Raw genomic sequence first — 56354 nt, forward strand, 5'->3', positions numbered from 1 at the left:
ACAGCGCGATGGTCGACAGGATCATCACCAGCGGCAGGATATCGCTGATCGCGCGCGGCATGTTCAGAAGGGTCAGCTGCGCGATGCGGCCAAAGCCGATCCCGTCGGCGGCAAAGCGGCGCAACTGTTCCACCAGGTCGATCAGCGCCAGCAACAGGAAAAATACGGTCAAGATCCCCAGGAAGGTCGTCAGGAAACGCCGTGCGAAATAGCGATGCAGGATCATGCCGTCACCTCGTCCGGTGCGGCAGGCGGGACCAGACGCCGCCGCCGGGGGCGCGCGCTCCAGGCCAGCAGCGCCATGGCCATCAGCATCCCGGACAGGGCAGGCGCATAGACCAGCGGCCACAGCGCGGGGTTGCTGCGTACCGGATCGGTGACCAGGCCTTCGATCAGCTTGACCAGGACCAGCAGCACCAGCGCGCCCACGATCTGTTTCCAGACGCCGAAACGGGAAAACCCGCCCACCAGCAGCGACGAAAAGCCGATCAGCGCCGCCGCCAACGCCATCAGCGGCTGGTTGAACCGACCGTGCAGCTCGTCCAGGACAAAGCCAAGGCTCTGTCCCGTCAGCGCGGCCACGCCATCGGGATCGGTCATCAGTTCCCAGCTGCCGACATGGCGCACCTCGCGCACATGCCCGCGCGGCGAGGCCAGCAGCCCGCTGATATCATAGGTGAAATCCGCAAAATGCGTGGTGAACAGCCGTGTGGACTGCTGGAAATAGGCCTGCGACAGCCCGTCCACCATCACCAGCCGCGTGCCCTTGTCGTCATTGACCAGAAAAGCCTCGCTTGCGGTATAGGTCATCGCCCTGTCGGGGCGGCTGCGATCGGACAGGTAGACATCGCGCAGGGCGCCTTCGGGCGTGATCTCGCGGATGTAGAAGGTGATGCCCGCGGATGGGTGCAGGAACGTGCCTTCGGTCAGCAGCTTTGCCGTGACATTCTGCGACAGTTCGGACTCGCGTTTTTTCATCTCTTCCAGCGAGGCGGGCACCAGCACATGGGTCAGCACCGACATCATCAGCGCGACGATCCCGCCATAGATCGCAACCGGCCTGGCCAGCCGCCAGGGGCTGAACCCCGTGGCCTGCATCACGACCAGTTCGCTTTCGTTGCTCAGCCGGTTGGTGACATAGACCGCGCCGGCAAAGGCCGCGACCGGCAGCACAAGGCGGATCACGTTCGGCAGCGTCAGCAACGAGAATTCGACAAAGACCATGGCCGACTGGCCGTCACCGACCAGCCTGTCGAACAGCCGCACCGCCTGGTTGATCCAGTAGATCGACACCAGGATCAGGGCGAAGAAGCCGAACAGCACCATCATTTGCGACAGCAGGTATCTGTCGAATCTTGCCACCAAATCCCCCCGGCTGTCCTGTCGTGAACAGGGTGACACTACAGGATGTGGCGAGGGTGGAAAACTGCTATCTGGTCAAGCCGGCGGTGCGCCGCTAGGGTGACCCTCCAGCATCCCGTAGCCCCCCATCCTTGACAGGAGAGACCCCCGATGACCGCCCCCGTGACACTGACAGCCGCCGCCACCGATCTTGTGGCACTGGCAACGCTGGAAGGGCGGATCGCCCTGCTGGTCGACAATGCCGAGGCGCTGGATCTGTCCGTGCGGAAGGTCAACCGCCTGACCAAGGGCGCGCTGAACCGGATGCTGGCCTCCGAGGCTTTCGGCAAGCTGAAGGCCGGAGACACCATGACAATGGCCTTTCCTGTCGGCATGTCGGCTGATGCGGTCGATGTGGTGCGCCTGCCGCGCCGCGCCAATGCGGCCGAGGCCCGCAAGGCGGGTGTCGCCCTGGCCAAGCTGAAGGGCAAGGCGCCCGTGACCGTGATGGCCGGGTCGCAGCGCCATGCGGCGCAGATCGGCATGGGGCTGGCCCTGCGCGCCTATAGCTATGACGAGATGAAGTCGAAACCGGCCGACGCGGACACCAGGACGGCGGGCGCCATCACCCTGATGGTCAGCAAGCCAGACGAGGTCGAGGCGGCCCTGGTCCCGCTGCGCGCGGCGGTCGAAGGCGTGTTCCTGACCCGCGACCTGATCAGCGCGCCGGCCAATATCCTGACCACCACCAGCTTTGCCGACCGCCTTCTGGCGCTGCGCGATCTGGGCGTCGAGGTCGAGGTGCTGGAGGAGGCGGATCTTGAAAAGCTGGGCATGGGCAGCCTTCTGTCCGTGGGGCATGGCAGCGAAAGCCCGTCAAAGGTCGTGGTGATGCAGTGGAAGGGCGGCGCCAAGGATGCCGCCCCCCTGGCCCTGGTCGGCAAGGGCGTGGTCTTCGATACCGGCGGCTACAGCCTGAAACCCGCAGGCGGCATGGAAGACATGACCATGGACATGGGCGGCGCGGGCGTGGTGGCGGGCGTCATGCACACGCTGGCGCGACGCGGCGCGCGCGCCAATGTCGTCGGGCTTGTGGGTCTGGTCGAGAACATGATCTCGGGCCGCTCTACCCGCCCCGGCGATGTGGTCCGTTCCATGAAGGGCGACACGATCGAGGTGATCAACACCGATGCCGAAGGTCGCCTGGTGCTGGCCGATGTGCTTTGGTACGCGCAGGAACGGTTCAAGCCCGCGGGCATGATCGACCTGGCCACGCTGACCGGCGCTATCATCATCGCGCTGGGGCATGAAAAGGCGGGGGTCTTCGCCAATGACGATGCGCTGTGCAATGCGGTGCTCAAGGCCGCCGCCGCCGAAGGCGAAGGTGCCTGGCGCATGCCGCTGGGCCCGGCCTATGACGCCAAGCTGAAATCACCCATCGCCGACATGAAGAACGTGGGCGGGCGCGATGGCGGTGCGATCATCGCCGCCCAGTTCCTGCAGCGTTTCGTGCAGGAGGGCACGCCCTGGGTCCATCTGGACATCGCCGGCGTCGCCAGCGTCAAGGAAGACACGGCCCATGCGCCCAAGGGCGCAAGCGGCTGGGGCGTGATGGCGCTGAACCGGCTGGTCGCAGACCGGTTCGAGGGGTGATCGGAGGGTAACCGGCGATGGGGGCTGCCTATTTCTATCACCTGACGCGCAACCCGCTGGAGGTGGCCTTGCCCCAGCTTCTGGCGCGCGCCCTGCAGGCCGGTTGGCGCGTCGCGGTGCGCGGGCGCAACCCCGAGCGGATGGATTGGCTTGACCAGCAGCTCTGGCTGGGCGCGCCGGACGGGTTCTTGCCGCACGGGCTTGCGGGCGGACCGCATGACGCCGAACAGCCCGTGCTTCTGACCACGGGGACAGGGGCCGCAAACGATCCCGCCTGCCTGATGACAGTGGACGGGGCCGATCTGATGCCGGACGAGGTGCAGCGCCTGGAACGTGTCTGCGTGATCTTCGATGGTAACGACCCCGAGGCCGTGAATCAGGCCCGCGCCCAGTGGAAGGCGCTGACCGATGCGGGCTGTGCCGCACAATACTGGTCCGAGGAATCGGGGCGCTGGGAAAAGAAGGCCGAGCGCGGCGCCTGAGGCAGGCCTTGCCCTTTGAGTATTTCCGGAAAGATGAAGCGCCGCCGCACTAGCGTGTCAGGATCAGCGCGCCCTGGCGGATTTCGACCGATGAGAAGCGTTGCAGATAGGTCATGCCCAGCAGGCTTTCACGCATCTCGCCCTCGTTGACGAAGGCCCGCAGGCCGCGATCCTCGATCCCGCCAAGGCGGATGCTGTCCAGCCGCACCGGCGCGGTCCGCACCGGGCCATTGGCGGTCATGGCGCTGCCGATGAAGGCAAGCTTCGCCGGATCAAGCCCGGCGCGCAGGGCATCCCCCTGGCTGAGGTAAATGTCGCTGGCCCCGGTATCGACAAGAAACAGGATGTCGGCCCCGTTGACCTGCAAGGTCATGTAATAATGCCCGTCTGGCGCGCGCGGCAGTTCGATCCGTCCCTCGGCGCTGATCACGGACTGCGTGGGGCGCACCGTCTGGCGAATGTCGGACCACAGGCCGAAGGCCGCGATCACACCCAGGAACAGCAGCCCCCAGACCAGCGCCTGTTGCAGGGTCTTGCCCAGGGACTGACGGTTCTGCACGAAGAACCAGGACAGGATCACCGCCCCCAGAAGGATCAGGTAGGTCAACCTGCCGATATCGCTGCCGTCCATGTCATGCCCCCTTTGCCTGCCAATGATATAGGCGCGTGCGGCGCCGCTGCAATCAGCCCGCAAAGCCGAAGTCGCGCAGCCCTTCCAGCACGAATTGCACCGACAGTGCCGCCAGCAGCATGCCCAGCAGGCGCGTGACCACGTTGATCCCGACGCGGCCCAGCGCGCGCTCGAACAGCGAGGCGGACAGGAACATCAGCATCACGATGGTCAGCACCGCCAGCATCACGCCCGTCACAGTGGCCAGCCCGGCAAGGTCCGATTGCTGCCCGGCCAGCAGGATCATCGTGGCGATCGCGCCGGGTCCCGCGATCAGGGGAATGGCCAGCGGGAACACGGAAGGGTCGGGCCGATCCTCGCCGGTCTGATCCTGCCGGCGCTTGGCGCGGCGCTCGAACAGCATGTCAAGCGCGGTCAGGAACAGCAGGATGCCGCCCGCGATGCGGAAGGCGGGCATGGAGATGCCGACAAAGCCCAGCACAGCCTCGCCCGCCGCGGCGAAGAGCAGCAGCAGCAGGGCCGCCACCAGCACCGCGCGCAGCCCGATGGCGCGACGCTCGCGCGCGGTCATGCCCTGCGTCAGCGCCACGAAAAGCGGCACCAGCCCGATAGGGTCGATGATCACGAAGAGGGTGACAAAGGCGCTGATGAGAAAGGTCGGATCCATGCCGCACCCTAGCCGCAGAGGCGCGGGGCCGACAAGGGGGCGTTGCTGCGAGCACCGTTGCGGATGTGCCGCCTGGCGTTTGGGATATCAAAGGGTTGATGGATCTTGCCGGGCATCGGGGGGACGTTCAGTGCGCCCCTGCGGCCCTGCGCCAAGACAGCCATGACGGAGCTGCATAGCCCGAACGGGCGGCGCGCTGCGGCGAAATCGCATCGCGAGATTCACGCCGGTGACGCGCGGAAAAATTGCTGTTAGAGCCTGTGTCATATTCTGTTCGCGACATGTCTGCCCATTGATCGGGCAGGCCGGTCGAATGCGAACATGGGCATATTGCCCGGGGCGCGCGCGCGCGCGTCTAGCTGTTGAGGCCATGGGAAGAATGCAAGCTTGCGTGACATCCTGCATCATGACCCGCCAGGCCCGGTCGGGTGCATGGTGCGCTCATCTGCCCCGCACCATCCATCACCGGGACCCTTTCCATGCGCGGAGCGCCCAGGCATGACAAGAAATAACGCGTCGACAGCATCGTCGCCCGCGCCGCACCGCCATATCGTCTTGCTTGTCGTCGTGCTGGTGTTCGTGCTTGACGTCGTGATGCGCCCGATGATGCCGACAAACGAAACGCGCTACCTGGGGGTTGCCTGGGAAATGCTGGCCGGCAATCACTGGTTGGTGCCCTTCAAGAATGGCCTGCCCTACAGTCACAAGCCGCCGCTGCTGTTCTGGCTGATCAATCTGGTCTGGTGGCCCGGTGTCAGCGAGTATACCGCGCGGCTTGTGGCGCCGGCGCTTTGCGTGCTGGCGCTGTGGTTGACCGGGCGGCTGGCCGACCGGATGCGTCCGGGGGGCGAATTCGGCAATGCGGCGGTCGTGATCCTGGGCACCATGGTGCCGTTCTATGTCTTCGGGGGTGAGACCAATTTTGACGGCATCCTGATGCTGGCCATGGTGACATGCGCCACCGCCCTCTGGCGGATCGGCACGGAGCCGCAGGCGCGCCTTTTGCATTGGCTTGGCTTCGGGGCCGCTCTGGGGTTCGGCGTCTACGCCAAGGGGCCGGTCATCTTCGTGCATGTCCTGCCGCTGTTGGTGGCGATGCGCTGGTGGGCAGGGCCTGGACGCTTCAGCGCCAAGGGTCTGCTGGCCGCGTTCGGGGTGGCGATTGTCCTTGTCGCACTTTGGCTTTTGCCTGCTTTCCTGACCGGGGATGCCACCTACCGCGAAGAAATCCTCTGGACGCAGAGCGCGGGACGCGTCGTCAACAGTTTCGCCCATGCAGAACCGTTCTGGTACTATATGGCCGCGCTGCCGATGCTGCTGTTTCCCTGGGTCGCGATGCCCGGCTTCTGGCAATTCCGCCCGCTGGACAGTGCCGAGAAATTCGCATTTGCCTGGTTTCTGGGGCCGTTCATCCTGTTCAGCCTGATCAGCGGCAAGCAACCCGACTACCTGCTGCCCGCGATGCCTGCGGCGGCGCTGCTGCTGGCCAATCGCTGGCCCGCGCAGTTTGGCAGGCCCTGGATCGTGGCGGCTGTGCTGGTGGGTGTGATGGCCGTGGTTCTGGCGCTACCGACCGGGGCCTTTGGCGAATCCATCGCGGATTTCCTTGATCTGCGGCTTGGTCTTGTGGTTCTGGTGCCGCTGGTACTTGCCGTCGCGGCGATGATGCGGCGGCCGGGGCTGGTCTGGCTGGCGGTTCCGGCAATCGCCCTGGCGCTGAATACCGCCTATGTCATCGGACCCGCAGGCACGATCATGTCACCGAAGGGGATCGCTGCGATTCTGGCGCCGCGTGACGGCAAGATCGGCTATGCCGGGGCGAATTATCAGGATGATTTTCAATTCGCCGGACGTTTGCGTGCGCCGCTGACGCTGCTGCGGGATCAGGCGGCGATTGCTGCCTTCGTGCAGACCAATCCGGACGGGCTGATCGTCGGCCGGATGGACGAGGCCGCGCGGCCCGACTGGACGCCGCAGGACATCATCCGCTACCGAAAGCGAGACATCTGGGCCGTCTGGAACATCGAGGATATGGGCCGCTGATCGATCCGGGCGGCGTCAAGGCGCGGCACGCGCCGCCGCACGATCACCGGCCCGCCCCCGGTTTTTTGAAATCCGGCGGCGGCGATCTTGCGACTGTTGTGACATGAACGGAGGCTCGAACACCGGGCGGGGATAAAGTGATCCGAATAGGCGTTGGATCGCCACCCCGCGGGTCGGCGTGCGCGCGGCTGGAAAAGACCGGGCTTACGCCTCGGCCTTTTCCAGTTTTTCCAGCGCGGTCATCCACATGGCTTCGGCGCGGTCCAGCGCCTCGCGCAGTTCGGCGTATTTCTTCTGCCAGACGACCAGCTCGTCCTTGCGCTCGTCATAGAGCCTCGGATCGGCGAGTTTCTTGGCCAGCTTGTCGCCCATCTCGTTCAGCTTCGCGACGCGTTCCTCGCATTTGCGGACATCGGCGCGCAGGGCAAGGATCTGGTCGCGGCTGGGCTTGGGCGCAGCCTCGCTGGGTTTGTCCTTGTCCTTCGCCTTTGCGGGCGTATCGGATTGCAGCAGCATTTTCCGATAGGTTTCAAGGTCTTCCTCATAGGGGCGCACGGTGCCGTCCTGCACCAGCCACAGCCGGTCGGCCACCATCGACAAAAGGTGCATGTCATGGCTGACAAGGATGACGGCGCCGGAATAGGCGGTCAGCGCCTCGACCAGCGCCTCGCGGCTTTCGATATCCAAGTGGTTGGTCGGCTCGTCGAGGATCAGCAGATGCGGCGCGGGCAGGGTTGCCAGCAGCAGCGACAGCCGGGCCTTTTGCCCGCCTGACAGGCGTCCCACCTCGGTTTCGGCCTGTGCCGCGCCAAGGCCGAAGCCCGCAAGGCGCGCGCGCAGCCTGGCCTGGCCTTCCGCAGGGCGTTCACGCAGCAGGTGTTGCAGCGGTGTTTCCTCGACCCGCAGTTCATCCACCTGGTGCTGGGCGAAGAACCCGATCCGCAGCTTGCTGGATTGCGTGGTCTTGCCGCCCATTGCGGCCAGACGGCCGGACAGCAGTTTCGACAGGGTCGATTTGCCCTGACCGTTCTTGCCCAACAGAGCGATGCGGTCATCCTGGTCGATACGCAGGTTCAGGTTACGCAGCACGACCGTGTCGCCATAGCCCACGCTGCCATTTTCGATCGAGATGATGGGCGGCGACAACTCCTCGGGTTCCGGGAAAGAGAAGACCGTGCGCGCGGCATCTTCGGGCGCGCGGATGGTTTCCATCTTTTCCAGCATCTTGACGCGCGATTGCGCCTGCTTGGCCTTGCTGGCCTTTGCCTTGAAGCGGTCCACGAAGCTTTGCAGATGGGCGCGGCGGGCGTCCTGTTTCTTGGCGGCGGCGGTCAGGATGGCGCGTTGGGCGGCGCGCTGGCGGGCGAACTGGTCGTAGTTGCCCGAATAATAGGTCAGCTTGCGGTCTTCCAGGTGCAGGATGCCACCGACGGCGCGGTTCAGAAGCTCGCGGTCATGGCTGATGATCAACACGGTATGGGGGTATTTGACCAGGTAGTTTTCCAGCCAGAGCGCGCCTTCGAGGTCGAGATAGTTGGTCGGTTCGTCCAGCAGCAGGTAATCGGGCTGCGAGAAAAGCACGGCCGCCAGCGCCACGCGCATCCGCCAGCCACCCGAGAAGGCCGAGCAGGGCATGAGCTGTTCGGCCGCGTCAAAGCCAAGACCGCGCAGGATCGAGGAGGCGCGCGCCTCGGCCGACCAGGCGTCGATATCGGCAAGGCGCGTCTGCACCTCGCTGATACGGGCGGGATCGGTGGCGGTTTCCGCCTCGGCCAGAAGGGCCGCGCGTTCGGTATCGGCGGCCAGCACCGTGTCAAGCAGCGACACCTCGTTGCCCGGCACTTCCTGTGCGACGCCGCCGATGCGCGCGCGGGCGGGCAGGGATATCGTGCCGCCTTCCAGCGGCAGTTCGCCCCGGATCAGTTTGAACAGCGTGGTCTTGCCCGCGCCATTGCGGCCGATCAGGCCGACTTTGTGGCCGGTCGGTATGGTGGCGCTGGCCGACTCGAACAGGGGGCGGCCTTCGATATTGAAGCTGAGGTCTGTGATGCGTAACATGGCCCCCCCATGCCCGAAGCCGCAAGCGGGGTCAATCACGGCTTTTCAACAGCGGGGGGGCATGATAGGAGCGCGGCGATTTCGTTCGGGACAGGGCATGGGGCCCGGTGTCCCCGCAGACAGAAAGAGCAACCGACATGGCCATTCAGCGCACCTTTTCCATCATCAAGCCCGACGCCACCAAGCGTAACCTGACCGGCGCGATCAACGCCAAGATCGAAGCCGCGGGCCTGCGCATCATCGCGCAGAAGCGCATTCACCTGACCAAGGCACAGGCCGGCGTGTTCTACGGCGTGCATGCCGCGCGTCCCTTCTATGACGAGCTGTGCGAATTCATGGCCTCCGAGCCGGTCGTCGTGCAGGTTCTGGAAGGCGAGAACGCGATTGCCACCTATCGCGAAGTGATGGGCGCCACCGATCCGGCCGAAGCCGCAGCCGGCACGATCCGCAAGGATTTCGCGATTTCCAAGGGCGAAAACTCGGTCCACGGGTCGGATGCACCGGAAACCGCAGCAGAAGAAATCGCCTATTTCTTCTCGGGTCTGGAACTGGTCGGCTGATTTTTCCAGCTTGTGACTGACGGGAAAGGGGGTGCCGATTGGTGCCCCCTTTTCATTCAGGCCGGATCATCGCAAGGCGCGCGCCTTGGTCAGCGCCGCGCCAGCCGGTCGGGCGTGACCACGCCGATGGCGTCCAGAACCGCCTCAAGGTGGCGCAGATCGGTATCGTCATGGGTGGCCTTCAGCGCATCGAACCGCACCCTGAGGGCTGCTTTCTCCGCGCCCTTGCAATCATTCCACGGGCGACCCTGTAGCGCCATGACCAGCACGTAGTAGCCGATGAAATGCGGACGCACCCCGGCGGCGATCATCCGGCCATAGGCGGTATCGGGGCCAAGGGCGCGCAACTCTTCTGCGGAATGGATGCCTGCGCGCGCAAGATCGCGCTCAAAAGCGGGGCCTATGTTGGGAATCGTGGTGACGGGTGTCGACATGGCGCAACTGTGCCAGCGCGTGTCGGCGCTGTCACCATCCTGTCGCGAGATGGGGGGCTATCAGATGCTGGCGAAGTCGGTGAAAACCGCGTCGCCTTCCGTGCGCGTCGCCGAGGGCGCCTTGACGGGCGCCGGGGTCGGCTGCGGTTTCGCTTGCGGTTGCGGTTTTGACGATTGCGCCATGATCTTGTCCTGCCGGAAGCCTCTGGCGGGCCGCGTGGGGCCCGCGGGGTGAAAACTTGTTAACCAAAGCAGGATGACGCAACAAAAAGGCGCCGCCGTGTCTGCATCATGGCAGAAACATGGCGGCGCCCCGTCGTTCTGTCAGAGGGGATCAGCCCCGGATCACGCCTTTGCGGCGGCGGTCACGATGATTTCGACCCGGTATTTCGGCGCGGCCAGCTTGGCCTCGCCAGTCGCGCGGGCGGGGGTGTGGCCCTGCGGGACCCAGGCATCCCAGACGGCATTCATCTCGGCGAAATCGGCCATGTCGGCCAGCCAGATGATCGTTTGCAGAATATGGGTCTTGTCGCTGCCGGCTTTTGCCAGCAGATCGTCGATCTGGCGCAGGCAATCCGCGGTCTGGTCCGCCACGGTGGCGCCTTCGCCCACCTGGCCAGCCAGGTAGATGGTGCCGTTATGCTTGACGATCGCGCTCATGCGCGGGCCGGTTCCGATACGTTCGATCATGGGCTGTCCTTTCGGTGGCAGGGTCGATGCGCGGCCCCGATTGGCGCGCGCCTGATGCAGGCGATAGCGGCGCGGGCGCTTTTTCGCAAGGCCCGGATCGGCGCGGCCTCAGCCCTGCGGTACCGGAGTCAGCGCGGGCTTGCTGTCCAGAATGGCGCGGATATTGGCGCGTTGCAGGCGTCCCATCTCGGTGCGGGTTTCGACGGTTGCGGTGCCGATATGGGGCAGGGGCAGCACATCGGGGCGCGAGACCAGGCGCGGATCGGGGCGCGGCTCATTGCGGAACACATCAAGCGCCGCACCCCGGATGGTGCGGGCCTCAAGCGCGGCCAGCAGCGCGCCCTCGTCCACGACGCTGCCGCGCGAGAGGTTGATCAGATGCCCGTCCGCGCCCAGCGCTGCCAACACGTCCGCGTCGATCAGGTTCTCGGTCTCGGGTCCGCCCACGACCGTGACGAACAGATCATCGACCGCTGCAGCCAGCGATAGGGCATTGTCGTGAAACTGCCAGCCCTGCGGCGCGTCCTTGGGACTGCGCGCGCTGTAATGCAGCGCGCATTTGAAGGCGGCCAGACGATCCGCCAGTTCCCGCCCGATGCGCCCCATCCCCAGGATGCCCACGCGCCGCCCGGTGGCCTTGCGCGCCAAGGGTGGCCCGCCATTGGCCCAATCGCCGCCGCGGACATTGGCGATGCCGCGCTCGACCTCGCGCAGCACACCCAGCCACATGGCAACGGCCAGGTCGGCCACATCATCGTTCAGCACGTCCGGGGTGTTTGTCACCACGATGCCGCGCGCGGTGGCGGCGGACAGATCGACCGCCTCATAGCCCACACCATAGCGCGCGATCAGCTTGAGGTTGGGCAGCCTGTCCATCTCTGTGGGGCCCAGGGTTTCGTGGCTCTTGCAGGCCATGGCGATGACCGCGTCACGCACCCCCTGCGGCAGGCTGTCCAGATCGGCCAGCGCAGGCAGGGTGGGCCCGCCGAATTCGGCGGCCAGCGCCGCGGCATCCATGGCGGCATAGGTGCCGATGCTCAGAACCCTGTGCATGGGTGTCATTCCTTATCCGCGCCCGACAAAGGGCATCGTGACGGGCATCACCGTCAGAAACTGCACATTCGCGCCATCCGGCACGCTGGCCATGTGCAACACGCTGTCAGCCACCACCGAGACGTCGATCATCGCCTCGGGGCGGATGGTGCCATCGGCCTGCATCACGCCCTTGGCCATCCGGTCGGCCATCCCCGACATGGCATTGCCGATATCGATCTGCCCGCAGGCGATCCCGAAGGGCCGCCCGTCCAGTGACAGCGCGCGGGTCATGCCGGTGACCGCGTGTTTCGCCGCCGTATAGGCGATGGTGCCGGGGCGCGGCGCATGGGCGCTGATCGAGCCGTTGTTGATGATCCGCCCGCCCTGCGGGTCTTGTGCGCGCATCCGGGCAAAGGCCGCGCGCGCGCAGAGGAACACGCCCGTCACGTTCACATCCAGCACGGCGCGGAAGTCATCAGGCGCGATCAGGTCGGGCGTGTCCGCGCCAAGATTGCGGCCCGCGTTGTTGAACAGCACGTCGATCCGGCCCCAGTGCTGCATCACGATGTCGAAGGCGGCATCGACTGCCGCCTCATCCGTCACGTCGCAGGGCAGGACGCGGGCGTTTGCGTGGCCTTCGGCGCTGTCGGCCAGCGCATCGGCGCGCCGGCCCAGCAGCGCCACGCGCCAGCCATGGGCAAGAAACAGCCGCGCGGTTGCGCGCCCGATCCCGCTGCCGGCACCCGTGACGACGACCGTGCGGGTGGTCATGCCGGCATCGGGATCGGGCCCACGTCGCTGGGCACCTGGTAGCCGCGTTGCACCGCGGGGCGTTCGGCAAGCTGGCGATACCAGCGCAGCACGTTCGGAAAGGCGGTCAGATCGACCTCGTGCCAGTCATGGCGCGCGGCCCAGGGGAAAATCGCCATGTCGGCGATGGAATAGTCGCCCGCCACATAGTCATGGTCGGCCAGTTGCCGGTCAAGCACACCATAAAGGCGCTGCGCCTCCTTGGCGAACCGTTCCTCGGCGGGTTGCGACAGACCACGGTTGAATTTCAAAAAGACATGCGCCTGGCCCAGCATCGGGCCGAAGCCGCCCATCTGCCACATCAGCCACTGCATCACCTCGGCGCGGGCCTTCACCTCGGTCGGCAGGAACTTTCCGGTCTTCTCGGCCAGGTAGATCATGATCGCGCCGGATTCGAACTGGCTGACGCCGGTGTCGTGATCCACGATGGCGGGGATCTTGTTGTTGGGCGCGATCTTCAGGAAATCTTCGGCGAATTGTTCGTTCTTGCCGATATTCACCGCATGGGCGGTATAGGGCAGGCCAAGTTCCTCTAGCAGGATCGAGACCTTGCGCCCGTTTGGCGTGGTCCATGTGTAGAGATCGATCATCAGGCTATCCTTTCCAAGGGCCGGGTGGCGGGGCTGGTCATGGCCAGCACCTTGCCGGGGTTCATCAGGTTGTCGGGGTCGATCGCCGCCTTGATGGTGCGGCACAGCGCCAGCGCCACCGGATCCTTGTAGCGCGGCAGCTCGTCCCGCTTGGCAAGGCCGATGCCATGCTCGGCCGAGATCGAGCCGCCCATGGCGGCCACAAGGTCATGCACGATGCGGTTGAAGGCGCCATACTGGGCCAGGAAATCGGCGTCACTCATCGCGGCGGGGCGGGTCAGGTTGAAATGGATGTTGCCATCGCCGAAATGGCCGAAGGGGCAGGGGCGCACATCGGGCATATGGGCGCGGCAGGCGGCCACGCCGCGGGTGATGAATTCAGCCACCCTGGACACCGGCACGGCCACGTCATGCTTGATCGAGGCGCCGGCGTGTTTTTGCATGTCCGACATGCTTTCACGCAAGCTCCACAGCGCCTGCGCCTGGGTCTGCGAGGTGGCGATGACGGCATCGGGCACCAGCCCGTCCTCCATCGCCTGGGCGAGGGCGCGTTCCATGCGCGCGTCCAACCCGGCCTCGGGATCGGGCGAGGTCAGTTCGATCAGCACATAAGCGGGATGCGGGTCTGCCAGCGGGTCGCGCGCGCCGGGCAGGTGATCCAGCACCATCTTGATGCCGAACCGTTCGATATATTCGAAGGCGGTCAGCGTGTCGCCGCACCGCGCGCGCAGGATGTCGAAGATCGCCAGCGCCTGTTCCGGTCCTGCACAGGCGGCCATGGCAGTGACGGTGGCGGCGGGGCGCGGGAAAAGCCGCAGCACCGCGGCGGTGATGATGCCCAGCGTGCCTTCGGCCCCGATCATCAGGTCGCGCAGCGCATATCCGGTATTGTCCTTGCGGAGCGCGCCGAGGGTGTTCAGCACCTCGCCCGAGGGCAGAACAGCCTCGATCCCAAGGACCAGGTCGCGGGTGGTGCCGTAGCGCAGCACGGCGGTGCCGCCCGCGTTGGTCGAGAGGTTCCCGCCGATCTGGCAGGTCCCTTGGGAGGCAAGCGAGAGCGGGAACAATTGCCCCGCCTCATCCGCCGCCGTCTGGATCGCGGCCAGGGTGCAGCCCGCCTCGACCGTCAGGGTGGCGTTCAGCGGATCGACCGCGCGGATCCGGTTCATCCGGCCCATCGCGATCACCACGCCGCCATCCGGCACGCCGCCGCCCACCAGCCCGGTATTGCCACCCTGCGGCACCATCGGCACGCGCGCGGCATGGCAAAGCCGGACCACGGCCGCGACCTCATCGGTGCTGCCAGGGCGGATCACGGCCAGCGTGTGGCCTTGCCAGCGGCCCCGATCCTCTACCGCGTGCGGCGCGATGCGCGCGGGATCGGTCCAGACATGGGCATCGCCGACTGCCGCGCGCAAATCCGCCAGAAGATCGGCGGGAATGGTCATGCCTTGACGCCCGCCGCAGCCCGCAACCGCGTGATCGTGGTGCGCGAGGTGATCTGTTCGGGATCGGTCACAAGTTCCAGCACCGCAGGCCGCCCCGAGGCGCGGGCGCGTTCCAGCGCAGGCCCGAAATCGGCGGTCGCGGTCACGCGTTCGGCATGGCAGCCATAGCCTTCGGCCATGCGGACGAAGTCATGGGTCTTGAGGTCGGTGCCCGAGACACGCAGCGGATGATCACGTTCCTGATGCATGCGGATCGTGCCATACATGCCGTTGTTGAACAAAAGCACGATCGGCGTGGCGCCGTATTGGGCGGCGACGGTCAGTTCCTGACCGCTCATCATGAAGCCGCCATCGCCCACCATCGCCAGCACCAGCCGCCCCGGATGGACCAGGCTGGCCGCCACGGCGGCAGGCACCGAATAGCCCATCGAGCCGCAGGTCGATCCGATCTCGCGCCCCGGTCGGCCAAAGCGCAGAAAGCGCTGCGCCCAGCCGGTGTGATTGCCCGCATCCAGCGTGATGATCGTATCGGCGGGCAGGTCGTCGCGCAGATCGCAAAGCGCCTGCCCCATGTCCAGCGCCCAGCCGCCATCGGCGGGACGGGCGGTGTCGGCGATGTATTCGCCGCGCAGGGTGGCGCACCAGTCGCCCCATTTGTTCTGCCGCGCCAGATCAATGCCGCCCAGCGCCTGCGCCACCCTGTCCATATCGGCGGCGATCCCCAGGTCGGGGCCATAGACGCGCCCGATCTCGTCCGGGTCGGGATGCACATGGATCAGCCGCTGACGCGGCTCGGGCGGGGTGATGTTGGTATAGCCCTTTGTCGTCATCTCGCCCAGGCGCGCGCCCAGCACCAGCACCACGTCAGCCTCGGCCAGACGCTTGTGCAGGGCGGCGGCGGTGGCGGTGCCGAATTCGCCCACATAGCTGTCCGAGCGGTTGTCGATCGCGTCCTGACGACGGAACGAGGTGGTGACCGGCAGGCGGTTGGTTTCGGCAAAGCGCCGGATCGCATCCGCCGCCGCATCGGTCCAGCCCGACCCGCCCAGCAGCAGCATCGGGCGTTCCGCCTGCGCGAGCAGCGCGGTGATCTGCGCCACCTGTCCCGGCGTGATGGCCGTGCGTGTCGGCGCATAGGCGCGCGCATCCGCGACGGTCACGGTCGTGGTCAGCATATCCTCGGGCAGGGCCAGAACCACCGGGCCCGGGCGGCCGGACGTGGCCACGCGGAAGGCGCGCGCCATGTATTCGGGCACCCGTTCGGGGCTGTCGATCTGGGCCACCCATTTCGCCAGCCCCCCGAACATCTGGCGGTAATCCACCTCCTGAAAAGCCTCGCGATCCATCATGTCGCGCCCGACCTGGCCGATCAGCAGGATCATCGGGGTGCTGTCCTGCTGGGCGATATGCACGCCGATGCAGGCATGGCAGGCGCCGGGGCCGCGCGTGACCATGGCGATGCCGGGCTTGCCGGTCAGCTTGCCATGGGCCTCTGCCATGTTGGCGGCCCCTGCTTCGTGGCGGGCATTGATCAGGGTGAAGCGGTCGGACACGTCATGCAGCGCATCCAGCACCTCAAGATAGCTTTCGCCCGGCACGCAGAACGCGCGGTCGGCCCCATGCACCAGAAGCTGTTCCACCAGAACCTTGCCCGCAGTGCGGGGCGTGGGTGTGGGTGTGATCGCCTGTGTCATGCTCGTGCCGCTCCTCAAGTGGTTTGTTCCTGTCTCGCCCGATGGCGCCGGGTTGTCAATAATGTTTACAACATGGGGCGGGTTGTGCATGCTGCACCTCGGAAAGAGGAGACCGCGCCGCAATGCCCCTGTTTGTTCCAGTTGTGACAGCCTGTCCCGGTGTACGCCCATGACGCCGCCGGGCAGATCCGAAGATCCGCTGCTGAATGCCACGATCCGCAAACGCGAGACGCTGGCCGATCAGATCTATGGCCGCATCCTTGAGCTGATCGCTTCGGGGCAGTTGGCCGAAGGCGACAAGCTGCCCTCCGAGCATCAGATCAGCGAACGCTTCGAGGTGTCGCGCCCCGTGGTCCGCGAGGCGCTGGCCCGTTTGCGCGACGACGGGATCGTGTCGGCCCAGCACGGTGTGGGCAGTTTCGTGCGCCGCCGCCCGCCACAGGGCCTGATCGAACACGCCCGCGCCGATGACGTCGCGGGGTTGATGCGCTGCATGGAGGCGCGCCTGTCGCTGGAGGCCGCCGCCGCCCGCCATGCGGCCCTGCGCGCCACCCCGCGCGACCTTGACCGGATCGAAGCGGCGCTGGATCACATGGAGCGTACGATGCGGGCGCGCAAGCCCGTGCGCGAGGCCGACTTCGATTTCCACATGGCCGTGGCCGAGGCCAGCGGCAACGAGATTTTCTGCGATATGCTGAACGCGACGCGCGGTCTGATGCTGCAGGCCATCGGGGTGGCGCAGCAATTGACCAGTGCAGGCAGCGAGGCGCGGATCGAGGCGGTTCTGGATGAACATCGCCAGATCCTCGAGGCGATCCGCAGCCGCGATGCCGAAGGCGCGGCGCTGCTGATGAGCTATCATCTGGTGCAGGCCCGCCGCCGCGTCACCGATCAGGAACGGCGGGCATGAGGACGGCGGGCCTGAGGATGGCGGACCTGACGTGTTCAGGTCTTCATGCTGGCGATAATGGCATCCATCTGGCGCGCCAGAAGCCAGCTGTCGCCCGCCACGGCAACGAAATCGAAGCCACGCGCCACATATCCCCGCGCCAGATCGGTGCCGAACCCCAGGATGCCGATGGGCTTGCCCGCCTTTGCGGCCATGTCGCGGGCCTGGTCGATCAGGGCCTGCGCCTCCGGGTGCTGCGCGCCGCCAAGATGGCCCATCGCGGCCGAAAGATCGGCAGGTCCGACAAAGATCGCATCCACCCCCGGCACGGCCGCGATCTGCGGAATGGCCGCCACGGCCTGCGGGGTTTCGACCTGCACGATCACGCACAGATCATCGACATGGCCGGTCAGGTAATCGGGATTGCGTCCGTAATTATTGGCCCGCGTCGTCATCGACAACCCGCGCATGCCATGCGGCGGATAGCGCGTGTAGCTGACCACGCGCGCCGCATCCGCGGCGCTGTCGATCATCGGGAACATCAGGCTGCGCGCCCCCAGATCCAGCAACCGCTTGACCATCACGGGTTCGGCACTGGGCACGCGCACCACGGGTTCCACCGGCCCCGCCATGGCCGCGCGCAGGTGATGCACCACGGAGTCAAGCCCGGTGGCCGAATGTTCCATGTCGATCAGCAGCCAGTCCGCGCCGCTGCCTGCGGCGATCTCGGTCGCGGCGGGGGCGTCCAGCGACAGCCATATCCCCGCCATGGGCCGTTTTTCGGCCAGCCCTGTTTTCAGACGATTGCGCGACATGGAACCTCCCGTTTCCCGACCTCTTGACCTGAACGCTATAGCCGGAATTCCCCCAGCCCCCAAGTCCCGAAGGATCGCCCGATGACCAAGACCCCCGACACGCTGCGTTCCGCGCGCTGGTTCGCGCCCGACGACCTGCGCAGCTTCGGCCACCGCTCGCGCATGATGCAGCTTGGCTATGCCGAGGAGGATTTCATGGGCAAGCCGATCATCGGCGTGCTGAACACCTGGTCCGAGATCAATTCCTGCCACGGCCACTTTCCCGAACGCGCCAAGGAGGTGAAGCGCGGTGTGTTGCAGGCGGGCGGCTTTCCGGTGGAAATGCCGGTTTTGTCGGTCGATGAACAGTTCACCAAGCCCACCTCGATGATCTATCGCAACATGCTGGCGATGGAGACCGAGGAGGTGATCCGCTCGCATCCCTTCGACGGTGTCGTGCTGATGGGGGGCTGCGACAAGACCACGCCCGCGCTGATCATGGGGGCGCTGTCTGCGGGTGTGCCCTTCATCTACATGCCGGCGGGGCCGATGCTGCGCGGCAATTACGCGGGCCGCGTGCTGGGATCGGGATCGGACGCCTGGAAATACTGGGACGAGCGGCGTGCGGGCAATATCTCGGACGCGGAATGGCGCGGCGTGCAGGGCGGGATCGCGCGCAGCCACGGGGTCTGCATGACGATGGGGACCGCCAGCACGATGACGGCGATCGCGGATTCGCTGGGCCTGACGCTGCCGGGCGCCTCGTCCATCCCCGCCGTTGACAGCAACCACAGCCGCATGGCCAGCGGCAGCGGGCGGCGCATCGTCGACATGGTCTGGGAGGATCTGACCCCCGACCGCATCGTGACCCCTGCCGCGGTACGCAATGCCGCGATTGTCGCAATGGCGACGGGCTGTTCGACCAATGCGGTGGTGCATCTGATCGCGATGGCGCGGCGCGCGGGTGTGGACCTGACGCTGGACGATCTGGACGCGCTGGGGCGCACCACGCCGTTGCTGGCCAATATCCGCCCCTCGGGCAGCGATTACCTGATGGAGGATTTCTATTACGCGGGCGGCCTGCTGGCGATGATGAAGCAGATCGCCGACCGGCTGGACCTGTCCTGCATCACCGCGGCGGGCACCACGGTTGGTGAAAACATCGCCGATGCCCAGGTCTACAACGATGACGTGATCCGCCCGCTGTCAAACCCGGTCTATGCCGAAGGGTCCCTGGCGGTGCTGCGCGGCAACCTGTGCCCGGATGGCGCGGTGATCAAGCCCGCCGCCTGCGATCCGCGCTTTCATACCCATGAAGGCCCCGCGCTGGTCTTCGACAGCTACGTGCAGATGAAAAAGGCTGTGGATGATGAAAACCTTGATGTGACGCCCGATCACGTGATGGTGCTGCGAAATGCGGGGCCGCTTGGTGGCCCCGGTTTCCCCGAATGGGGGATGCTGCCCATTCCCAAGGCGCTGATCAGGCAGGGGCATCGCGACATGCTGCGGATCTCGGATGCGCGGATGTCGGGCACATCCTATGGCGCCTGCGTGCTGCATGTCGCGCCCGAGGCGTTCATCGGCGGACCGCTGGCCTTGCTGAAGACCGGCGATACCGTGCGGCTGGACCTGGCCGCGCGGCGGCTGGACATGCTGGTGTCCGAGGCCGAGCTGGAGGCGCGGCGCGCCGCATGGACCCCGCCCGCGCCACGCTATCAGCGCGGCTGGGGCTACATGTTCTCGAAACACGTGGGGCAGGCCGATACGGGATGCGATTTCGATTACCTGACGCGCGCGCACGGGCCTGCCGCGGGCGAGCCTGACATTTTCTGAAAGGGGCAGGGACATGAGCGACAAGACCAAGGCGCTGGAGGCAGCGCTGACCGGGATTTCCGGCATCCTGGTAACGCCCTATGACGCCGAGGGCGAGATCGCGCCGGAGCGGCTGGCCCCCATCATCGACCATGCGCTGGGGGCGGGGATGCATATCCCGGTGGTCAACGGCAATACGGGCGAGTTCTATGCCCTGACCACGGATGAGGCTTGCACGATGGCGGCCGCCGTCGTGGACATCGTCGGTGATCGCGCGCCGGTGCTGGCCGGGGTGGGGCGCGGAATCCGCGATGCCTGTCGGCTGGCGCGGGCCTCTGCCCAGGCGGGGGCGGCGGGGCTGATGGTGCATCAGCCGCCCGATCCTTTCGTCTCGCCGCGTGGCATCGTGGATTACCTGGCAGCGATCAATGACGCATCGGGCGGCTTGCCGATGATGCTCTATCTGCGCAACGACGCCATCGGCACCGCGGCCATCGCGGCGCTGTGTGCCGTGCCCGGTGTGCGCGGCGTCAAATGGGCCACGCCCAATCCGATGCGTCTGGCCGAGGCGAAAGCGGCCTGTGACCCCGGCATCGTCTGGGTCGGTGGCCTGGCCGAGATCTGGGCGCCCGCCCTTTATGCCGTGGGCGCGCGGGGCTTCACCTCGGGGTTGATCAATGTCTGGCCCGAACGGTCGATGGCCATTCACGCAGCGCTGGAATTGGGGAATTACACCCTTGCCAACAGGTTGATCGCGGGCATGAGGACATTCGAGGATATTCGCGCCGCCGAAATGAACGGCACCAATGTGACCGGCGTGAAGGCCGCGCTGATGGCCATGGGGCAGGATTGCGGGCCGACGCGGCCGCCCTCGGCCTGGCCACTGACCGCTGCACAAACCGCGCAACTGGACCGGTTCATGCGCGAAAACAACCTGACCTGAAGGACAAGACCGATGACATTCACCCCTCACGGACGCCATCTGATTGCCGGTGACTGGATCACCAGCGACGCCAGCTTCCGCTCGGACCCAAGCCAGGGCCCGGCGCATGACTTCGGCGCGGCGACACCCGAACTGGTCGACCGCGCCTGCCAGGCCGCCGAAGAGGCGTTCTGGACCTATGGCCAGACCAGCCGCGCGGATCGCGCGGCCTTTCTGCGCGCCATCGCCGACGAGATCGAGGTCCGCGCGGCGTCCATCACCGATATCGCGACCCAGGAAAGCGGGCTGCCGCAGGCCCGGATCGAGGGCGAGCGCGGCCGCACCACGGGGCAGTTGCGCCTGTTCGCGGATCACATCCAGAAGGCGGATCACCTGGATATCCGCATCGATCCCGCGCTGCCCGATCGCCAGCCCCTGCCGCGCCCCGACATTCGCATGATCCAGCGCCCGCTGGGGCCTGTGGCGGTGTTCGGCGCGTCGAACTTTCCCTTGGCCTTCTCGACGGCAGGGGGGGATACCGCCTCGGCCCTGGCGGCGGGCTGTCCGGTGGTGCTGCGCGGCCATCAGGCCCATCCCGGTACGGCCGAAATCGTGACCGAGGCGATCCATGCCGCGATCGGGCGCTGTGGAATGCCCGCAGGCGTGTTTGCCTTGTTGCAAGGGGGCGGCAATGCGGTGGGGCAGGCGCTTGTGACCCATCCCCTGATCCGCGCCGTGGGCTTTACCGGCAGCCTGCGCGGGGGCAGGGCCCTGTTCGACCTTTGCGCCGCGCGGCCCGAACCGATCCCGTTTTTCGGCGAATTGGGCAGCATCAACCCGATGTTCCTGCTGCCGGCGGCCATGGCCGCGCGGGCAGAGGGGATCGCCCAGGGATGGGCCGCCAGCCTGACCATGGGCGCAGGGCAGTTCTGCACCAACCCCGGCGTGGTCATCGCGATTGCGGGGCCGGATGCCGACCGTTTCGCGGAAACCGCCCGCGCGGCCTTGGCGCAGGTGGCGGCACAGACCATGCTGACCGACGGGATCGCCGACGCCTATCGCGCAGGCAGTGCTGCGGCCTCGGCCGCACCCGGCGCGCAGACATTGGCGGCTGGTGCCGCCGCAGGGCGCGCGGCGCTGCCTGTCCTGCTGCGGGTAAGCGGCGATGACTGGCAGGCCGATCCCGCCTTGCATCACGAGGTGTTCGGCCCGCTGGGTATCGTGATCACCGTCCGTGATGCCGCGCAGATGATGGCGATTGCCCGTGACCTAGAGGGGCAACTGACCTGCACGCTGCACATGGATGCGGGCGATACAGACCTTGCCCGCCAGCTGATGCCGGTGCTGGAACGCAAGGCGGGCCGGTTGCTGGCCAATGGTTATCCAACGGGGGTCGAGGTTTGCGATGCGATGGTGCATGGCGGACCCTATCCGGCCAGCACGAATTTCGGCGCGACCAGCGTGGGCACGATGGCGATCCGCCGCTTCCTGCGCCCGGTGGCCTATCAGAACATGCCGGGCGCATTGCTGCCCGCCGAACTTCAGAAAGGATGAACGCGATGGATGAAACCCTGCATGAGATGCTGATGGGTGTCTCGGTCGCCACCCTGGCGACGGTGCTTTACAAGCGCGGCTTGCGCGGCCAGGTGATCCAGGGCGTGCATCCCGTGGCGCCCAAGGGGCGCAACATGGTAGGGCCTGCCGTGACCCTGCGCTATATCCCCGCGCGCGAGGATCGCAACGGGATCGCGGTCTTCCGAAATCCCGATCATCCGCAGCGCGTGGCCGTCGATACCTGCCCCGCGGGCGCCGTTCTGGTGATGGACAGCCGAAAGGACCCGCGCGCGGCCTCGGCGGGGGATATCCTTGTCACCCGGCTGATGATGCGCGGTGCGGCGGGTGTGGTGACCGATGGCGGTTTCCGCGACGCGCATGAGATCGCGGGGCTGGACATTCCCGCCTATCACGCACGCCCCTCCAGCCCCACCAACCTGACCCTGCACGAGGCGCTGGACCTGAACGTGCCGATCGGTTGCGGCGATGCGCCTGTCTTTCCCGGTGACATCATCGTGGGCGATGCGGATTGCGTGATCGTGATCCCGCAAGACATCGCGGCCGATGTCGCGGCCGAAGCGGCCGAAATGACGGTCTATGAGGATTTCGTGGTCGAACAGGTCAAGGCGGGTGCGTCGATCATCGGGCTTTATCCGGGCACAAGGCCCGAACATGCCGAAGCCTTTGCGGCATGGCGCAAGGACAAGGGCCGCTGAGGGCGTTTCAGACCACAGTCTGAAGGACGACAAAAGCCGGAGGGTCAGACCCTCCGGCTTTTGTCGGTCTTGACGGTGATCCTGCCTGTCTAGCGTTTGGCGCGTTGCGCGGCCTCGGCCTTGAGGGTTTCGGACAGGCTGACGCGGGGGGCATCCGCGTCCTCGTCCCAGGCGTCCGAGCGTTCGCGCGTGTTGATCAGCAAGGCCAGAAGCGCCAGCGCAAGGCCGATCGCATCGGTCATCAGCCCCGGATTGATCAGTGTCAGCGCCGCCGCCACCAGCAGGCCGCGCGCGATCCATCCCGTGGGGCGCAGCAGGAACCCGGCCAGCCCCGCCGCCAGGAAGGTCACGCCCATCGTGGCGCTGAAGGCGGTCAGCACGATCTCGGTCCAGGTGCCGATCATCAGCAGCGAGGGGCCGAAGACGAACATGAAGGGGATGATGTAGCCGGTCAGCCCCAGACGCACCGCCATCCATGATGTCGCCATGACCGGCGATTGCGCGATGCCGCAGGCGGCATAAACGGCGATGGCCACGGGCGGCGTGATGGCGGACAGGATCGCGTAGTAGAACACGAACATATGCGCCGCCGGGATCGACACGCCCATGTTGACCAGCGCCGGCACCAGAAGCGCCACCTGCACGATATAGGCGGGGGTGGTGGGCATGCCCATGCCCAGCACGATGCCCGCGATCATGGTCAGGATCAGCGCGAAGATCAGTTGCTGGCCCGCCGCTGCCTTGACCAGACCGGTGAAGGTCAGCCCCAGCCCGGTCTGTGCGATCACGCCGATCACGATACCCGCCGTGGCGCAGGCCAGCGCCACCGCGACCGAATTGACGGCACCGGATTCAAGCGCCTCGACCACCTTGGGCAGCGTCACCTCGTGGCGCGTGGTTTTACGCATCAGCACCACGGGCAGGATCGACAGGATCCCGCACAGCGCCGAGAAGGGCGCGGAATAGCCGCTCATCAGCATGCCGATGATCACCACAAGCGGCAGGAACAGATGCCCCTCGTCCTTGAGAACCTTGCCGACGCGGGGCAGGTCGGCGCGGGGCAGGCCCTTCATGCCGCGCTTGCGCGCCTCGAAATGCACCGCCAGGAAGACGGCCAGGAAATACAGCAGCGCGGGCAGAAGGGCATAGCCTGCAACGGTCAGGTAGCTGACGCCCATGAATTCGGCCATCACGAAGGCCGCGGCCCCCATGATCGGCGGCATGATCTGCCCGCCGGTCGAGGCCACAGCCTCGACGGCGCCCGCGAATTGCGGCCGATACCCGATGCGTTTCATCAGCGGGATCGAGAAGGTGCCCGTGGTCATGACATTGGCCACGGCCGAGCCCGAAACCGACCCGAACAGCCCCGATGTCACCACGGCCACCTTGGCGGGGCCGCCCGCCGCATGGCCGGTCAGCGCCAGGGCGAAATCCATGAACAGTTTGCCGATGCCGAAGCGTTCGGCCATCGCGCCGAAGATCACGAACAGCACCACATAGGTGGCCGAGACCTGCGCGGGTACGCCGAACAGCGCATCGGTGGTCATATATTGATATTCCAGCAGCCGGACCAGATCGGCCTGGGTGAAGAACACCTGATAGGACAGAAAGATCAGCGCGGTCAGCGGCAGGATGAAGCCGATCGCGCGGCGCGTCGCCTCGAGGATGGTGACCATCATCATCACGGCAAAGACCTGATCCATCACCGAGACCGGGCCGACATAGGCCATGCGCGTGTTGAAATAGGTCTGGTTGATCAGCGGATAGCTGGCGGCGGCCAGCGCGGCGCACATGAAGGCGATGTCGATGATGCCCGGCGCCTTGCCCCTGCGCGCCGCCGTCATCGGCAGGGCAAGATAGGCCAGCGCCATGGCAAAGCCGAAATGGGTGGCCCGCAGCGTGAAGGCGTTGGGGGGGCCGAACCAGGCCACGTAGAGGTGAAAAAGGCTCATCGACACCGCGACCGCAACGGTCAGGCGCCGGAGCCAGACATCAAGTGCCTGCATCGCGTTCATCCGCCAGAAAAAGGGGTCTGGACGGGCCGCACCGGGCGGCCCGCCAATCTGCCCGGGCTTATTTGCCCGCATTCGCCTCGTAGAAGGCCTTGGCGGCTGCGTGCAGCGGCACGCCGCCCGGATCCATCATCTTTTCCAGGGTGATGTCGCGCATCGCGGCGCTGATCGTGGCCAGATCGCCGCGCGATTCCCACAGGTTGGTCATCAGGGCGGTCACGACGGCATCGTCCAGATCGCAGCGGCCGATCAGCTGGGTCATGTAACCCACGGCCGTCACATCGCTGTCCTGTCCGGGATAGGTGCCCGCCGCGATGGTCAGCGAGGCGTAGCCGGGGTTGATGGTGTCACGCATCTTGCCGATGAACTCCTCGGTCAGCGGGATCATCGTGATGTCGGTCGAGTTGGCCAGATCCATGATCGCCGATGCCGGCGCGGTCGTACCCGCGCTGAACATGTCGGCATTGCCGTCCTGCACAAGGCCCACGCCATCCGAATAGGAGACGTAATCGACGCTGCGCATGTCTTCATAGCTGGTGCCGGCGGTCGTCAGGATCGCGCGCATCACCTGCTCGGCGGTATTGCCCACCGGCTGGGTCACGATGCGCTTGCCTTTCAGGTCATCGACCGAGGCGATGCCGCTGTCCTTGGGGGCGGCCATCTGGAAATACTGCGGATAGAGCGTGGCCATCAGGCAGATATTGTCGGCCTTGCCCTCGAAGGGCGCGCGGCCTTCCAGCGCATCCACGACCGAGATCGAGTTGCCGAAGGCCAGATCGGTCTGGCCGCCCTGCACGCCTTGGGCGTTGGCGACGCCGCCGCCCGGCAGCACCTGCACGCCGATGCCGTCATCCGACAGCATCGACTGGATCGCGCCACCAAGTGGATACCACGAACCGCCCTGCGGGCCGGTCATGATCTTGATCTGCTGTGCATTGGCCTGTCCGGTCACGGCGGCCATTGCGACCACGCCGGTCATAAGAATTCTACGCATTGGTTCCTCCCTGTAAGCGCATCGTCTCCGCGAACATGGCAGGGCCAGCGCGGGATTGCTTGTCCTGGCCGGTCCCTCTCCTCCTGGACCGGCCAATGGCAGCACTCCAACAGAGGATGCTTTGCTTGTCAAATATATTTACAACGTGAAGGACAACTGGCCGCGGGCCGGGCCGGAAGGCGGGCAGGGGGCTTGCCTGAACCGGGTGAATGCCGTCAGGATCAGCCCTGGCCCCGCGTCGCGGACGGACGGCGGACCGCGGGCCTATCGCAAGGAGAAGGGCATGATCCTCGTTACCGGATTTCAAAGCTATGCGGGCCGCAGCGCCAACCCGTCGGAACAGGTCGCCCATGCGCTGGACGGCATGACAATCGGCGGCATGGCGGTGCGGGGGCAGGGGCTGCCGGTGGATTTCCACGCGGTCCGGCGCGAATTGCCCGCGCTGATCGACGCCCTGCGCCCCCGCGCGATTGTGTCGCTGGGCCTCTGGCCGGGCGAGCCGATGATCCGCATCGAAAGGGTGGCGTCCAATTGGTCATGGTTCGAACTGCCGGACAATGCCGGACATCACCAGAACGGCAAGGTGATCGACGACGGGCCTGACGGCTATCTGTCCACCTTGCCCGCCGATGCGATGCAGGCGGCGATTCGATCATCGGGCCGGCCATGCCGGCAATCGGGCAGCGCGGGCACCTATCTGTGCAACGCGACCTCTTATATCACGCTGCATCACTGCGCGCAGAATCATCCCGATACAATCTCGGGTTTTGTTCATCTTCCATATCTGCCCGCGCAGGTGGCGGAACTGCTTAATGAAGTGGCAGACGAGCGCCGCCTTGAATTGCATCAAAGGGCCGATCTGGCCTCGATGCATCTCGATGACATGGTTGAATCCCTCAGGATCGGGCTGGATGTGATCGCCGGGTCCTGCGCCTGAGCGCACTGCCAGCGCGACGCAGAGCCCCAATTTTCGTTGGCTTACGAACATTATTACGGGCGGCTTCCTGTCAGATTTCCGGGTTTTGCCCTCATCTGACCATCACGGGTCTGCCGCCCGACAGCACACTTGCCAGAAAAGGATAGATTGCCGTAGCGTAAGATTATCCGGGCCATGAGTGTTGACAGTTTTTTCAACAGCAGCCTAGGCTCGCGATGGTGAACAAACATATGTTTGTCCGCATGGTCGACTGAGCGACGTGATGACGTGATGACCGGGGGGCGCCGTGTCGGCGCACCCACGACAAGGCACTGGAGAAGACGGAATGACGGTATTCGTGACTTTGATCGTTTTGGTTGTCCTGGCGATCCTGGTGATCCTTTTCCTGAACCGCTACTATCGCAAGGCAACCCGAGAGGTCAGCCTGGTGCGGACCGGTGCCGGGGGGCAAAGGGTCGTGCTGGACGGGGGCTGCATCGCGCTGCCCTTCTTGCACAAGGTGTCCGAAGTGAACATGCGGACCACCAAGCTTGAGATCGAGCGGCTGGGGCCGAAATCCATCATCACGAAGGACCGTCTGCGTGTGGATGTGGGGGCGGAATTCTATGTCCGGGTCCGGGCAAGTGCCGAAGGCGTCGCCACGGCGGCGCAGGCGCTGGCGGGCAAATCCTTCCGCTCGGCCGATCTGGCCGAAACCCTTGAGGGCAAGCTGGTCGATGCGATGTTGTCGGTCGCCGCGCGCTATACAATGGACGAATTGCAGGACAACCGGGCCGGATATGCCCGCGAAGTGTCCGACATCCTGACCGACAACCTGGCCCAGAACGGTCTGTTGCTGGAATCCGTGTCGCTGACGCGGATCGACCAGACGCCGTTCCATGCGCTGGATGAAAACAACGCCTTCAACGCGCTTGGTATGCGCCGCCTGGCCGAGATCATCGCCGTCAACAAGAAGGAACGCGCCGTGATCGAGGCCGATGCCGAGGTAGCCGTGCGCCAGAGCCAGCTGGACGCGACCAAGCGCAAGCTGACCATCAGCCGCGAGGAAGAAGAGGCGATGATCACCCAGCAGCGCGAGATCGAGATCGCGCGCTCGCGCTCGATGGCCGAAACCGCCGAGGAACAGGCGACATCCGAAAAACGCCGCGAGGCGGCGCGGATCGCCCGCGAACGCGAAGTGCGCCTGACCGAGATCAGCAAGGATCGCGAGTTGCGCGAACAAAGCCTTGCCGCTGAACTGGCGACCGCGCTGGCCAAGACCGAAAATGCGGTGCGGCTGGCGGCCAAGCGGGTCGAGGAAGCCCATGCCGAGGCCGAAGCGATTGCCGCCACCGCCGCAGGGGCCGAGGCCGAGGAAAAAGTCCGCACCATCCGCGAACAGGCCGCAGCCGACCGCGAAAAGGTGCTGGCGCTGATCCGCGCCGCCGAACAGGCCGAGGTCGACGATACGCGCGTGCGGTCGGAAGTGGGCACGCTGCTGGCGATGGCCGAGGCCGAGGCAAAGGCCATGCTGGACCGCGCCGAGGCGCAAAAGGCCAAGCTGATGGCCGAGGCCAAGGGCCGCGCCGCCGTGATCGAGGCCGAGAATGCCCAAAGCAGCGAACTGATGGCCATGAAGCTGGACGAGGCGCGCATCCGCACCCTTCCCGAAGTGGTCGAACGCATGCTCAAGCCCGCCGAGAAGATCGAAAGCATCCGTATCAACCATATCACCGGCATGGGCCATTCGCACGGCGCGGGCGGAGAGGGTGGCGGCGGCGATGGCAGCACGGTCAACCAGCTTGTCGATGGCGTGCTGTCGATGGCGCTTCAGCTTCCGGCTGTGCAACGGCTGGGCGAGGAGGTTGGCATGAATATTGGCGACGGTGTGCGCGGCGTGACCTCGCAACTGGACCGCCGCAGCAGCGGGACCTCCCGCAGCAAGAAAACGGACGGCAAAACGTCCGACACCAAGGACTGATGCGGTCAGGGCGCGCAACGCCTTCCGCATTCGTCACAACCCCAACAGGAGAGACTGCCATGACTTTTTCGCGTAGGAGTTTTCTTGCCGGATCTTCCGCACTGGCCCTGTCATCTGCCCCGATCATCGGGCGCGCGCAGGGTAGCGACAAGATCATCTTCGCCTCGATCCTCGACCTTTCCGGGGGTCTGGACATCTACGGCGCGCCGATGGCCGAAACCACCAAGATGGCGATCGACGACATCAACGCCGCCGGTGGCCTTCTGGGCCGCGAGGTCGAGCTGAAACTGTATGACGCCCAGTCGACGATCCAGTTCTACACCCAGTACGCCACCCAGGCCGCGGCGGGCGACCGTGCCCATACCGTGCATGCGGGCATCACATCGGCCAGCCGCGAGGCGATCCGCCCGACGCTGGCCCGCTTCAAGACCCTCTATTTCTACAACACCCAGTACGAGGGCGGCGTGTGCGACTACAACACGTTCTGCACCGGCTCGACCCCCGCGCAGACCGTGGCCAAGGTCGTGCCCTACGCGATGAACAAATGGGGCAAGAAGGTCTATATCGTCGCGGCCGATTACAACTATGGCCAGATCACCGCGCAGTGGATGCAGCGTTTCGTAAAGGAAAACGGCGGCGAGACGCTGGATGTGGAGTTCTTCCCGCTGGATGTGACCAACTTCGGCCCGACCATCAACAAGATCCAGACCGCGAAGCCCGATTTCGTGATCTCGGCGCTGGTGGGTGGCGCGCATGTGTCCTTCTACCGCCAGTATGCGGCGGCGGGCATGAACAAGGAAATCCCGATCGCGTCCACCACCTTCGGTGTGGGCAACGAGCAGACGCTGATCTCGGCCGAGGAGGGCGATGGCATCATCGCGTCCTATTCCTATTTCGAAGGGGCGGACAACCCGACCAACACCGAGTTCCTGTCGCGGCTTGAGGCGCGCCTGGGCGCGGGCCGTCCGGTGATGAACGAACTGGCCGTGCGGTCCTATGAGGGTGCGATGCTGTGGGCCGAGGCCGTGAAGATGGCCGGCACACCCGACCGCGACCCGGTGATCGAAGCGCTGCGGTCGGGCCTGACCTACAATGGCCCGTCGGGCGCGGTGACGATCGACCCGCAGACCAACCACTGCAACATGAACGTCTATATCGGCGATCTGAAGGATCAGAAGTGGAACATCGTGGAAAGCTACGAGGCCCAGCCGCCTGCGGATACGCAGCTGGTCTGTGACCTGGTGGCGAACCCTGACCAGTCCACCTTCCTGTTCGAGAACGGTCTGGCCGCAGCCGGGATCGAGTAACACCCTGCGGGTCCGGCCGTCAGGCCGGACCCCCTTGCCTCGGAGCGCCTTACGTGGATCTTGTCGTCGCCGTCCTGTTCCAGCTGATCTATGTGATCGCCAACCTTGCGCTGATCAGCCTGGGTCTTGCGATCATCTTTGGCATGATGCGGGTGATCAACCTTGCACATGGCGAGTTTCTGATGCTGGGCGGCTATACGGTCGTCGTGGCCACGAATGCCGGGATCAACATCTGGGTCTCGATGCTGATCCTTGCCCCGCTTGTCGTGGGCATCATCGGCGTGATCGTCGAACGCCTGCTGATCCGCTGGCTTTACGGGCGGATGGTGGACACGTTGCTGGCCACCTGGGGGCTGTCGCTGCTGCTTGTGGGGATCGTGACGTCGATCTTCGGGGCCTCGACGGGCACCACGGTGTCGCCACCGCTGGGTGTCGTGCGGATCGGCGATTATTCCGCATCCGGTTATGAGCTGTTCCTGATCCTTGTCACCATCGTGCTGCTGATCGGGGTCTGGCTGACGCTGCGCTTCACCAAGCTTGGCCTGCTGGCGCGCGGCACGATGCAGAACGCGGAAATGGCATCGGCCCTGGGGGTCTCGACCAGCCGCATCTACATGGTGACCTTCGGTCTTGGCGCGGCCGTGTCGGGCCTGGCGGGCGGTTTGCTGGCGCCGATGACGGGCGTTCTGCCCACGATCGGGGCGACATATATCGCCAAGGCCTTCATCACCGTCATCTCGGGCGGGTCGGCCATCCTGGCGGGCACCACGGCGGGGTCGATCCTGCTGGGCGGGCTGAACGGGATATTCTCTTTCATCGCGGGATCCACCTTTGGCGAGATCGCGCTTCTTCTGGCCGCCATCATCCTGCTGCGCCTGATGCCGCGCGGGATCACCGGCCGCTTCTTCCGGAAATCGCTATGAACAGCGGCATGTTGCGCCAGATGCGCCCGACCTTCGTCTATGCCCTGCTGGGTGTGATCTTCATGTTCGCGGCCCCCAACGTGCTGCAACTGTTCACCATCATCAACCTGACCACGGCCATCGCCCTGGCCGTGCTGGCGCTGAGCCTGGCGCTGATCTGGGGATATGGCGGCATCCTGTGCTTTGGCCAGGTCGCGTTTTTCGGGCTTGGCGCCTATGTCTATACGATCTCGGCGATCAATTTCGGCGGTTCGACCTGGGCCATCCTGATGGCGGTGCTGGTCACCTCGGCGTTTGCCGCCGCGCTGGGGTATTTCATCTTCTATGGCCGGGTCTCCGACGTCTACCTGGGCGTGATCACCCTGACCGTGACGCTGATCTTCTTCTCGCTGATCCGGCGCACGTCGGGGCCGGAATACAAGATCGGCAACGCGCTTCTGGGTGGGTTCAACGGTGTCTCGTCACCCCCCATCAATCTGCCGTGGAACCCCTCGTCCTTCCTGTTTCCCGAGCATGTGTTCTATGTCGCCATGGCGGCGCTGATCCTGTGCTATGTCTTCGTGGGCTGGCTGGTGAACACCAAGTTCGGCCGCGTCTGCGTCTCTATCCGCGAGAACGAGCTGCGCGCCGAATTGCTGGGCTATGACGTGCGCGCCTACAAGCTGGGCATCTTCACCATCGGCGCCGGTATCGCGGCGATCGGGGGGGTGCTGTTCTGCAACGGTGTCGGGCGGATCACCCCGGATGTCTTCAACCTTTACAACGCGGCGCTGACGATCATCTGGGTGATCGTGGGCGGGCGCGGCACGCTGATCGGGCCGGTGGGCGCCACCTTCGCGCTGTTCTACCTGACCTCCGCGCTAGGGGGGCAGACCGTGCTGAACAACAACCTGGTGCTGGGTGTGATCCTGATCATCTTCGTGCTGCTGGTGCCCAAGGGCGTGGCCCCCACGATCATCGACTGGGTCAATGCGCGGCGCCGGAAATCCCCCGGGCGGGTGCGCCGTCGCCGTGGCGGCAGAACGGAGGACGCGCAATGACACGGCAACGTGGCGATGTGGTCGTCGAGACCCGCGACCTGTGCATGCATTTCGGCGGTGTGCGCGCGGTGGATCAGGTGGATTTCACCCTGTTCGACCGTGAATTGCGCTGCCTGATCGGCCCGAACGGCGCAGGCAAGTCCACCTTTTTCAAATGCCTGACCGGCCAGCTTGTGCCCACATCCGGCGAGGTCTTGATCCGTGGCCAGGACATGACCGGCGCCGAGCCTTTTCAGGTGGCAAGCCTGGGCGTCGGCATCAAGACACAGGTGCCAAACGTCTTTGACGGGCTGAGCGCCGAGGAAAACATCTGGCTGTCCGCCCGCCGCTGGCATGGCGACGCGCGCGCCCGCACCCTGACGGCGGAGACCATCGAACGGCTGAAGCTGGGCGATATCCGTCGCACGCTGGTGGGCCGGCTGGCCCATGGGCAGCGCCAGTGGGTCGAACTGGGCATGGTCGTGGCGGCCGAGCCGTGGCTGGTGCTGCTGGACGAACCCGCCGCCGGCATGACCCACGAGGAAACCTACCGCACCGCCGAGCTGATCGAGGAGATCAACAAGACATCGGCGCTGATCGTGGTCGAGCATGACATGCAGTTCATCCGCATGATCTCGCGCACGGTGACGCTGTTTCATGAAGGACGCATCCTGATGCAGGACACGATGGAGGCGATTTCCGCCGACAAGCGGGCCCGCGAAGTCTATCTGGGGCACCGGGCATGAGCGCGCTGTTGAAGATTTCGGGGCTGCGCGCCGGGTATGGCCGTGTGCCCGTGCTGCACGGGATCGACCTGTCGGTGACGGATGGCGAGATCCTGGGCGTGCTGGGCCATAACGGCATGGGCAAATCGACGCTGCTGAAGACGCTGATGGGGATCATTCCCGCATCGGGTGGCAGCATGATCTTTGACGGGCAGGATATCGGGCGGCTGCGGTCATCCGGACGGGCGCAGCTGGGCATCGGCTATGTGCCGCAGGGTCGGGGGATTTTCCCCAATCTCAGTGTGCGCGACAACCTTCGCATGGGGATCGCGGCCCATGACCTCGAAGAGGATGCGGCCATCGACCGGGTTCTGGCGGATTTCCCGCGCCTTGAACGCCTGCTGGATCGCGATGGCGGCGCGCTGTCGGGGGGCGAGCAGCAATTGCTGGCGCTGGCCCGCTGCCTGGTGTCCGAACCTGACCTGATCCTGCTGGACGAACCGACCGAGGGCATCCAGCCCTCGATCATCGACGAGATCATCGACCTGCTCAAGGAACTGAACCGCCGCGAAGGCCTGAGCATCGTGCTGGTGGAGCAGAGCCTTGATTTCATCACCGCCCTGTCGGACCGCGTGTTGCTGATCCAGAAGGGCAAGATCATGGGGGAGGTGTCAGGCTCGGAAGCTGCCGACCCCGCCCTGATCGAGGAATTCACCGGCCTTGGGGCAGGATCCAGCGGGGGCGGCGGCAGCGGCAAGCCCGCGTCGGCCTTCACGTCGGGCAAGGCCCCGCCGGCAGCACCGCCCGCGTCACCGTCACAGGCCCAATCCGCAAGACCGGGTGCCGCGGCACCTGCCCAAAGACCCGCCACACTGGCACCGTTGCAAGAAAGGATGTCCTACATGACCGTCCAGCGCCCCACCCATTCGCAGATGAAGACAATCGTTGAAGAACTGGGCATGCATATGTCGGATGCGCGGGTTCAGGAATTCCTGGACGTGATGCAGGGCACGCTGGATGCCTATGACATCGTGGATGCGCTGCCCGATTACCTGCCGCCCGTGCTTTATCCGCGCACATCCGGCTATCGGCCCACGGCCGAAGAAAACCCGATGAACGCCTGGTATGTGAAAACCGAGATCAAGGGCGCGCCACGCGGGCCGCTTCTGGGCCGGTCGATCGCACTCAAGGATAACGTCTGCCTTGCGGGCGTGCCGATGATGAACGGGGCATCGACCCTCAAAGGCTATACGCCCGATATCGACGCCACCATCGTGACGCGCTTGCTGGATGCGGGTGCCACCATCGTGGGCAAGGCGCATTGCGAATATTTCTGCCTGTCGGGCGGCAGCCATACCAACGCGACGGGGGCGGTCCATAACCCGCACAAGCATGGCTATTCGGCGGGCGGATCGTCCTCGGGATCGGGCGCGCTGGTGGGGGCGGGGCTGGTCGACATGGCCATAGGCGGCGACCAGGGCGGGTCGATCCGCATGCCCGCGTCCTTCTGCGGTGTCTATGGCATGAAGCCCACCCATGGCCTTGTGCCCTATTCGGGGATCATGCCGATCGAGAACACGATCGACCATACCGGGCCGATGACCCAGAACGTCATGGACAACGCCCTGATGCTTGAGGTCATCGCCGGGGCCGACGGGCTTGACCCGCGCCAATATGACGTGCGTACCGACAAATACACGGCGGCCGTGAACCGGGGCGTCTCGGGCCTGCGGATCGGGGTGGTCAAGGAAGGGTTCGGACATCCGCAATCCGAGGCGGATGTGGATGCATCGGTGCGCGCCGGGGCCGAGATGTTCCGCAGCCTTGGGGCGACGGTCGATGAAATCTCGATCCCCTGGCACCTGCATGGCCCCGCGATCTGGACCCCCATCGGCCTTGAGGGGCTGACCAACCAGATGATGCTTGGCAACGGTTTCGGCACCGGATGGGAAGGGCTCTATACCACCTCGCTGCTGGATTATCATTCCAACTGGCGCTCACGCGCGGACGAGCTGTCGGATACGCTGAAAATCTCGATGTTCGTGGGGCAGTATCACCTGAAACATACGCGCGGGCGCTACTATGCCAAGGCGCAGAACCTGGCGCGGCAGCTGCGCGAGGAATATAACAAGGTCCTGGCCTCTTATGACCTGCTGCTGATGCCGACCACGCCGATGAAGGCGACACCCCTGCCGCCGCCCGATGCCTCGCTGGCGCTGTGGACGCAGCGTGCCTTTGAAATGCTGCCCAATACGTCGCCCTTCGACGTGACGGGGCATCCGGCGATGTCGATCCCCTGCGGCATGTCCGATGGCCTGCCCGTGGGCCTGCAACTGATCGGACGCCGCTACGAGGAAAGCACGATCTACCGCGCCGCGGGTGCTTTCGAGCAGGCGGGCGACTGGCGCAAGATGTAAGACGGCAAGGGGAACGGATCATGTCCGCAAGGGTCACATCGCGGCCGGGGATACGCCCTGCGAACGGGCTGTCGCATGTGGCGGGGTCCACCGACCGGCCGCTGATCGAGGCCACGATACCTGCCTTTCTGGCCGAGGTCGTGCGCCGCCATGGCCAGCGCACGGCGGCCGTGTTCCGCCAGACCGGGGATCGGTGGACCTATGCCGAATTTGCCCGGCTGATCGACCGGATGGCGGCGGGCCTTCTGTCCATCGGCGTCTACAAGGGCGACCGCGTGGGCATTTGGTCGCCGAACCGGCCCGAATGGCTGCTGGCGCAATTCGCCACTGCCCGGATCGGCGCGATACTGGTGAACATCAACCCGGCCTATCGCACGTCGGAACTGGAATATGCGCTGAACAAGGCGGGCGTGTCCTGCCTGATCGTGGCGCCGCAGTTCAAGACCTCCGACTACATGGCCATGCTGGCCGAACTGGCCCCCGAAATGGCATCATGCCCGCCGGGGCGCCTGCGCGCCGCGCGTTTGCCGAAACTGCGCGGCGTGGTCCAGCTGGGCCCCAAACCGCGCCCCGGTGCCCTGTCCTTCGATCAGGTGATGGAGCGGGGCAACCGCGCCGTCCGCACCCGTCTGGATGCGATCACCGCCAGCCTGAATCCCGATGACGCGATCAACATCCAGTTTACCTCCGGCACCACGGGCGCGCCCAAGGGGGCGACGCTGAGCCACCGCAACATCGTGAACAACGCGATTTCCACCGCCCGCGCCATGTGCCTGCAACCGGGCGAGGGGCTGTGCATTCCGGTGCCCTTCTATCATTGCTTCGGTATGGTGCTGGGCAATCTGGCGGCCTGTGCCTACGGCGCCAAGATGGTCATCCCCGGCGAGGCGTTTGACGCGCGCGACACGCTGGCCGCCATCGACGCCGAAAGCTGCGCCGCGCTGCACGGCGTGCCGACGATGTTCCAGGCCATGCTGGATCATCCAGACTTCGACAGTTTCGATATGCGGAGCCTGCGGACCGGGGTGATGGCGGGCGCGCCATGTCCCGAACCCCTGATGCGCCGCGTGATGGAGCGGATGCATTGCCGCCAGATCACGATCGGTTACGGCATGACCGAAACCAGCCCGATCTCGTTCCAGTCGGCGGTCGATGATCCGGTGGACCGGCGCGTGTCCACCGTGGGGCGCATCCAGCCCCATGCGGAATGCAAGGTGGTGGGACCGGACGGGCATACGCTGCCGGTGGGCCAGCAGGGTGAATTGCTGACGCGCGGCTATCTGGTGATGAAGGGCTATTGGAACGATCCCGAACGCACCGCCGAGGCGATCCAGCGCGGCTGGATGCATACCGGGGACCTCGCCACGATCGACGCCGAGGGCTATTGCCGCATCACCGGCCGTTCCAAGGACATGCTGATCCGGGGCGGCGAGAACGTCTATCCCGCCGAGGTCGAGGAATTCCTGACCACCCATCCCGATATCTCGCAGGCGCAGGTCTTTGGCCTGCCCGATCCGAAATACGGCGAGGAGGTTGCCGCCTGGATCATCCTGCGCCCCGGTGCGTCCATGACCGAAGACGCCCTGCGCGATTGGTGCCGTGGCAAGATCGCCCATTACAAGGTGCCGCGCCATATCCGTTTCGTGACCGAGATGCCGATGACCGTGACCGGCAAGCCGCAGAAATTCGTGATGCGCGACAAGATGATGGCCGATCTGGGCCTGACCGCCTGACGAGGAGGGAAAGACCGATGTTCACCCTGACCGCGATATTGCGCGCCAAAAAGGGGCACGAGGACACCGTCAAGGCCGAGCTGCTGAAAGTGGGCGATTACGTCCGCGCGCATGAACCCGACACGGCCAGCTTTTTCGTCACACAAAGTGCCGATGATCCATGCGTTTTCGTCACCCACGAACGCTTTGCCGACCGCGCCGCGATGGACCGGCACAACAATGGCGCGGGCTCGCAAGGTTTCTTTGCTGCGGCCGGCGATCTGCTGGACGGCCCCGCCACCGTGGTGACAGGGCCGGAAGTTTTCGCCAGATAAACGCCTTACAGCTGCACGCCCTTGGTCAGCGCACCGTCGATCACCAGGTTGGTGCCGCTGGTAAAGCTTGAGGCCGGCGAGGCCAGAAAGACCACACCGCGCGCGATTTCCTCGGGTCGGGCCATGCGGCCCATCGGGTTCATCGCCAGCGCGTCGCGGAACAGATCGGGATTGTTCTTTTCGATCGACTGCCAGATGCCGCCGTCGAAATAGGTATTGCCCGGAGACACGGTATTGGCGCGGATGCCCTTGGGCGCAAGCTTCATCGCCAGACCTTGCGCGTAATGCACCAAGGCGGCCTTGAAGGCGCCGTAGGCGGGGCCGGTGAAATCCACCTCGCGCCCCGACACGGACGAGATCAGCGTGATCGACGCCGCGCCTGATTTCTCAAGCCAGGGCATCGCGGCATTCACCAGGCGCACCGAATGCATCATGTCTGTTTCATATCCCGCCTGCCAGGCGGCTTCATCATCGGCCACGGCCAGGGCCGACACGTTCGCCACCACGATGTCGATACCACCAAGGGCAGCGGCGCTGTCCTGCACCCATGCTTTCAGCGCATGGGCATTGGATACATCCACCGCGCGGCCAAAGGCAGTGGCGCCCTTGGCCTTCAGCGCATCGACCGTTGCGGTCACGCCGGTTGCATCGCGCGCGCAGACCGATACCGAAGCCCCTTCATCCGCGAAGATCTCGGCGCAGCGCAGGCCGATCCCCTTGGTGCCGCCCGTGACCAGCACGCGCAGGCCCTTCAATCCCAGATCCATCTTGTCATCTCCCTTGTTCTGATCGGCCTCAGGCCAGGTATTTTTTCAGCATCGAGGCGCCCAGCGAATATTTCGGGTCGACCATGTTGCCCACGCGCATCTTTCCGGCCTGTGTCGCCAGGAAATAGGCCTCGGATTCCTCGAAACCGTAATCATCGACCATCCAGCGGATCAGGTCGCGGTAAGCCATGCGCGCGGCATCCTCCATCGGGCGGGCGCTGCCCACGGCCATGATGAAATCCTCGGTCTCAAGGCGCACACCGGGGATGGACCAGCCTTTGATCAGGTCGATCTGCACGGTCACCGTGGCGGGGATTTCCACTGCCACGCCGCATAATTCGCCATCGCCCTGCCGCCCGTGACAATCGCCGATGAAGAAATACCCGCCCTCGCGCTGCACGGGGAAATAGATCACGGCGCCGGGCGCCACATCGGGCAGGTCCATGTTGCCGCCGTAATAGTCGGGCACGAGGGAGGAGATCGCCTCAAGTTCCGGGCTGACCCCCATGGTGCCCACGAAGGGCTCGTAGGGCAGGGTGATCCTGTCCGAGAATTTCACACCATCGGGTGTGACCTCCATCTTCTTCACACGCTCGGCGATGGGCGCGTTCAGATGCGTCAGGCTGGAGGCGACCAGCCCACCGAAATCCGGGATCAGCGCCGTGGTGCCCGCAGGCTGCGGCCCGCGTGGCAGCAGGCTTTTGACATATACGGCCAGAACATCACCCTTTTGCGCGCCCTCCACGGCGATGGGGCCGTTCTGCGGGTTCACGAAGGGCATGTTCAGCACCTTGGAGGGCAGGTCGTCCTCGGTCTTGACCGCGCCACCGAAGGCATCCAGCGTTTCCACCGCGACCACGTCACCGGGCGCGATCCGCATGACCGGATCGGCATAGGGCCCGTAGACATAGTGATAGGCGCCCTGTGCCGCCTCGGACAGGTGGTGATGTGCGCCCTCGCGCGCCCGCGCGACGCCGCGCAGACCCATCACGGATGATGCAAGCCAAGTCATTTCATGGACCTCCCGATTGGTTCTATGGGCAGGACAGTAAGACCTGTCGGATGCTTGGCAATACCCTGGCCGGGGAATCGGACCAATTTGGAAAGCGAATCGCCGGATTGGTTCGGCAGGGGCCGCGCAATCCGTCACGCAACGCGCCTATTGATGAAAAAACAGGCAAAAAACATCACAATTTTTGCAAAACTTACCTGAGTAGCGGGCTTGTGGTTTTTTCCTTGCGTATGTGGCGTGAATGCCGATCAATGAACCCATTCAGAATTGGTCCGAAAAGGTTCGCAATGGCTGACCGCGATCACGACAACTCCTCTCTGGCGCTGGAGCGTCTGCGCGCCGTGTTGCGCGATGTTCCCGCAACCGGTGACAGCCGGATCCCGACCGAGCGGCAGCTGGCCGAAACGCTGGGGATCAGCCGTCGATCCGTGCGCCGCGCGCTTGAGGTGCTGGAAGCCGAGGGGCTGGTCTGGCGGCGGCAGGGGGCCGGCACTTTCGCGGGTCCGCGCCCCGACACGCTGGAAGAAGTGCCCGCGCCGGATGCGAATTTCACCGAAGTGATGGAGGTCCGCCTGCGGGTCGAGCCGCAGCTGGCCCAGCTTGCAGCCCTGCGCGCCACGGCATCGGACGTGGCGCGGATGCGCGATATCCTGGCGCGGCTGGACACCTCCGACGATGCGGATGCGCGCGAATTGTGGGATTCCGCCCTGCACCGCGAGATTGCGCGCGCGGCGGGCAACCGCTTTTTCCTGATGATCTTCGACTCGATGGACCGCGCCCGCCATGACGAGGCCTGGCGCGCCTTGCGTGAACGTGCCCGCAGCCGCGCCAACCTGGTGGTCTATGCGCGCCAGCACCGCGAACTGGTGGATGCCATCGCCGATCATGACCCGGTGCGCGCGGGTGCCGCGATGCGCGCGCATATCATGTCACTGAATGACGGTATCCTGAAGTTGACCTCGCTGGAGGCGCTTGACGATGCATCGTGATCCCGTTCTTGACGTGCGCGACCTGTCGATCCGCTTTCGCGGCCAGCCCATCGACCTGATCGACACGGTCAGCTTTTCCATCGAACGCGGCAAGACCCTGTGCCTTGTGGGGGAATCCGGCTGCGGCAAATCCGTGACCTCGCTGGCGATCATGGGGCTTTTGCCGAAGCGCGCGGCGACTGTGACGCAAGGGGCGGTACGCTTCGACGGCGATGATCTGCTGACCCTGCCAGAGACACGGATCGAGGACCTGCGCGGCAATCGCATGGCGATGATCTTTCAGGAGCCGATGACAAGCCTGAACCCGTCCTTCACCGTGGGTCACCAGGTGGCAGAGGCCGTGCGCCGCCACAAGGGCTGCACGCCGGCGGAGGCGCGAGATCGCGCGCTTGAGATGTTTCGCAAGGTGCGGATGCCTGCGGCGGAAAAGCGGCTGGATGACTACCCCCACCAGATGTCGGGGGGCATGCGCCAGCGGGTGATGATCGCCATGGCGCTGGCCAATGATCCCGAATTGCTGATCGCGGATGAACCCACGACCGCGCTGGACGTGACGATCCAGGCGCAGATCCTGGACCTGATGCGCGAGTTGCAGGACGACACGGGTGCGGCGCTGCTGATGATCACCCATGATCTGGGCGTTGTGGCCGAAATCGCCGATGATGTGGCGGTGATGTATGCCGGCCGCATCGTCGAAAGCGGCCCCGTGGCGCGGATCTTCGACGAACCGCAGCATCCTTATACCCTGGGGTTGATGGGGTCTATGCCGGCCATTGCGGGCCGTCAGGGCCGTTTGCTGACGATCCCCGGCGCGGTGCCCTTGCCCGCATCCATGCCGCAAGGCTGCCGGTTCGCATCGCGTTGCCCCTTCGTGCAGGACGCTTGCCACGTCGCAAGGCCGGCCCTGTCCGATATGGGCGGCGGCCAGCAGGTTGCCTGCCGGCGCGCCCCGCTGGATACGATGGTGGGGGCGGCATGAGCGATATCATTCTGGAAGCGGTCGATCTGCACAAGCGTTTCACACGGGGCGGCGGCCTGTTTGCCAAGGCCACCACGATCCACGCGGTCAACGGTGTCTCGCTGCAGGTGCGCCGGGGCGAGACCTTCGCCATCGTGGGCGAAAGCGGCTGCGGAAAATCCACGCTGGCGCGGCTGTTGCTGCGGCTGATTGATCCCACCGAGGGCAGCGTGATCCATGAGGGGCAGGACCTGACCATGCTGGGCGCGGGCGCGATGCGGGCCCTGCGATCAGAGCTTCAGTTCATCTTTCAGGATCCGTTTTCAGCCCTGAACCCGCGCATGAGCGTCGAGACGATCATCGCCGAACCGCTGCGCCTGCACACCAGCCTGAACGCGGCAGAGCGGCGCGAAAAGGTCGCGGAACTGATGGCGCGCGTCGGTCTGCGCCCGGAAATGGCGGATCGCTTTCCGCACGAGTTTTCAGGCGGTCAGCGGCAGCGCATCTGCATCGCCCGCGCGCTGGCCTCGGGTCCGAAACTGGTGATCGGGGACGAGCCTGTCTCGGCGCTGGATGTGTCGGTGCAGGCGCAGATCGTGAACCTGCTTGAGGATCTGAAACAGGAATTCGGCCTGACCCTGGTGATCATCGCCCATGATCTGGCCGTGATCCGCCACATGAGCGACCGGATCGCCGTGATGTATCTGGGCGAAGTGGTCGAACTGGCACGGACCGAGGATCTGTTCACCGCGCCGCGCCACCCCTATACGCAGGCGTTGCTGGCGGCCATTCCGGTGCCGGTGCCGGGCAGTGCGGCAGGGCGCAAGGTTCTGGGCGGGGATATCCCGTCGCCCGCCAACCCGCCATCGGGCTGCAAGTTCCACACCCGCTGCCCGCACGCGACCGCGCTGTGCCGCACCACGCGGCCAGTTCTGGATGGCAAGGATCACCAGGTGGCCTGCCATCACCATCAGACTTTGCCCGCCCCGGATCTGCCGCTTGCACGCGCATCGCGCCGCAGCCCGGCAGCCGAGGCACGTTTTGCCCTGTACCGTGCCGCTTCGCGGGACGCCGAGTTGCAGATTGACACCACTCACCCAAACAACCCGACAAACAGCAAGGAGACCACCCAATGACGATAAGAAAGCTGATGACCACGCTTCTGGCGTCGGTCGCTATGGCAAGCGCTGCCCAGGCCGCCGATCTGCGGATCGGCCTGCAGGAAGACCCCGACGCGCTGGATACCGACCAGGCCCGGACCTTCGTGGGCCGGATCGTGTTCGAATCCCTGTGCGACAAGCTGGTGAACATCACGCCGGGGCTGGAATTCATCCCCGAACTCGCGACATCCTGGGAATGGTCGAACGAGGGCAAGACCCTGACCATGAAGCTGCGCGAAGATGCGCTGTTCCATGATGGCACGCCCTTCAACGCCGAAGCGGTGGTGGCGAATATCGAACGCTCCACCACGCTGCCGGAAAGCCGCCGCAAGTCGGAACTGTCCTCGGTCGAAACTGTCGTGGCAACAGGGCCTTATGAGGTGACCTTCAACCTCAAGAACCCCGATGCGACGCTGATTGCCCAGCTGTCGGACCGCGCCGGGATGATGATCTCGCCGACGGCTGCCGCTGAAAAGGGCCTGGAGCTGGCCAACAGCCCGGTCTGTTCGGGCCCCTACAAGTTCGTCGAGCGTATCCAGCAGGACCGTATCGTGCTGGAAAAATTCGCCGAGCATTACGACGCGGGCAGCTACAGCTTCGATCGGCTGATCTTCCTGCCGATCCCGGATACCACCGTGCGCCTGGCCAACCTGCGTTCGGGCGATCTGGACATGCTCGAGCGTCTGGCACCCTCTGATGTGGCGGCGGTCAAGGCTGATGGCAGCCTGGCCTTCTCAGCGGCGACCAGCCTTGGCTACCAGGGCATCACCGTCAACGTGAACAACGGCGCGCGGTCGGAAACACCTTTCGGCAAGGACAAGCGCGTGCGCCAGGCCCTGTCGCTGGCGATTGACCGCGAAGTGATCAACCAGGTCGTGTTCGAGGGCGTCTATGCGGCCGGCAACCAGCCGTTCCCGCCGACCTCGCCCTGGTATGACCAGACCAACCCGGTGCCGGCGCGTGACGTGGACGCGGCCAAGGCACTGCTGGCCGAGGCCGGTCTTGACGGCATCAAGGTGGAAATCCAGACCGCGAACAACCCGGTCCAGCTGCAACTGATGCAGGTGGTGCAGGCGATGGCGGCGGAAGCGGGCATCGACATCTCGATCAAGGCGACCGAATTCGCGACCATGCTGCAGGAACAGTCGGCCGGCAACTATGACGCCACGCAGGTGGGCTGGTCGGGCCGTACGGATCCGGATGGCAACATCCATTCCTTCATGACCTGCGCGGGCGGTCTGAACGACAGCAAGTTCTGCATGGAAGAGATCGACGCCCTGCTGAACAAGGCACGCACCTCGACCGACGCGGCGGAGCGCAAGGCAAGCTATGACGCGGCCAATGCGATCCTGCGTGAGGAACTGCCGATCATCTATCTGTACCACCAGACCTGGCTGTGGGCGATGTCCAACAAGATCAATGGCTTCCAGGCCTATCCTGATGGAATGATCCGCCTGTCCGGCGTCACGATGGAGTGATCCGGTCCAAAGGATGCAGCCTGCTTGTGTGGGCTGCATCCCGACGATCGACACAGTGATACGCGACGGGGCCGCATGGCCCCGCGCAACCCCCGCACCCAAAAGGCTGGCCCATGCTGTCTTTCATTCTCCGCCGCATCCTGATCGCGATCCCGACACTGATCCTTGTGTCGATGTTCGTCTTTGCACTGCAAAAACTGCTGCCGGGCGATCCGATCCTGGTCATGGCGGGCGAGGACCGCGACCCCGAGGTGATCGCGCTGCTGCGCGAGAAATACCGCATGAACGAACCGCTGGTGATGCAATATATCTACTGGGCGGGCGATGTGCTGCGGGGCGATCTGGGCATTTCGCTGCGTACCAATGAACCGGTGCTGGACCTGATCGCGTCCAAGCTGCCGGTGACGATACAACTGGCCATCATGTCGATGCTTTTTGCGATGCTGATCGGCATTCCCGCGGGCATCCTGTCGGCCGTACGCAAGGGCACCTGGGTCGATTGGCTGGCCAATGTGGTGGCCCTGTCCGGCCTGTCGATCCCGAATTTCTGGCTGGGGATCATGCTGATCCTGCTGGTCTCGGTCAATCTGGGCTGGCTGCCCGCCTCGGGCTATGAAAGCCCCTGGGTCGATCCGTGGAAGTCGCTGACCACGATGATCATGCCCGCCTTCGTGCTGGGCACGGCGCTGGCCGCCACGCTGATGCGGCATACGCGATCCGCGATGCTGGGCGTGTTGCAGGCCGATTATGTGCGAACCGCCCGCGCCAAGGGGCTGCGGGCGCGTGTCGTGATCTTGAAACATGCGTTCCGCAACGCGGTGCTGCCGGTGGTGACCCTGTCGGCGCTGCTGTTCGGCGAATTGCTGGCGGGCGCGGTGCTGACCGAACAGATTTTCACCATCCCCGGTTTCGGCAAGCTGATCGTCGATGCCGTGTTCAACCGCGACTACGCGGTGGTGCAGGGCGTGGTGCTGTGCACGGCGGTCGGTTTCATCCTGATGAACCTGGTGGCGGATGTGCTGTATGTCATACTGAACCCTAGACTGAGGACCGCGCAATGACCGCTGTTGCCGATGCGCCCGTGACATCGCGAAGCCGCACATGGCGCAAGCTACGCGCCAATCGAAGCGCGCTGATCGGGGCTGTGGTGGTGGGCCTTTTCGTGGGGCTGGCCCTGCTGGCGCCGCTGCTGCCGATTGCCGATCCCAACGCGACCGACTGGGGCGCGATCCGCAAGGCACCATCCGCTGCCGCATGGATGGGCACGGACGAGATCGGGCGCGACATCCTGGCACGGATGATCTGGGGCGCGCAGGCGTCGTTGCTGGCGGGCGTCGTGTCGGTGATGATCGCGGTGGCCATCGGCGTGCCTTTCGGGCTGGTGTCGGGCTATTTCGGCGGCTGGACGGACGGGATCATCAGCCGCTGCACCGATGCGCTGCTGGCGATGCCCTTCCTGATCCTGGCGATTGCGCTTGCGGCCTTCCTGGGGCCATCACTGACCAATGCGATGATAGCCATCGGCCTGTCGGCCGTGCCGATCTTCATCCGCCTGACGCGCGGCCAGGTGCTGGCCGTCAAGACCGAGGATTATGTCGAAGGCGCGCGCGCCATCGGTCTGGGGCATGTGGCGATCATGACGCGCTATATCCTGCCCAATGTGGTCCCGCCCATTCTTGTGCAGGCCACGCTGACTATCGCCACCGCCATCATTGCCGAAGCCTCGCTGTCGTTCCTGGGGCTGGGCCAGCAGCCGCCGGCGCCCAGCTGGGGCTCGATGCTGAACACGGCCAAGAACTTCCTTTCCCAGGCGCCATGGATGGCGATCTGGCCGGGTGCGGGGATTTTTCTGGTCGTGATGGGTTTCAACCTTTTGGGCGACGGGCTGCGCGATGCGCTGGACCCGCGCGAGCACTGATTCATCGGAGGAATAGAATGTCAGGCTTTACCACCCGCCCCGAGATCCTGGGCCGTTTCGGGGTTGTCACCTCGACCCATTGGATCGCCTCTGCCGTGGGGATGAAGATCCTCGAACAGGGCGGCAACGCCTTTGACGCGGCCGTGGCCACGGGTCTTGCCCTGCAGGTGCTTGAGCCGCATCTGAACGGCCCCGGCGGCGACATGCCCGCGATCCTCTATTCAGCGGCGCGCGACAAGGTCGAGGTGATCTGCGCCCAGGCCCCCACACCCGCAGGGGCCACGATCGAGCATTACCGCGCCGAAGGGCTGGAGGTGATCCCCGGCGATGGCCTGCTGGCCACGGTCATTCCCGGCGCCTGGGATGGCTGGATGCTGATGCTGCGCGACTATGGTCGCCTGTCCCTGCGCGATGTGCTGGAGCCTGCGATCTTCTATGCCGCCAAGGGGCATCCGGTGCTGCCGCGCGTGGCGGCCACCATTGCGGGGCTGGCCGATTTCTTCCGCGACGAATGGCCCACATCGCACGAGACATGGCTGCCGGGCGGGGCCGCGCCTGCGCCATGGTCGAATGTGACGAACCCCGCGCTGGCGCAGACATGGACCCGCATTCTGGCCGAGGCCGAGGCCAAGCAGGGCCGCGAAGCACAGATCGATGCCGCGCGCGATGCCTTCTACCGCGGCTTCGTGGCCGAGGGGATCGCCGATTACCTGTCAAAAGCCGAGGTGATGGATGCCTCCGGCCAGCGCCACAAGGCGGTGCTGACGGCGGATGATCTGGCCGGTTACGCCGCACATGTCGAAGAACCGCTGACCTATGATTACCACGGCTGGACCGTTGCCAAATGCGGGCCCTGGACGCAGGGGCCGGTGTTCCTGCAGACGCTGGCGCTGCTGAAAGGGTTCGATCTGGGCGCGATGGACCCGATGGGCGCGGATTTCATCCATCATGTGGTCGAGGCCAAGAAACTGGCCTATGCCGACCGCGAGGTCTATTACGGCGATCCCGATTTCGCGAAAGTGCCGCTGGATGTGTTGTTGTCGGACGATTACAACGCGGCCCGCGCCAGGCTGATCGGGGCAAAGGCCAGCCTGGAACTGCGCCCCGGCATCGTGCCGGGCTATGAGGATCAGGCCGCCCGCACGATGGACCTGTTGGGACGCCTCAGCCGGACCGATCAGGCGGTCTACGAGCCGACCATGGCGCATCTGTCGGAAAAGAAGGGCGACACCGTCCATATCGACGTGATCGACAGCGACGGCAACATGGTGTCCATCACGCCATCGGGCGGCTGGCTGCAATCCTCGCCGACCATTCCGGGGCTTGGCTTCTGCCTGAACAGCCGCGCGCAGATGTTCTGGCTGGAACCGGGGCTGCCCACCTCGCTGGAACCGGGCAAGCGGCCGCGCACCACGCTGACGCCTTCGCTGGCGCTGAAGGATGGCATCCCGCAACTGTCGTTCGGCACACCCGGCGGCGATCAGCAGGACCAGTGGCAACTGGCGTTTTTCCTGCGCTATGTCCATCATGGGCTGAACTTGCAGGAAGCCATCGACGCGCCGCTGTTCCATTCGACGCATTTCCCCTCCAGCTTTTTCCCGCGCTCGCGCGAGCCGGGCATGATCATGGCCGAAACCAGCTTTGGCGCGGCCGTGCTGGACGATCTGCGCGGCCGTGGCCACCGGATCACCGAGGCCGAGCCATGGACCGTGGGCCGCATGACCGCCGCGCGGCGCGACCCGGACGGGTTGTTGCGCGCCGCCGCCACCCCCCGCCTGATGCAGGCCTATGCGGTGGGGCGCTGAGCGATGACCTATTCCATCGTTGCGCGTGACCCCGCCACCGGCCATCTGGGCATTGCCGTCGCCAGCCGCTTTTTCGCCGTGGGCTGCGCCGTGCCATTCCTGAAGGGCAGGGTGGGGGCCGTGGCCACGCAGGCTTTCGTCAATCCGACATATGGCCCCGACGGGTTGCGCCTGATCGAGGCGGGCGCACCCCCGGACGCCATCGTGCCGATCCTGACCGGGCGCGATGACGGGCATCCGAACCGGCAGTTCCACCTGATTGACGCCGTCGGGCGCAACGCGGCCTTTACCGGGGCCAATTGCGTGGACTGGTGCGGGCATCTGGTGGCCGAGGGCGTATCGGTCGCGGGCAACATGCTGGAAGGCCCGGCCGTGATCGCCGACACGCTGGCGGCGTACCAGTCTGCGATGGACAAGCCCTTTGCCGAACGCCTGCTGATTGCCATGCAGGCGGGCGAGGATGCGGGCGGCGACAAGCGGGGCCGCCAATCCGCCTGCCTGGTGATGTACCGCGATCAGGATTACCCATGGCTGGATATCCGCGCCGATGATCACGCCGACCCGTTGGAGGAGTTGCGCCGCCTTTATGCCGTGGCGCAGGAACGGTTCCTGCACGTGGCTGAAACCATGCCGACACGGGAAAACCCTCATGGCCTGACCGACCGCAGCGGCATCGACGCGACCATCGCCCGGCTTGAGGCGGAAAGGATCGCGGCAGGCCGGCCCACCGCATCGCATATGGTCAACAAGGGCTGAGCGGTCCGGGCGGCAGCGCGCCGCATGGTCATCCCGGCGGCGGGGTGCCGATCCTTGGGGCGGGGGCGTCGGGCGCTGCTTCGACCTGCACAAGGCAGCTATGCGCGATCGGACCCTGGGCCAGTTTCGATGTGCCCTTGTCCGGGGTCAGGGTGTTGGGGTTGCCGTGCAGGCAGGTGTCGCCATCGGGGTCATACCAGGCGCCTGTCGCGATCTGGATCACGCCGGGGCGCAGGACATCGCTGATCCGCAACCCGGCCAGGCAAGCACCGCGCGCGTTGAAGATACGCACGATCTGCCCTTCGGACAGGCCACGCGCGGCGGCGTCAACCGGGTGCATCGTGACCGGCTCGCGCCCCTTGATCCGTGTGGCCTTGCTGACCGGGCCGTGATCCATCTGCGAATGCAGCTTGGTCTTGGGCTGGGTCGAGATCATGTGCAACGGCGCGTCAGCCTTGGCATTGCCCAGCCATTCCAGCGGCTCCAGCCAGGCGGGATGTCCGGGGCAATCGTCATAGCCGAAGCCTGCCACCGTGTCCGAGAAGATCTCGATCCGGCCGCTGGGGGTCTTGAGGGGGTGCGCGTCGGGATCGGCGCGGAAACGTTCCATGAGAATGGTGCGTTTGGCGGGATCGGGCACACGCACCCAACCGCGCTTTTGCAGATCGTCGAAACCGGGCAGTTCCACACCACCCCGCGAGGCGGCCTGGCGCGACACATCGTAAAGCCAGCGCACCCAGTCCTCGGGGCTGCGCCCCTCGGTAAAGGCCTCCTCGACGCCCATGCGCGCGGCGATCCCGCGAAAGATGGCATGGTCGTCGCGCGCCTCGCCCACGGGGGCGATGGCGCGGTCCATCACGGTGATGAACGGATCCTTGCGCGACATGGCAATATCACTGCGTTCCAGCGCCGTGGTGCAGGGCAGCACGATATCGGCATGGCGCGCCAGGCTGTTCCAGCACCATTCGTTCACGATCACCGTGTCGGGCCGCGCCCAGGCCCGTCGCAGGCGGTTCAGATCCTGATGATGATGGAACGGGTTGCCGCCCGCCCACCAGACCACCTTGACATCGGGATAGGTCAGGCGCCGCCCGTTGTAATCCACGGTGCCGCCAGGGTTTTCCAGCATGTCGGCGATGCGCGCCACGGGAATGTAGGATTTGACCGGGTTCTGTCCCTGCGGAAACGCGGCATAGGGCAGGTAACGCCGTTCCAGCCCGTTGTTGTTCATCGCCGAATAGCCGAAACCGAACCCGCCGCCGGGCAGGCCGATCTGGCCCAGCATCGCGGCCAGTGTGATCGCGGCCCAATAGGGCTGCTCGCCGTGGTCCTGCCGGGTCAGCGAATAGGAAATGCCGATCATCGTGCGGGAGGTCGCCATGTCGCGCGCCAGCGCCCGCAACCGGTCTGCCGGGATCTCGCAGATGGCGGCCGCCCAGTCTGCGGTCTTGGGGGTGCCGTCGGTCTCGCCGCGCAGATAGGCTGCGAAACGGTCGAACCCCACGGTGTAGCGATCCAGAAAGGCGCGATCATGCAGCCCTTCGGTCAGCAGCACATGCGCCAGCCCCAGCATAAGCGCCGCATCGGTCGAGGGGCGCAGCGCCAGCCAATCGGCGTCCAGCGCGTCCAGCGCATCGGACCGCATGGGCGAGATATTCACGAATCGCGCCCCCTTGGCGCGCGCGGCCAGCATGCCGCCCCGCTGCACATGCGCGCCGGTGCCGCCCTGACCGATCTGTCCGTTGGACAGCGGCAGACCACCGAAGGCCACGAAAAGCGTGCAGCTCTCGGCCAGCACCTCCCATGAGGTTGCCCGCTCCAGATGGCCCAGGAAATCGCCGATCACATGGGGCACCACGACTTCGGCGGCGGCATAGCTGTAGGTATTGACCGAATGGGAAAAGCCGCCGATGCAATTCAGGAACCGCTTGAGCTGGCTTTGCGCGTGATGAAACCGCCCCGCACTGGCCCAGCCATAGCTGCCGGCAAAGATCGCCTGGTTGCCATGCGCGGCGCGCACGCGGTCAAGTTCCGCAGCAACCAGCCGTTCCGCCTCGTCCCAGCTGACGCTGACGAATCCGTCGGACCCGCGCAGATCACCGCGCGCGCCGGGACCATGCTCCAGCCAGCTTTTTCGTACGGCGGGCCGGGTGATCCGCAAGGGATCGTCCAGCACATCCACGATGCCATGACCGATGGGCGAGGGGTCGGGATCCTGTTCGAAATCCCGCAGGCCCGTGACGCGGCCATCGGCCACATCCACCCAATAGGCGCCCCAATGGCTGTTGGTCAGAAGATCGCGGTTCTGGTCGGTCATGGGGGCCTCTTTCAGATATGGCGCGGCGGTCTGGCCTGCGGCCGTTGTGCTTGCCCTGTCATGTGCCGTGGCGCGCGCTGCCAGCCCAGTTTCTGCCAGACGGGCCCGCAGGGCAAGGGCCCGCACAGCGACCATGGCAATCAGGACCTGCGGGACGTTATGGCGGGCGGCGGCGTCGCGTCAGTTTTCCCGGAACCCTTGCGCAGACGCTTCGCTCCTTTTAGCGTGATCCCGGAACACGGTATTGAAATTATTCGAAAAAGGAGGGGAGGCCTTTGTCGAACATGGCAACTGCAACATCCCATGACATGACCTGGCCGGGGCTGTCGGGAAAGACCGCGCTTGTCACCGGCGCGTCATCCGGGCTGGGGGCGCATTTCGCGGCGCTATTGGCGGGGCATGGGGTCAAGGTGGTCGCGGCCGCGCGGCGCCTGGACCGGATCGAGGCGCTGTGCGAGCGGATCGTCGCCGCAGGCGGTCAGGCGCAACCGCTAGAGATGGACGTGGCCGAAGCCGCATCGGTCAGTCGCGCGCTGAAGGGGCGTGGCTTCGATATCGTGATCAACAACGCGGGCACCACGCTATCGGCCTCGGCGCTGGATCACGGCACCGATGATATCGACCGGATCATCGACACGAACCTCAAGGGTGCGTTCCATGTGGCCCGCGTGGTGGCCGCCTCCATGGCGGCCCGCGGCACCGGGGGATCGATCGTCAATGTCGCCTCGATCCTGGGTATGCGCGTTGCGGGTCATGTCGCGGCCTACGCGGCCTCGAAGGGCGGGCTTGTGCAATTGTCACGTGCGCTGGCGCTGGAATGGGCGCGCCATGACATCCGCGTCAACGCCCTGTGCCCCGGCTATATCGAGACCGAACTGAACCGCGATTTCTTCGCCTCGGATGCGGGCAAGGCCCTGATCCGCCGGGTGCCGCAACGCCGTCTTGGCAAACCCTCCGATCTGGATGGGCCGCTGCTTCTGCTGGTGTCTGATCTGGGGCGCTTCATGACCGGAACCGAAGTTGTCGCCGATGGCGGGCACATGGTGTCGTCGCTGTAACGGGCCGCGCGATCTGCCACCGAAATGCGCGGTCCCTGCACCACAAATGCCAGAATTGGCTGCTAGCCCTGTTGTCCTGACCGCCCCATGGGGCGACGTTTGGGATAGAGAAGATGCAACACAGCCGCAGTCTGTCGCAGCCTAGCGCTCGGGCCGAGGCACAGCCGCTGCCGCGACCGGGCGCGCAGCCGCGACACGCCCGCCTTTTCGAAATGATCCGCCAGCAGGAGTTGTCGGTGCGCGCCCTTGAACGTCTGCATCACCGAACGGTTGCGGAACAGGGGATGGCCTTGCCCTCTCCGGCGGCGCTGGCGGAAACGCTTTACGACCGATCCGCCGCCGTTTCGGGCTGATCGCTGTCCTCGTCCATGCTGTCGCGCTTGAAGCCGGTGGCGACCACGAATTTTTCCGAACTGTCGGCGCGCGATGCCGCGGGCTTGACGTTCACGACCTTCCTGAACCGCAGCTTCAGCAATTTCTGCAACTCGCCCTCGGCCCCGCCCGCAAGAACCTTGGCCACGAAGGTGCCGCCTTCTTCCAGCACGTCAAAGGCAAAATAGGCCGCCGCCTCGCACAGCGCGATAATGCGAAGATGGTCCGTCTGCTTGTGCCCCGAGGCAGAGGCCGCCATGTCCGACATGACAACATCGGCGCGCCCGCCCAGCCATGTCTTGACCTTCTCGTCGGCATCATCCTCCAGAAAATCAAGCTGATGGATCTCGCAGCCCGCGATCGGCTCCACCTCTTGCAGATCGATCCCCAGGATGGTGCCCACGCGCTTGCCCGACTTCTCGCCCAGCGCATTGACGCGCGGTACCGCCACCTGGCACCAGCCACCCGGCGCACAGCCCAGGTCGACGACCCGCGCCCCCGGCACCAGAAAGCGGAACTTGTCGTCCAGCTCCAGGATCTTGTAGGCCGCTCGCCCGCGAAAGCCGTCGGCCTTGGCGCGCTTGACATAGGGATCGTTCAGTTGCCGCTGCAACCAGAGGGTCGAGCTGAGCTTGCGCCCGCGCGCGGTCTTGACCTTCACGGTCAGGTCGCGCTGCCCGCGCCCCGATGTCGCCTTGGCGGCACCGGCGGGCTTGTTCTTGCCAGATGATTTCTGGCCCGGTGATTTCTGGCCCGGTGATTTTTGGCCCGGTGATTTTTGGCCCGGTGTTTTCTTCTTGTCGGTCATCATTGCTCCGCAGAGGCGTGGTCCGCCTCTTCATCGTTCTCCAAATACTCAAATTCCGACCGTTGCGCCATGCGTGATGTCCCGCGGTTCAGAACGGCCCGTCCTCCAGCACCCCGTCCGCGCTCATCTGCGCGTAAAGCAGCCCCTCACGCAGGCCGCGATCCGCCACCGACAGCCGATCGGTGGGCCACAGGCGCAGCAGAGCCTGCAGGATCGCCGCCCCCGACATGATCAGCGCCTGCCGATCCTGCCCGATGCGCGGGTCGCGCCGCCGCCCGGCCGGTCCCAGTTCCAGGTAGTTGCGGATCACCTTGTCGATCTGGTCCGAGGTCATCCGCAACCCGTCCACCTTGGTCCGGTCATAGCGCTTCAGCCCCAGATGGCTGGCCGCCACCGTGGTCACGGTGCCGGATGTGCCGACGATCTGGAACCCCTCGCGCTTCTGCTCGTCCTTGTAGGGTGCGAATTCCGCCAGGTTTTCCTCGAAATACCAGCTCATCAGCGCGAATCGCGCGGCGTCGTCCTCGACATCGCTGAACTGGTCGCGCAGCGTGGCCACGCCCAGCGGCACGGATATCCAATCCACCACCCGGGCCGCCGGAAAGGGGCTTTCGGGCGGGTGAAAACCGGCATGCAGCCGCATGATGGCGCGGGGCCGTTCGCGGGGCGCGACCATCGACAGGTCGATCCAGACCAGTTCGGTGGATCCCCCGCCGATATCCACCACCAGCAATTGTTCGGTCTTGGTCGAGACCAGCGGCGCGCAGGAAATGACGGCCAGGCGCGCCTCTTCCTCGGTCTGGATGATTTCCAGCTCCAGCCCGGTTTCACGCTTGATCTGCTGGATGAATTCGCCAGCGTTGCGCGCGCGCCGACAGGCTTCGGTCGCCACCAGCCGCATCCGCTTGACTTTGTGGCGCTTGAGCTTCTGCTGACAGATCCGCATTGCCTGCACGGTCCGCGCCATCGAGGCGCGGCTCAGCAGGCCGGAACTTTCCAGACCGGCGCCCAGTTGCACCGATTTGGAAAAGCTGTCCACCACAAGAAACTGATTGCCCCTTGGTTGGGCAATCAGCATGCGGCAACTGTTCGTACCCAGATCCAGCGCGGCATAAAGCTGCGTCGGATCGGGCGGTGTCGGCGCGGGGCTTTCGACCGGTTTCGGGAACGCGCCCGCACCTTCGGGACGCTTGGGCGTCATAGGAACACGCCCTCCATTTTGAGTTAACCTCAAGGTAGTGACAACGCAGGGTCCGCGCAAGCGTTCCGGTTGGCTCAAGATCATCTTTAGGATTTTTCCGATCTCGCCCCGTAGCATGCGGGGGCGATTGCGGTGTAGACGGGGGAAGGTCGCAAGGCGCGGCCCATCTGTCGAAAACCGCCTCTTTGTCGCAAGGGAAGGGCAGTAGACAGGGCGAACCGTAACAAGGGAATCACGCAATGCCGGATGTCACCATCGTCTATTGGCGCGACATACCTGCCCAGGTCATCGTTGGCCGGGGCCGCAGCGGGGCGAAACGGCAACTTGCCGAACGCTTCGAGCAGGCCATCGACCGCGCCGCGATGAAAACCGGGGCCGCCGGCACGGATGACTACTTGGCCGAATGGCGCAAGGCAGATCCCTATACGGTCGAGGGCGACAACCCTTCGGACATCGCCGAGGCTGAGGCTGCAAGGCTCGAGGCCACTTATGATCAGGAACGCATCAAGGCCCTGATCGCCAATGACGGATGGGCCGCTGCTGAATGAGCACGACCCCGCCGCGCCTGTGGGAGGCCGCCATGGCTCTTTTGAATTTCCGCAAACGTGATGACAGCCACGCTTCGGGGGCTGGCCCCGTGAACGCGCAGGTCGAGGCATTCCTGCAAGGCTATTCGATCGAGGTGATGCCCCGCACCGCCGAAAAGGTCGAGGATTTCCGCGCCCTTCTGCCCGAAGGCACACGCGTCTACATCGCCCATATCGAAGGCACCCCGATCGAGGACATGGTCGCCACCGCCCGCCGTCTGGCGCGCGACGGCTATCCGGTCATGCCGCATTTCCCGGCCCGCATCATCAAGGACCGCGCCACCCTGGCCGACTGGATTGCGCGCTACAAGGGCGAGGCGGGTGTCGATCAGGCCCTTCTTCTGGGCGGGGGTGTCAGCACCCCGGCGGGCGATTTCGACAGCTCGATGCAACTGATGGAAACCGGCCTGTTCGACGGGTTCACCCGCCTGCACGTGGCCGGCCACCCCGAAGGCAACCGCGACATCGACACCGATGGCGGCGACCGCATCGTGATGGAGGCGCTGCGCTGGAAGCAGGCGTTTTCGGAACGCAGCGACGCGAAAATGGCGATGGCCACGCAATTCGCCTTTGACGCAAAGCCGATCATCGCCTGGGCGGACCGGTTGCGCGCCGAAGGCATCGACCTGCCGATCCATATCGGTATCGCGGGGCCTGCGAAATTGCAGACGCTGATCAAGTTCGCCATTGCCTGCGGTGTTGGCCCTTCGCTCAAGGTTCTGCAAAAGCGCGCGATGGACGTGTCCAAGCTGCTGCTGCCCTACGAGCCGACGGATGTTCTGGCGGAACTGGCCGCGCACAAGGCGGCAAACCCCGATTTCAACATCGAACATGTCCATTTCTTCCCGCTTGGCGGCATCTCGACCAATGCCAACTGGGCCATTCAACATGGCGGGCGCTCTGGCGTGCCCGCCGCACAGACCCAAGGATAAGCTGACCCATGACCCGCACGATCATCGAATCCAAGACCAAGACCGCAATCATCGGCTTTGATCAGCCGTTCTGCGTGATCGGCGAGCGCATCAACCCGACAGGGCGCAAGAAACTGGCGGCCGAGCTTGAAGCGGGCGATTTTTCGACCGTCGAAAAGGATGCGCTGGCACAGGTCGCGGCCGGGGCCACGGTACTGGATGTGAATGCGGGCGTTGTCTATAACTCCAACCCCAACCCGAACGAAACCGAACCGCCGCTGATGCGAAAGATGCTTGAGCTGGTGCAGGGGCTGGTCGATGTGCCGTTGTGCATCGACAGTTCGGTTCCCGCGGCGCTGGAGGAGGGGCTGAAGGTCACCGAAGGTCGCCCGCTGCTGAACTCGGTCACCGGCGAGGAAGAGCGGCTTGAGTTCGTGCTGCCGCTGGTCAAGAAATACAACGTGCCTGTGGTGGCGATTTCCAACGATGACACGGGGATTTCGGAAGACCCCGACGTGCGTTTCGAAGTGGCGAAAAAGATCGTCCAGCGTGCCGCCGACTTTGGCATTCCCGCCCATGACATCGTGGTCGATCCGCTGGTGATGCCGATCGGCGCGATGGGAACCGCGGGTTTGCAGGTTTTCGCGCTGGTGCGCCGCCTGCGCGAGGAGCTGGGTGTGAACACGACCTGTGGCGCGTCCAACATCAGCTTCGGCCTGCCGAACCGCCACGGGATCAACAATGCCTTCCTGCCGATGGCGATCACCGCCGGCATGACCTCGGCGATCATGAACCCCATCGCGCTGCCGGTACCTATGTCGAAGATAGAGGAAAAGAAACTGGCCCTTGCCGCCGCGGGTATCATCGTGCCCGATGACATGGACCTTGATCTGTTCTGCCAGCTGACCGGCCTGGGATCGACCAAGCCGCGCGCCGGCTCGGAGATGGAGGCGATCCGCGCCGCCAACTTCCTGACCAACAACGATCCCTCCGGCGGCGAATGGATCCGCTTCAACCGCGCGCCTTCCGCTGATGGCGAAGGCGGTCGGGGTGGCCGGGCAGGCGGACGCCGCCGCCGCGGCTGATCCTTTCA

The 56354-nt window shown here is 65.2% G+C and carries 50 protein-coding genes (1 of these 50 only partly in view); 30 read left to right on the plus strand and 20 right to left on the minus strand.

Annotation, left to right across the window (positions count from 1 at the left end):
- Positions 1-226: the start of an LPS export ABC transporter permease LptG gene (lptG, locus tag ACFQ3C_RS15025; RefSeq protein WP_380793476.1), read on the minus strand. It extends 872 nt beyond the left edge of the window; only the first 226 of its 1098 coding nucleotides appear in the window; its start codon is at positions 224-226; the stop codon falls past the left edge of the window.
- Positions 223-1362 carry an LPS export ABC transporter permease LptF gene (gene lptF / locus ACFQ3C_RS15030; protein WP_380793478.1) on the minus strand — a complete coding sequence of 380 codons (1140 nt, stop codon included), beginning with the start codon at positions 1360-1362 and terminating at the stop codon, positions 223-225. Before lptF ends, lptG begins: the two co-directional genes overlap by 4 nt.
- Before the next feature lie 150 nt (positions 1363-1512).
- On the opposite strand from lptF, the gene ACFQ3C_RS15035 reads away from it, so the two are divergent.
- Together ACFQ3C_RS15035 and ACFQ3C_RS15040 are read left to right on the plus strand one after the other, a co-directional pair.
- Positions 1513-2994, plus strand: coding sequence for a leucyl aminopeptidase (locus tag ACFQ3C_RS15035; RefSeq protein ID WP_380793480.1), 1482 nt, complete (start codon positions 1513-1515; stop codon positions 2992-2994).
- A gap of 17 nt (positions 2995-3011) precedes the next feature.
- Positions 3012-3476, plus strand: a complete 465-nt coding sequence (locus ACFQ3C_RS15040) for a DNA polymerase III subunit chi (protein WP_380793482.1) — start codon at positions 3012-3014, stop codon at positions 3474-3476.
- 49 nt (positions 3477-3525) lie between these two features.
- Here ACFQ3C_RS15040 and ACFQ3C_RS15045 read toward each other — a convergent pair whose 3' ends face one another.
- Both ACFQ3C_RS15045 and ACFQ3C_RS15050 read right to left on the minus strand, forming a co-directional pair.
- Complete coding sequence (locus ACFQ3C_RS15045; protein ID WP_380793484.1) at positions 3526-4107, minus strand: retropepsin-like aspartic protease family protein; 582 nt, start codon at positions 4105-4107, stop codon at positions 3526-3528.
- A 52-nt stretch (positions 4108-4159) separates the two neighbouring features.
- The gene (locus ACFQ3C_RS15050; RefSeq protein WP_380793486.1) at positions 4160-4774 is read right to left on the minus strand and encodes a MarC family protein; all 615 of its coding nucleotides are present in this window, start codon (positions 4772-4774) and stop codon (positions 4160-4162) included.
- Between the two features lie 498 nt (positions 4775-5272).
- Here ACFQ3C_RS15050 and ACFQ3C_RS15055 point away from each other — a divergent pair, with 498 nt between their 5' ends.
- Complete coding sequence (locus tag ACFQ3C_RS15055; protein WP_380793488.1) at positions 5273-6817, plus strand: ArnT family glycosyltransferase; 1545 nt, start codon at positions 5273-5275, stop codon at positions 6815-6817.
- Between the two features lie 204 nt (positions 6818-7021).
- Here the strand turns inward: ACFQ3C_RS15055 and ACFQ3C_RS15060 are convergent, their stop codons facing one another.
- Positions 7022-8875 carry an ABC-F family ATP-binding cassette domain-containing protein gene (locus tag ACFQ3C_RS15060; RefSeq protein WP_380793490.1) on the minus strand — a complete coding sequence of 618 codons (1854 nt, stop codon included), beginning with the start codon at positions 8873-8875 and terminating at the stop codon, positions 7022-7024.
- 137 nt (positions 8876-9012) lie between these two features.
- Between ACFQ3C_RS15060 and ndk the strand changes: the two genes are divergently transcribed.
- Positions 9013-9435 carry a nucleoside-diphosphate kinase gene (ndk, locus tag ACFQ3C_RS15065; protein ID WP_380793492.1) on the plus strand — a complete coding sequence of 141 codons (423 nt, stop codon included), beginning with the start codon at positions 9013-9015 and terminating at the stop codon, positions 9433-9435.
- A gap of 89 nt (positions 9436-9524) precedes the next feature.
- Here the strand turns inward: ndk and ACFQ3C_RS15070 are convergent, their stop codons facing one another.
- The 7 genes from ACFQ3C_RS15070 to ACFQ3C_RS15100 form a co-directional block, all read right to left on the minus strand.
- Complete coding sequence (locus ACFQ3C_RS15070) at positions 9525-9869, minus strand: TfoX/Sxy family protein (RefSeq protein WP_380793494.1); 345 nt, start codon at positions 9867-9869, stop codon at positions 9525-9527.
- Between the two features lie 345 nt (positions 9870-10214).
- Entirely contained in the window at positions 10215-10559 is a 345-nt protein-coding gene (locus tag ACFQ3C_RS15075) for a RidA family protein (protein ID WP_380793496.1), read from the minus strand.
- 108 nt (positions 10560-10667) lie between these two features.
- Positions 10668-11612 carry a 2-hydroxyacid dehydrogenase gene (locus tag ACFQ3C_RS15080; RefSeq protein ID WP_380793498.1) on the minus strand — a complete coding sequence of 315 codons (945 nt, stop codon included), beginning with the start codon at positions 11610-11612 and terminating at the stop codon, positions 10668-10670.
- Between the two features lie 12 nt (positions 11613-11624).
- Positions 11625-12365, minus strand: a complete 741-nt coding sequence (locus tag ACFQ3C_RS15085; RefSeq protein ID WP_380793500.1) for an SDR family oxidoreductase — start codon at positions 12363-12365, stop codon at positions 11625-11627.
- Positions 12362-12994 (minus strand): glutathione S-transferase N-terminal domain-containing protein, encoded by a 633-nt coding sequence (locus ACFQ3C_RS15090; protein WP_380793502.1) that lies wholly within the window; start codon positions 12992-12994, stop codon positions 12362-12364. Before ACFQ3C_RS15090 ends, ACFQ3C_RS15085 begins: the two co-directional genes overlap by 4 nt.
- Positions 12994-14442, minus strand: a complete 1449-nt coding sequence (locus ACFQ3C_RS15095; RefSeq protein ID WP_380793504.1) for an FAD-binding oxidoreductase — start codon at positions 14440-14442, stop codon at positions 12994-12996. Before ACFQ3C_RS15095 ends, ACFQ3C_RS15090 begins: the two co-directional genes overlap by 1 nt.
- The gene (locus ACFQ3C_RS15100; RefSeq protein ID WP_380793506.1) at positions 14439-16136 is read right to left on the minus strand and encodes a thiamine pyrophosphate-binding protein; all 1698 of its coding nucleotides are present in this window, start codon (positions 16134-16136) and stop codon (positions 14439-14441) included. The genes ACFQ3C_RS15095 and ACFQ3C_RS15100 overlap by 4 nt, the downstream gene beginning before the upstream one ends.
- Positions 16137-16305: 169 nt before the next feature.
- Here ACFQ3C_RS15100 and ACFQ3C_RS15105 point away from each other — a divergent pair, with 169 nt between their 5' ends.
- Positions 16306-17046, plus strand: a complete 741-nt coding sequence (locus tag ACFQ3C_RS15105; protein ID WP_380793508.1) for a FadR/GntR family transcriptional regulator — start codon at positions 16306-16308, stop codon at positions 17044-17046.
- Positions 17047-17081: 35 nt separating this feature from the next.
- Here ACFQ3C_RS15105 and ACFQ3C_RS15110 read toward each other — a convergent pair whose 3' ends face one another.
- Positions 17082-17840, minus strand: a complete 759-nt coding sequence (locus ACFQ3C_RS15110; RefSeq protein ID WP_380793510.1) for an HpcH/HpaI aldolase family protein — start codon at positions 17838-17840, stop codon at positions 17082-17084.
- A gap of 81 nt (positions 17841-17921) precedes the next feature.
- Here ACFQ3C_RS15110 and araD point away from each other — a divergent pair, with 81 nt between their 5' ends.
- Genes araD through ACFQ3C_RS15130 form a run of 4 tightly spaced genes read left to right on the plus strand, consistent with a single transcriptional unit; the run spans position 17922 to position 22823 of the window.
- Positions 17922-19652: an L-arabinonate dehydratase gene (gene araD / locus ACFQ3C_RS15115; RefSeq protein WP_380793512.1), complete on the plus strand. Its 1731-nt coding sequence runs from the start codon at positions 17922-17924 to the stop codon at positions 19650-19652.
- Between the two features lie 13 nt (positions 19653-19665).
- Positions 19666-20574, plus strand: coding sequence for a dihydrodipicolinate synthase family protein (locus tag ACFQ3C_RS15120; RefSeq protein ID WP_380793514.1), 909 nt, complete (start codon positions 19666-19668; stop codon positions 20572-20574).
- A 12-nt stretch (positions 20575-20586) separates the two neighbouring features.
- The gene (locus tag ACFQ3C_RS15125; RefSeq protein ID WP_380793516.1) at positions 20587-22107 is read left to right on the plus strand and encodes an aldehyde dehydrogenase (NADP(+)); all 1521 of its coding nucleotides are present in this window, start codon (positions 20587-20589) and stop codon (positions 22105-22107) included.
- A 5-nt stretch (positions 22108-22112) separates the two neighbouring features.
- Positions 22113-22823 (plus strand): ribonuclease activity regulator RraA, encoded by a 711-nt coding sequence (locus tag ACFQ3C_RS15130; protein WP_380793518.1) that lies wholly within the window; start codon positions 22113-22115, stop codon positions 22821-22823.
- Between the two features lie 89 nt (positions 22824-22912).
- Here ACFQ3C_RS15130 and ACFQ3C_RS15135 read toward each other — a convergent pair whose 3' ends face one another.
- Complete coding sequence (locus tag ACFQ3C_RS15135) at positions 22913-24829, minus strand: TRAP transporter permease (RefSeq protein WP_380793520.1); 1917 nt, start codon at positions 24827-24829, stop codon at positions 22913-22915.
- Between the two features lie 67 nt (positions 24830-24896).
- Complete coding sequence (locus tag ACFQ3C_RS15140) at positions 24897-25829, minus strand: TAXI family TRAP transporter solute-binding subunit (protein WP_380793522.1); 933 nt, start codon at positions 25827-25829, stop codon at positions 24897-24899.
- Between the two features lie 283 nt (positions 25830-26112).
- On the opposite strand from ACFQ3C_RS15140, the gene ACFQ3C_RS15145 reads away from it, so the two are divergent.
- The 9 genes from ACFQ3C_RS15145 to ACFQ3C_RS15185 all read left to right on the plus strand — a co-directional run bounded on the left by ACFQ3C_RS15145 (position 26113) and on the right by ACFQ3C_RS15185 (position 37164).
- A complete protein-coding gene (locus ACFQ3C_RS15145) occupies positions 26113-26766 on the plus strand; it encodes a pyroglutamyl-peptidase I family protein (RefSeq protein ID WP_380793524.1) in 654 nt (217 codons plus the stop codon).
- Positions 26767-27103: 337 nt separating this feature from the next.
- Positions 27104-28726: a flotillin family protein gene (locus ACFQ3C_RS15150; RefSeq protein ID WP_380793526.1), complete on the plus strand. Its 1623-nt coding sequence runs from the start codon at positions 27104-27106 to the stop codon at positions 28724-28726.
- 59 nt (positions 28727-28785) lie between these two features.
- Positions 28786-30033: an urea ABC transporter substrate-binding protein gene (locus ACFQ3C_RS15155; protein ID WP_380793528.1), complete on the plus strand. Its 1248-nt coding sequence runs from the start codon at positions 28786-28788 to the stop codon at positions 30031-30033.
- A gap of 53 nt (positions 30034-30086) precedes the next feature.
- A complete protein-coding gene (locus ACFQ3C_RS15160; protein WP_380793530.1) occupies positions 30087-30956 on the plus strand; it encodes a branched-chain amino acid ABC transporter permease in 870 nt (289 codons plus the stop codon).
- Entirely contained in the window at positions 30953-31996 is a 1044-nt protein-coding gene (locus ACFQ3C_RS15165) for an ABC transporter permease subunit (protein WP_380793532.1), read from the plus strand. The genes ACFQ3C_RS15160 and ACFQ3C_RS15165 overlap by 4 nt, the downstream gene beginning before the upstream one ends.
- Positions 31993-32721, plus strand: coding sequence for an ATP-binding cassette domain-containing protein (locus tag ACFQ3C_RS15170; RefSeq protein WP_380793534.1), 729 nt, complete (start codon positions 31993-31995; stop codon positions 32719-32721). Before ACFQ3C_RS15165 ends, ACFQ3C_RS15170 begins: the two co-directional genes overlap by 4 nt.
- Positions 32718-35117 (plus strand): amidase, encoded by a 2400-nt coding sequence (locus tag ACFQ3C_RS15175; protein WP_380793536.1) that lies wholly within the window; start codon positions 32718-32720, stop codon positions 35115-35117. The genes ACFQ3C_RS15170 and ACFQ3C_RS15175 overlap by 4 nt, the downstream gene beginning before the upstream one ends.
- Before the next feature lie 20 nt (positions 35118-35137).
- Positions 35138-36850, plus strand: a complete 1713-nt coding sequence (locus ACFQ3C_RS15180; protein ID WP_380793538.1) for an AMP-binding protein — start codon at positions 35138-35140, stop codon at positions 36848-36850.
- A gap of 17 nt (positions 36851-36867) precedes the next feature.
- Complete coding sequence (locus ACFQ3C_RS15185) at positions 36868-37164, plus strand: putative quinol monooxygenase (protein ID WP_380793540.1); 297 nt, start codon at positions 36868-36870, stop codon at positions 37162-37164.
- A gap of 5 nt (positions 37165-37169) precedes the next feature.
- Here ACFQ3C_RS15185 and ACFQ3C_RS15190 read toward each other — a convergent pair whose 3' ends face one another.
- On the minus strand, positions 37170-37931 hold the full coding sequence (locus tag ACFQ3C_RS15190) for an SDR family NAD(P)-dependent oxidoreductase (protein ID WP_380793542.1): 762 nt from the start codon (positions 37929-37931) through the stop codon (positions 37170-37172).
- Between the two features lie 28 nt (positions 37932-37959).
- Positions 37960-38943, minus strand: a complete 984-nt coding sequence (locus tag ACFQ3C_RS15195) for an acetamidase/formamidase family protein (protein ID WP_380793544.1) — start codon at positions 38941-38943, stop codon at positions 37960-37962.
- 287 nt (positions 38944-39230) lie between these two features.
- Here ACFQ3C_RS15195 and ACFQ3C_RS15200 point away from each other — a divergent pair, with 287 nt between their 5' ends.
- The 8 genes from ACFQ3C_RS15200 (at position 39231) to ACFQ3C_RS15235 (ending at position 48007) form a co-directional block, all read left to right on the plus strand.
- Positions 39231-39932 carry a FadR/GntR family transcriptional regulator gene (locus ACFQ3C_RS15200; RefSeq protein WP_380793546.1) on the plus strand — a complete coding sequence of 234 codons (702 nt, stop codon included), beginning with the start codon at positions 39231-39233 and terminating at the stop codon, positions 39930-39932.
- Complete coding sequence (locus ACFQ3C_RS15205; protein ID WP_380794108.1) at positions 39922-40911, plus strand: ABC transporter ATP-binding protein; 990 nt, start codon at positions 39922-39924, stop codon at positions 40909-40911. The genes ACFQ3C_RS15200 and ACFQ3C_RS15205 overlap by 11 nt, the downstream gene beginning before the upstream one ends.
- Complete coding sequence (locus ACFQ3C_RS15210; RefSeq protein WP_380793548.1) at positions 40908-42026, plus strand: ABC transporter ATP-binding protein; 1119 nt, start codon at positions 40908-40910, stop codon at positions 42024-42026. Before ACFQ3C_RS15205 ends, ACFQ3C_RS15210 begins: the two co-directional genes overlap by 4 nt.
- Complete coding sequence (locus tag ACFQ3C_RS15215; protein WP_380793550.1) at positions 42023-43528, plus strand: ABC transporter substrate-binding protein; 1506 nt, start codon at positions 42023-42025, stop codon at positions 43526-43528. Before ACFQ3C_RS15210 ends, ACFQ3C_RS15215 begins: the two co-directional genes overlap by 4 nt.
- A 113-nt stretch (positions 43529-43641) precedes the next feature.
- Positions 43642-44589, plus strand: a complete 948-nt coding sequence (locus tag ACFQ3C_RS15220) for an ABC transporter permease (protein ID WP_380793552.1) — start codon at positions 43642-43644, stop codon at positions 44587-44589.
- A complete protein-coding gene (locus ACFQ3C_RS15225) occupies positions 44586-45446 on the plus strand; it encodes an ABC transporter permease (protein ID WP_380793554.1) in 861 nt (286 codons plus the stop codon). The genes ACFQ3C_RS15220 and ACFQ3C_RS15225 overlap by 4 nt, the downstream gene beginning before the upstream one ends.
- Positions 45447-45463: 17 nt before the next feature.
- Positions 45464-47251, plus strand: coding sequence for a gamma-glutamyltransferase family protein (locus ACFQ3C_RS15230; RefSeq protein WP_380793556.1), 1788 nt, complete (start codon positions 45464-45466; stop codon positions 47249-47251).
- Positions 47252-47254: 3 nt separating this feature from the next.
- A complete protein-coding gene (locus ACFQ3C_RS15235) occupies positions 47255-48007 on the plus strand; it encodes a DUF1028 domain-containing protein (protein ID WP_380793558.1) in 753 nt (250 codons plus the stop codon).
- Between the two features lie 28 nt (positions 48008-48035).
- On the opposite strand, the gene ACFQ3C_RS15240 is transcribed toward ACFQ3C_RS15235, so the two are convergent.
- Positions 48036-50324 carry a molybdopterin guanine dinucleotide-containing S/N-oxide reductase gene (locus ACFQ3C_RS15240; protein WP_380793560.1) on the minus strand — a complete coding sequence of 763 codons (2289 nt, stop codon included), beginning with the start codon at positions 50322-50324 and terminating at the stop codon, positions 48036-48038.
- Between the two features lie 284 nt (positions 50325-50608).
- On the opposite strand from ACFQ3C_RS15240, the gene ACFQ3C_RS15245 reads away from it, so the two are divergent.
- Positions 50609-51382: an SDR family NAD(P)-dependent oxidoreductase gene (locus ACFQ3C_RS15245; RefSeq protein WP_380793562.1), complete on the plus strand. Its 774-nt coding sequence runs from the start codon at positions 50609-50611 to the stop codon at positions 51380-51382.
- 322 nt (positions 51383-51704) lie between these two features.
- Here ACFQ3C_RS15245 and ACFQ3C_RS15250 read toward each other — a convergent pair whose 3' ends face one another.
- Together ACFQ3C_RS15250 and ACFQ3C_RS15255 are read right to left on the minus strand one after the other, a co-directional pair.
- Positions 51705-52562, minus strand: a complete 858-nt coding sequence (locus tag ACFQ3C_RS15250) for an RlmE family RNA methyltransferase (RefSeq protein WP_380793564.1) — start codon at positions 52560-52562, stop codon at positions 51705-51707.
- A gap of 88 nt (positions 52563-52650) precedes the next feature.
- Positions 52651-53763 (minus strand): Ppx/GppA phosphatase family protein, encoded by a 1113-nt coding sequence (locus ACFQ3C_RS15255; protein WP_380793566.1) that lies wholly within the window; start codon positions 53761-53763, stop codon positions 52651-52653.
- Between the two features lie 239 nt (positions 53764-54002).
- On the opposite strand from ACFQ3C_RS15255, the gene ACFQ3C_RS15260 reads away from it, so the two are divergent.
- From ACFQ3C_RS15260 to ACFQ3C_RS15270, 3 genes are read left to right on the plus strand one after another with little or no spacing between them, the layout of a single operon-like run.
- Positions 54003-54311: a virulence factor gene (locus ACFQ3C_RS15260; RefSeq protein ID WP_380793568.1), complete on the plus strand. Its 309-nt coding sequence runs from the start codon at positions 54003-54005 to the stop codon at positions 54309-54311.
- A 32-nt stretch (positions 54312-54343) separates the two neighbouring features.
- Positions 54344-55282, plus strand: a complete 939-nt coding sequence (locus ACFQ3C_RS15265) for a methylenetetrahydrofolate reductase (protein WP_380794111.1) — start codon at positions 54344-54346, stop codon at positions 55280-55282.
- A gap of 8 nt (positions 55283-55290) precedes the next feature.
- The gene (locus tag ACFQ3C_RS15270; protein WP_380793570.1) at positions 55291-56346 is read left to right on the plus strand and encodes a methyltetrahydrofolate cobalamin methyltransferase; all 1056 of its coding nucleotides are present in this window, start codon (positions 55291-55293) and stop codon (positions 56344-56346) included.
- The last annotated feature ends 8 nt before the right edge of the window (positions 56347-56354 follow it).

Source organism: Seohaeicola saemankumensis, assembly GCF_042678485.1.
Classification (GTDB): domain Bacteria; phylum Pseudomonadota; class Alphaproteobacteria; order Rhodobacterales; family Rhodobacteraceae; genus Seohaeicola; species Seohaeicola saemankumensis.

What these genes read in the sequence shown, in the direction of transcription:
- ACFQ3C_RS15220 (WP_380793552.1), top strand. Translation starts at nt 43,642, where the DNA reads ATGCTGTCTTTCATTCTCCGCCGCATCCTGATCGCGATCCCGACACTG.
- ACFQ3C_RS15145 (WP_380793524.1), top strand. Translation starts at nt 26,113, where the DNA reads ATGATCCTCGTTACCGGATTTCAAAGCTATGCGGGCCGCAGCGCCAAC.
- ACFQ3C_RS15105 (WP_380793508.1), top strand. Translation starts at nt 16,306, where the DNA reads ATGACGCCGCCGGGCAGATCCGAAGATCCGCTGCTGAATGCCACGATC.
- ACFQ3C_RS15195 (WP_380793544.1), bottom strand. Translation starts at nt 38,943, where the DNA reads ATGACTTGGCTTGCATCATCCGTGATGGGTCTGCGCGGCGTCGCGCGG.
- ACFQ3C_RS15045 (WP_380793484.1), bottom strand. Translation starts at nt 4,107, where the DNA reads ATGGACGGCAGCGATATCGGCAGGTTGACCTACCTGATCCTTCTGGGG.
- ACFQ3C_RS15175 (WP_380793536.1), top strand. Translation starts at nt 32,718, where the DNA reads ATGAGCGCGCTGTTGAAGATTTCGGGGCTGCGCGCCGGGTATGGCCGT.
- ACFQ3C_RS15125 (WP_380793516.1), top strand. Translation starts at nt 20,587, where the DNA reads ATGACATTCACCCCTCACGGACGCCATCTGATTGCCGGTGACTGGATC.
- ACFQ3C_RS15075 (WP_380793496.1), bottom strand. Translation starts at nt 10,559, where the DNA reads ATGATCGAACGTATCGGAACCGGCCCGCGCATGAGCGCGATCGTCAAG.
- ACFQ3C_RS15035 (WP_380793480.1), top strand. Translation starts at nt 1,513, where the DNA reads ATGACCGCCCCCGTGACACTGACAGCCGCCGCCACCGATCTTGTGGCA.
- ACFQ3C_RS15205 (WP_380794108.1), top strand. Translation starts at nt 39,922, where the DNA reads ATGCATCGTGATCCCGTTCTTGACGTGCGCGACCTGTCGATCCGCTTT.
- ndk (WP_380793492.1), top strand. Translation starts at nt 9,013, where the DNA reads ATGGCCATTCAGCGCACCTTTTCCATCATCAAGCCCGACGCCACCAAG.
- ACFQ3C_RS15245 (WP_380793562.1), top strand. Translation starts at nt 50,609, where the DNA reads ATGGCAACTGCAACATCCCATGACATGACCTGGCCGGGGCTGTCGGGA.
- ACFQ3C_RS15260 (WP_380793568.1), top strand. Translation starts at nt 54,003, where the DNA reads ATGCCGGATGTCACCATCGTCTATTGGCGCGACATACCTGCCCAGGTC.
- ACFQ3C_RS15215 (WP_380793550.1), top strand. Translation starts at nt 42,023, where the DNA reads ATGACGATAAGAAAGCTGATGACCACGCTTCTGGCGTCGGTCGCTATG.
- ACFQ3C_RS15090 (WP_380793502.1), bottom strand. Translation starts at nt 12,994, where the DNA reads ATGATCGATCTCTACACATGGACCACGCCAAACGGGCGCAAGGTCTCG.
- ACFQ3C_RS15040 (WP_380793482.1), top strand. Translation starts at nt 3,012, where the DNA reads ATGGGGGCTGCCTATTTCTATCACCTGACGCGCAACCCGCTGGAGGTG.
- ACFQ3C_RS15180 (WP_380793538.1), top strand. Translation starts at nt 35,138, where the DNA reads ATGTCCGCAAGGGTCACATCGCGGCCGGGGATACGCCCTGCGAACGGG.
- ACFQ3C_RS15085 (WP_380793500.1), bottom strand. Translation starts at nt 12,365, where the DNA reads ATGACCACCCGCACGGTCGTCGTCACGGGTGCCGGCAGCGGGATCGGG.
- ACFQ3C_RS15155 (WP_380793528.1), top strand. Translation starts at nt 28,786, where the DNA reads ATGACTTTTTCGCGTAGGAGTTTTCTTGCCGGATCTTCCGCACTGGCC.
- ACFQ3C_RS15225 (WP_380793554.1), top strand. Translation starts at nt 44,586, where the DNA reads ATGACCGCTGTTGCCGATGCGCCCGTGACATCGCGAAGCCGCACATGG.
- ACFQ3C_RS15135 (WP_380793520.1), bottom strand. Translation starts at nt 24,829, where the DNA reads ATGCAGGCACTTGATGTCTGGCTCCGGCGCCTGACCGTTGCGGTCGCG.
- ACFQ3C_RS15165 (WP_380793532.1), top strand. Translation starts at nt 30,953, where the DNA reads ATGAACAGCGGCATGTTGCGCCAGATGCGCCCGACCTTCGTCTATGCC.
- ACFQ3C_RS15250 (WP_380793564.1), bottom strand. Translation starts at nt 52,562, where the DNA reads ATGACCGACAAGAAGAAAACACCGGGCCAAAAATCACCGGGCCAAAAA.
- ACFQ3C_RS15255 (WP_380793566.1), bottom strand. Translation starts at nt 53,763, where the DNA reads ATGACGCCCAAGCGTCCCGAAGGTGCGGGCGCGTTCCCGAAACCGGTC.
- ACFQ3C_RS15080 (WP_380793498.1), bottom strand. Translation starts at nt 11,612, where the DNA reads ATGCACAGGGTTCTGAGCATCGGCACCTATGCCGCCATGGATGCCGCG.
- ACFQ3C_RS15130 (WP_380793518.1), top strand. Translation starts at nt 22,113, where the DNA reads ATGGATGAAACCCTGCATGAGATGCTGATGGGTGTCTCGGTCGCCACC.
- ACFQ3C_RS15120 (WP_380793514.1), top strand. Translation starts at nt 19,666, where the DNA reads ATGAGCGACAAGACCAAGGCGCTGGAGGCAGCGCTGACCGGGATTTCC.
- ACFQ3C_RS15170 (WP_380793534.1), top strand. Translation starts at nt 31,993, where the DNA reads ATGACACGGCAACGTGGCGATGTGGTCGTCGAGACCCGCGACCTGTGC.
- ACFQ3C_RS15140 (WP_380793522.1), bottom strand. Translation starts at nt 25,829, where the DNA reads ATGCGTAGAATTCTTATGACCGGCGTGGTCGCAATGGCCGCCGTGACC.
- ACFQ3C_RS15100 (WP_380793506.1), bottom strand. Translation starts at nt 16,136, where the DNA reads ATGACACAGGCGATCACACCCACACCCACGCCCCGCACTGCGGGCAAG.
- ACFQ3C_RS15200 (WP_380793546.1), top strand. Translation starts at nt 39,231, where the DNA reads ATGGCTGACCGCGATCACGACAACTCCTCTCTGGCGCTGGAGCGTCTG.
- ACFQ3C_RS15265 (WP_380794111.1), top strand. Translation starts at nt 54,344, where the DNA reads ATGGCTCTTTTGAATTTCCGCAAACGTGATGACAGCCACGCTTCGGGG.
- ACFQ3C_RS15190 (WP_380793542.1), bottom strand. Translation starts at nt 37,931, where the DNA reads ATGGATCTGGGATTGAAGGGCCTGCGCGTGCTGGTCACGGGCGGCACC.
- ACFQ3C_RS15055 (WP_380793488.1), top strand. Translation starts at nt 5,273, where the DNA reads ATGACAAGAAATAACGCGTCGACAGCATCGTCGCCCGCGCCGCACCGC.
- ACFQ3C_RS15070 (WP_380793494.1), bottom strand. Translation starts at nt 9,869, where the DNA reads ATGTCGACACCCGTCACCACGATTCCCAACATAGGCCCCGCTTTTGAG.
- ACFQ3C_RS15185 (WP_380793540.1), top strand. Translation starts at nt 36,868, where the DNA reads ATGTTCACCCTGACCGCGATATTGCGCGCCAAAAAGGGGCACGAGGAC.
- ACFQ3C_RS15210 (WP_380793548.1), top strand. Translation starts at nt 40,908, where the DNA reads ATGAGCGATATCATTCTGGAAGCGGTCGATCTGCACAAGCGTTTCACA.
- ACFQ3C_RS15060 (WP_380793490.1), bottom strand. Translation starts at nt 8,875, where the DNA reads ATGTTACGCATCACAGACCTCAGCTTCAATATCGAAGGCCGCCCCCTG.
- ACFQ3C_RS15235 (WP_380793558.1), top strand. Translation starts at nt 47,255, where the DNA reads ATGACCTATTCCATCGTTGCGCGTGACCCCGCCACCGGCCATCTGGGC.
- ACFQ3C_RS15270 (WP_380793570.1), top strand. Translation starts at nt 55,291, where the DNA reads ATGACCCGCACGATCATCGAATCCAAGACCAAGACCGCAATCATCGGC.
- ACFQ3C_RS15230 (WP_380793556.1), top strand. Translation starts at nt 45,464, where the DNA reads ATGTCAGGCTTTACCACCCGCCCCGAGATCCTGGGCCGTTTCGGGGTT.
- ACFQ3C_RS15110 (WP_380793510.1), bottom strand. Translation starts at nt 17,840, where the DNA reads ATGTCGCGCAATCGTCTGAAAACAGGGCTGGCCGAAAAACGGCCCATG.
- araD (WP_380793512.1), top strand. Translation starts at nt 17,922, where the DNA reads ATGACCAAGACCCCCGACACGCTGCGTTCCGCGCGCTGGTTCGCGCCC.
- ACFQ3C_RS15240 (WP_380793560.1), bottom strand. Translation starts at nt 50,324, where the DNA reads ATGACCGACCAGAACCGCGATCTTCTGACCAACAGCCATTGGGGCGCC.
- ACFQ3C_RS15095 (WP_380793504.1), bottom strand. Translation starts at nt 14,442, where the DNA reads ATGACCATTCCCGCCGATCTTCTGGCGGATTTGCGCGCGGCAGTCGGC.
- ACFQ3C_RS15050 (WP_380793486.1), bottom strand. Translation starts at nt 4,774, where the DNA reads ATGGATCCGACCTTTCTCATCAGCGCCTTTGTCACCCTCTTCGTGATC.